This window comes from Arthrobacter sp. Bi26, from assembly GCF_918697925.1.
Taxonomy (GTDB): Bacteria; Actinomycetota; Actinomycetes; order Actinomycetales; family Micrococcaceae; genus Arthrobacter.
The window spans coordinates 1-57,671 of the sequence record NZ_CAKKMF010000023.1 but is presented as its reverse complement, the minus strand read 5'-3'; the positions used below and the strand labels follow the sequence as shown (position 1 = coordinate 57,671).

The 57,671-nt window shown below is 67.8% G+C and carries 52 protein-coding genes and 1 pseudogene (1 of these 53 running past the window's edge); 36 read left to right on the top strand and 17 right to left on the bottom strand.

What is annotated here, in order from left to right; genetic code table 11:
• Positions 1–1,176, top strand: partial view of an acyl-CoA dehydrogenase family protein gene (locus LQV16_RS08425; protein ID WP_229993443.1) — the 3' portion only. The gene continues 15 nt to the left of window position 1, outside the view; only the last 1,176 of its 1,191 coding nucleotides appear in the window; the start codon falls outside the window, past its left edge; it ends in the stop codon at positions 1,174–1,176.
• Between the two features lie 56 nt (positions 1,177–1,232).
• On the opposite strand, the gene LQV16_RS08420 is transcribed toward LQV16_RS08425, so the two are convergent.
• Positions 1,233–1,844 (bottom strand): M23 family metallopeptidase, encoded by a 612-nt coding sequence (locus LQV16_RS08420; protein WP_229993442.1) that lies wholly within the window; start codon positions 1,842–1,844, stop codon positions 1,233–1,235.
• A gap of 821 nt (positions 1,845–2,665) precedes the next feature.
• Here LQV16_RS08420 and rpsB point away from each other — a divergent pair.
• The 6 genes from rpsB (at position 2,666) to LQV16_RS08390 (ending at position 7,697) form a co-directional block, all read left to right on the top strand.
• A complete protein-coding gene (gene rpsB / locus LQV16_RS08415; RefSeq protein WP_229993441.1) occupies positions 2,666–3,565 on the top strand; it encodes a 30S ribosomal protein S2 in 900 nt (299 codons plus the stop codon).
• Positions 3,566–3,698: 133 nt separating this feature from the next.
• A complete protein-coding gene (gene tsf / locus LQV16_RS08410) occupies positions 3,699–4,535 on the top strand; it encodes a translation elongation factor Ts (RefSeq protein ID WP_229993440.1) in 837 nt (278 codons plus the stop codon).
• 176 nt (positions 4,536–4,711) lie between these two features.
• A complete protein-coding gene (pyrH, locus tag LQV16_RS08405; protein ID WP_018774549.1) occupies positions 4,712–5,449 on the top strand; it encodes a UMP kinase in 738 nt (245 codons plus the stop codon).
• Between the two features lie 112 nt (positions 5,450–5,561).
• Positions 5,562–6,119: a ribosome recycling factor gene (frr, locus tag LQV16_RS08400; protein ID WP_018774548.1), complete on the top strand. Its 558-nt coding sequence runs from the start codon at positions 5,562–5,564 to the stop codon at positions 6,117–6,119.
• Positions 6,119–7,039 carry a phosphatidate cytidylyltransferase gene (locus LQV16_RS08395; protein WP_229993439.1) on the top strand — a complete coding sequence of 307 codons (921 nt, stop codon included), beginning with the start codon at positions 6,119–6,121 and terminating at the stop codon, positions 7,037–7,039. The genes frr and LQV16_RS08395 overlap by 1 nt, the downstream gene beginning before the upstream one ends.
• Before the next feature lie 31 nt (positions 7,040–7,070).
• Positions 7,071–7,697 (top strand): DivIVA domain-containing protein, encoded by a 627-nt coding sequence (locus tag LQV16_RS08390; RefSeq protein ID WP_229993438.1) that lies wholly within the window; start codon positions 7,071–7,073, stop codon positions 7,695–7,697.
• A gap of 88 nt (positions 7,698–7,785) precedes the next feature.
• Here LQV16_RS08390 and LQV16_RS08385 read toward each other — a convergent pair whose 3' ends face one another.
• From LQV16_RS08385 to LQV16_RS08370, 4 genes are all read right to left on the bottom strand, one after another.
• Positions 7,786–9,249, bottom strand: coding sequence for a cation acetate symporter (locus LQV16_RS08385; protein WP_229993437.1), 1,464 nt, complete (start codon positions 9,247–9,249; stop codon positions 7,786–7,788).
• A gap of 40 nt (positions 9,250–9,289) precedes the next feature.
• Positions 9,290–9,682 carry a hypothetical protein gene (locus LQV16_RS08380; RefSeq protein WP_229993436.1) on the bottom strand — a complete coding sequence of 131 codons (393 nt, stop codon included), beginning with the start codon at positions 9,680–9,682 and terminating at the stop codon, positions 9,290–9,292.
• Entirely contained in the window at positions 9,679–10,398 is a 720-nt protein-coding gene (locus LQV16_RS08375) for a LytTR family DNA-binding domain-containing protein (RefSeq protein WP_229993435.1), read from the bottom strand. Before LQV16_RS08375 ends, LQV16_RS08380 begins: the two co-directional genes overlap by 4 nt.
• Positions 10,399–10,496: 98 nt before the next feature.
• The gene (locus tag LQV16_RS08370; protein WP_229993434.1) at positions 10,497–11,714 is read right to left on the bottom strand and encodes a histidine kinase; all 1,218 of its coding nucleotides are present in this window, start codon (positions 11,712–11,714) and stop codon (positions 10,497–10,499) included.
• 226 nt (positions 11,715–11,940) lie between these two features.
• On the opposite strand from LQV16_RS08370, the gene LQV16_RS08365 reads away from it, so the two are divergent.
• Positions 11,941–12,321, top strand: coding sequence for a DUF485 domain-containing protein (locus tag LQV16_RS08365; RefSeq protein ID WP_229993433.1), 381 nt, complete (start codon positions 11,941–11,943; stop codon positions 12,319–12,321).
• The gene (locus LQV16_RS08360) at positions 12,318–13,934 is read left to right on the top strand and encodes a sodium/solute symporter (RefSeq protein ID WP_229993432.1); all 1,617 of its coding nucleotides are present in this window, start codon (positions 12,318–12,320) and stop codon (positions 13,932–13,934) included. The genes LQV16_RS08365 and LQV16_RS08360 overlap by 4 nt, the downstream gene beginning before the upstream one ends.
• Positions 13,935–14,024: 90 nt before the next feature.
• Here the strand turns inward: LQV16_RS08360 and LQV16_RS08355 are convergent, their stop codons facing one another.
• Positions 14,025–14,705: a hypothetical protein gene (locus LQV16_RS08355; RefSeq protein ID WP_229993431.1), complete on the bottom strand. Its 681-nt coding sequence runs from the start codon at positions 14,703–14,705 to the stop codon at positions 14,025–14,027.
• A gap of 134 nt (positions 14,706–14,839) precedes the next feature.
• Positions 14,840–15,313, bottom strand: coding sequence for an Lrp/AsnC family transcriptional regulator (locus LQV16_RS08350; protein WP_229993430.1), 474 nt, complete (start codon positions 15,311–15,313; stop codon positions 14,840–14,842).
• 195 nt (positions 15,314–15,508) lie between these two features.
• Between LQV16_RS08350 and pdhA the strand changes: the two genes are divergently transcribed.
• Genes pdhA through LQV16_RS08335 form a run of 3 tightly spaced genes read left to right on the top strand, consistent with a single transcriptional unit; the run spans position 15,509 to position 19,112 of the window.
• On the top strand, positions 15,509–16,687 hold the full coding sequence (gene pdhA / locus LQV16_RS08345) for a pyruvate dehydrogenase (acetyl-transferring) E1 component subunit alpha (RefSeq protein ID WP_229993429.1): 1,179 nt from the start codon (positions 15,509–15,511) through the stop codon (positions 16,685–16,687).
• Entirely contained in the window at positions 16,687–17,697 is a 1,011-nt protein-coding gene (locus LQV16_RS08340; protein ID WP_229993428.1) for an alpha-ketoacid dehydrogenase subunit beta, read from the top strand. The genes pdhA and LQV16_RS08340 overlap by 1 nt, the downstream gene beginning before the upstream one ends.
• The gene (locus LQV16_RS08335) at positions 17,694–19,112 is read left to right on the top strand and encodes a dihydrolipoamide acetyltransferase family protein (RefSeq protein WP_229993427.1); all 1,419 of its coding nucleotides are present in this window, start codon (positions 17,694–17,696) and stop codon (positions 19,110–19,112) included. The genes LQV16_RS08340 and LQV16_RS08335 overlap by 4 nt, the downstream gene beginning before the upstream one ends.
• Positions 19,113–19,340: 228 nt before the next feature.
• Here LQV16_RS08335 and LQV16_RS08330 read toward each other — a convergent pair whose 3' ends face one another.
• Positions 19,341–20,012, bottom strand: a complete 672-nt coding sequence (locus LQV16_RS08330) for a TetR/AcrR family transcriptional regulator (RefSeq protein WP_290369351.1) — start codon at positions 20,010–20,012, stop codon at positions 19,341–19,343.
• A 149-nt stretch (positions 20,013–20,161) separates the two neighbouring features.
• Here LQV16_RS08330 and LQV16_RS08325 point away from each other — a divergent pair, with 149 nt between their 5' ends.
• The 7 genes from LQV16_RS08325 (at position 20,162) to LQV16_RS08295 (ending at position 28,197) form a co-directional block, all read left to right on the top strand.
• Positions 20,162–21,769 (top strand): carboxyl transferase domain-containing protein, encoded by a 1,608-nt coding sequence (locus tag LQV16_RS08325; protein WP_229993426.1) that lies wholly within the window; start codon positions 20,162–20,164, stop codon positions 21,767–21,769.
• Between the two features lie 34 nt (positions 21,770–21,803).
• Positions 21,804–23,966 (top strand): biotin carboxylase N-terminal domain-containing protein, encoded by a 2,163-nt coding sequence (locus tag LQV16_RS08320; RefSeq protein WP_229993425.1) that lies wholly within the window; start codon positions 21,804–21,806, stop codon positions 23,964–23,966.
• 96 nt (positions 23,967–24,062) lie between these two features.
• Positions 24,063–25,226 (top strand): acyl-CoA dehydrogenase family protein, encoded by a 1,164-nt coding sequence (locus tag LQV16_RS08315; protein WP_229993424.1) that lies wholly within the window; start codon positions 24,063–24,065, stop codon positions 25,224–25,226.
• Positions 25,227–25,245: 19 nt separating this feature from the next.
• Positions 25,246–26,046, top strand: a complete 801-nt coding sequence (locus LQV16_RS08310) for a CoA transferase subunit A (protein ID WP_229993423.1) — start codon at positions 25,246–25,248, stop codon at positions 26,044–26,046.
• Positions 26,047–26,048: 2 nt separating this feature from the next.
• The gene (locus LQV16_RS08305) at positions 26,049–26,810 is read left to right on the top strand and encodes a CoA transferase subunit B (RefSeq protein ID WP_290369350.1); all 762 of its coding nucleotides are present in this window, start codon (positions 26,049–26,051) and stop codon (positions 26,808–26,810) included.
• Positions 26,807–27,367, top strand: a complete 561-nt coding sequence (locus LQV16_RS08300) for a MaoC family dehydratase (protein ID WP_229993422.1) — start codon at positions 26,807–26,809, stop codon at positions 27,365–27,367. Before LQV16_RS08305 ends, LQV16_RS08300 begins: the two co-directional genes overlap by 4 nt.
• Positions 27,364–28,197: a CoA ester lyase gene (locus LQV16_RS08295; RefSeq protein WP_229993421.1), complete on the top strand. Its 834-nt coding sequence runs from the start codon at positions 27,364–27,366 to the stop codon at positions 28,195–28,197. Before LQV16_RS08300 ends, LQV16_RS08295 begins: the two co-directional genes overlap by 4 nt.
• 1,021 nt (positions 28,198–29,218) lie before the next feature.
• On the opposite strand, the gene LQV16_RS08290 is transcribed toward LQV16_RS08295, so the two are convergent.
• Together LQV16_RS08290 and LQV16_RS08285 are read right to left on the bottom strand one after the other, a co-directional pair.
• Positions 29,219–29,938: a response regulator gene (locus LQV16_RS08290; protein WP_229993420.1), complete on the bottom strand. Its 720-nt coding sequence runs from the start codon at positions 29,936–29,938 to the stop codon at positions 29,219–29,221.
• Positions 29,935–31,515, bottom strand: coding sequence for a sensor histidine kinase (locus LQV16_RS08285; protein WP_229993419.1), 1,581 nt, complete (start codon positions 31,513–31,515; stop codon positions 29,935–29,937). Before LQV16_RS08285 ends, LQV16_RS08290 begins: the two co-directional genes overlap by 4 nt.
• Positions 31,516–31,687: 172 nt before the next feature.
• Here LQV16_RS08285 and LQV16_RS08280 point away from each other — a divergent pair, with 172 nt between their 5' ends.
• The 3 genes from LQV16_RS08280 to LQV16_RS08270 are packed head-to-tail and all read left to right on the top strand — an operon-like array spanning position 31,688 to position 34,768.
• Positions 31,688–32,719: a tripartite tricarboxylate transporter substrate-binding protein gene (locus tag LQV16_RS08280; protein WP_229993418.1), complete on the top strand. Its 1,032-nt coding sequence runs from the start codon at positions 31,688–31,690 to the stop codon at positions 32,717–32,719.
• A 2-nt stretch (positions 32,720–32,721) separates the two neighbouring features.
• Positions 32,722–33,243 (top strand): tripartite tricarboxylate transporter TctB family protein, encoded by a 522-nt coding sequence (locus tag LQV16_RS08275; RefSeq protein WP_229993417.1) that lies wholly within the window; start codon positions 32,722–32,724, stop codon positions 33,241–33,243.
• Entirely contained in the window at positions 33,236–34,768 is a 1,533-nt protein-coding gene (locus LQV16_RS08270; RefSeq protein ID WP_229993416.1) for a tripartite tricarboxylate transporter permease, read from the top strand. The genes LQV16_RS08275 and LQV16_RS08270 overlap by 8 nt, the downstream gene beginning before the upstream one ends.
• Positions 34,769–34,886: 118 nt before the next feature.
• On the opposite strand, the gene LQV16_RS08265 is transcribed toward LQV16_RS08270, so the two are convergent.
• Positions 34,887–36,377, bottom strand: a complete 1,491-nt coding sequence (locus tag LQV16_RS08265; protein ID WP_229993415.1) for a lipase maturation factor family protein — start codon at positions 36,375–36,377, stop codon at positions 34,887–34,889.
• Between the two features lie 107 nt (positions 36,378–36,484).
• Here LQV16_RS08265 and dxr point away from each other — a divergent pair, with 107 nt between their 5' ends.
• From dxr to LQV16_RS08215, 10 genes are all read left to right on the top strand, one after another.
• On the top strand, positions 36,485–37,669 hold the full coding sequence (gene dxr, locus LQV16_RS08260) for a 1-deoxy-D-xylulose-5-phosphate reductoisomerase (protein ID WP_229993414.1): 1,185 nt from the start codon (positions 36,485–36,487) through the stop codon (positions 37,667–37,669).
• 19 nt (positions 37,670–37,688) lie between these two features.
• Positions 37,689–39,020, top strand: coding sequence for a site-2 protease family protein (locus LQV16_RS08255; protein WP_229993413.1), 1,332 nt, complete (start codon positions 37,689–37,691; stop codon positions 39,018–39,020).
• A gap of 125 nt (positions 39,021–39,145) precedes the next feature.
• Positions 39,146–39,844 (top strand): MarR family transcriptional regulator, encoded by a 699-nt coding sequence (locus LQV16_RS08250; RefSeq protein ID WP_229993412.1) that lies wholly within the window; start codon positions 39,146–39,148, stop codon positions 39,842–39,844.
• The gene (locus LQV16_RS08245; RefSeq protein WP_229993411.1) at positions 39,841–40,383 is read left to right on the top strand and encodes a hypothetical protein; all 543 of its coding nucleotides are present in this window, start codon (positions 39,841–39,843) and stop codon (positions 40,381–40,383) included. The genes LQV16_RS08250 and LQV16_RS08245 overlap by 4 nt, the downstream gene beginning before the upstream one ends.
• 59 nt (positions 40,384–40,442) lie before the next feature.
• Positions 40,443–40,733 carry a YciI family protein gene (locus LQV16_RS08240; RefSeq protein ID WP_229993410.1) on the top strand — a complete coding sequence of 97 codons (291 nt, stop codon included), beginning with the start codon at positions 40,443–40,445 and terminating at the stop codon, positions 40,731–40,733.
• 48 nt (positions 40,734–40,781) lie between these two features.
• Entirely contained in the window at positions 40,782–41,948 is a 1,167-nt protein-coding gene (gene ispG / locus LQV16_RS08235) for a flavodoxin-dependent (E)-4-hydroxy-3-methylbut-2-enyl-diphosphate synthase (protein ID WP_028277109.1), read from the top strand.
• Entirely contained in the window at positions 41,911–42,798 is an 888-nt protein-coding gene (locus LQV16_RS08230; RefSeq protein ID WP_229993448.1) for a GNAT family N-acetyltransferase, read from the top strand. Before ispG ends, LQV16_RS08230 begins: the two co-directional genes overlap by 38 nt.
• Positions 42,799–43,230: 432 nt before the next feature.
• A complete protein-coding gene (locus LQV16_RS08225; RefSeq protein ID WP_229993409.1) occupies positions 43,231–45,042 on the top strand; it encodes a proline--tRNA ligase in 1,812 nt (603 codons plus the stop codon).
• A gap of 29 nt (positions 45,043–45,071) precedes the next feature.
• Positions 45,072–45,866 carry a TSUP family transporter gene (locus LQV16_RS08220; protein WP_229993408.1) on the top strand — a complete coding sequence of 265 codons (795 nt, stop codon included), beginning with the start codon at positions 45,072–45,074 and terminating at the stop codon, positions 45,864–45,866.
• 75 nt (positions 45,867–45,941) lie between these two features.
• Positions 45,942–47,354 carry a pyridoxal-dependent decarboxylase gene (locus tag LQV16_RS08215; RefSeq protein ID WP_229993407.1) on the top strand — a complete coding sequence of 471 codons (1,413 nt, stop codon included), beginning with the start codon at positions 45,942–45,944 and terminating at the stop codon, positions 47,352–47,354.
• A 9-nt stretch (positions 47,355–47,363) separates the two neighbouring features.
• On the opposite strand, the gene fdhF is transcribed toward LQV16_RS08215, so the two are convergent.
• From fdhF to LQV16_RS08185, 6 genes and pseudogenes are all read right to left on the bottom strand, one after another.
• Complete coding sequence (gene fdhF, locus LQV16_RS08210) at positions 47,364–49,877, bottom strand: formate dehydrogenase subunit alpha (RefSeq protein WP_229993406.1); 2,514 nt, start codon at positions 49,875–49,877, stop codon at positions 47,364–47,366.
• A 53-nt stretch (positions 49,878–49,930) separates the two neighbouring features.
• A pseudogene (locus LQV16_RS08205) lies at positions 49,931–50,014 on the bottom strand (2Fe-2S iron-sulfur cluster-binding protein); the annotation flags it as partial.
• Positions 50,002–51,702, bottom strand: coding sequence for an NAD(P)H-dependent oxidoreductase subunit E (locus LQV16_RS08200; protein WP_229993405.1), 1,701 nt, complete (start codon positions 51,700–51,702; stop codon positions 50,002–50,004). The pseudogene LQV16_RS08205 and the gene LQV16_RS08200, both read right to left, overlap by 13 nt.
• An 84-nt stretch (positions 51,703–51,786) precedes the next feature.
• A complete protein-coding gene (locus LQV16_RS08195) occupies positions 51,787–52,878 on the bottom strand; it encodes an aminoglycoside phosphotransferase family protein (RefSeq protein ID WP_229993404.1) in 1,092 nt (363 codons plus the stop codon).
• 66 nt (positions 52,879–52,944) lie between these two features.
• Positions 52,945–53,673 (bottom strand): VIT family protein, encoded by a 729-nt coding sequence (locus LQV16_RS08190; RefSeq protein WP_229993403.1) that lies wholly within the window; start codon positions 53,671–53,673, stop codon positions 52,945–52,947.
• 79 nt (positions 53,674–53,752) lie between these two features.
• The gene (locus LQV16_RS08185) at positions 53,753–55,051 is read right to left on the bottom strand and encodes a DUF4439 domain-containing protein (RefSeq protein ID WP_229993402.1); all 1,299 of its coding nucleotides are present in this window, start codon (positions 55,049–55,051) and stop codon (positions 53,753–53,755) included.
• 104 nt (positions 55,052–55,155) lie between these two features.
• Here LQV16_RS08185 and rimP point away from each other — a divergent pair, with 104 nt between their 5' ends.
• The 4 genes from rimP to LQV16_RS08165 all read left to right on the top strand — a co-directional run.
• Entirely contained in the window at positions 55,156–55,773 is a 618-nt protein-coding gene (gene rimP / locus LQV16_RS08180) for a ribosome maturation factor RimP (protein WP_229993401.1), read from the top strand.
• Positions 55,773–56,753, top strand: coding sequence for a transcription termination factor NusA (gene nusA, locus LQV16_RS08175; RefSeq protein ID WP_018774503.1), 981 nt, complete (start codon positions 55,773–55,775; stop codon positions 56,751–56,753). Before rimP ends, nusA begins: the two co-directional genes overlap by 1 nt.
• Positions 56,754–56,926: 173 nt before the next feature.
• Positions 56,927–57,355 carry a YlxR family protein gene (locus LQV16_RS08170; RefSeq protein WP_356815717.1) on the top strand — a complete coding sequence of 143 codons (429 nt, stop codon included), beginning with the start codon at positions 56,927–56,929 and terminating at the stop codon, positions 57,353–57,355.
• Positions 57,356–57,507: 152 nt separating this feature from the next.
• Positions 57,508–57,671: translation initiation factor IF-2 N-terminal domain-containing protein (locus tag LQV16_RS08165; RefSeq protein ID WP_229993446.1), on the top strand; the 164-nt coding region annotated here is incomplete at its 3' end.

Genomic DNA, 57,671 nt, shown 5'->3' with positions numbered 1-57,671 from the left:
ATCGACATTCATAACCTGCCCTACGCTGACGGCGACTTCTTCGCGTTCGAGCAGTTGCTCAGCGCCAAGGAGCAGGACCGGCTGGCCGAGGTCCGCGAGTTCCTCACCCGTGAAGTCAGGCCGATCGCCGTCGATTGCTGGAATCGCGCTGAGTTCCCCATGGAGCTGATCCCGAAGCTTGCCGAAATTGACCTGGTCAGCCCAGTCAGGAGGCAGGGCTACTCGAACCTCTTCGCCGGAATCCTGCACGCCGAAGCCACCCGCGCGGACACGTCGATCGCGACGTTCATGGGCGTCCATGACGGGCTCTTCACCGGCTCCATCGAAGCCCTTGCCTCCAAGGAGCAGCAGGACGCGTGGCTTCCCGATATCTACTCGCTCAAGAAGATCGGAGCCTTCGGCCTCACGGAGCCCCTTGGCGGCTCCGACGTCGCCGGCGGCACGCGCACCACAGCACGGCGCGACGGCGGGAACTGGATCCTCAACGGAGCCAAGCGCTGGATCGGCAACGCCACTTTCTCCGACTGGGTGGTCATTTACGCCCGCGACGTCGATGACAACCAGGTCAAGGGTTTCCTCGTCGACACCAAGACCGAGGGGTACAGCGCCGTGAAGATCGAGAACAAGATCTCGCTGCGCACGGTCCAGAACGCCGACATCACGCTCGATGACGTGGTGGTGCCGGACTTCTTCAAGCTCGCCAACGCCAACAGCTTCCGCGACACCAACAAGGTCCTGAAGGTCACCCGCCTCGCGGTGGCCTGGCAGGCGGTGGGCCAGCAGCTCGCGGCCTTTGACGTCGCCCGGCGCTACGCCGTGGAGCGCAGCCAGTTCGGCCGCCCGATTGCCTCCTTCCAGTTGGTCCAGCACCAGCTCGTGCAGATCCTCGGTAACGCGGTCAGCTCGATGGGCATGATGGTGAGGCTTTCCCAGTTGGAGGACGCGGGGGAGGCGAAGGACGAGCAGTCCGCCCTGGCCAAGGCGTTCACGACCGCGCGCATGCGCGAGAGTGTGGCCCTGGGCCGGAGCATCCTTGGCGGCAACGGAATCGTGACGGACTTCGAGATGGCCAAGGTCTTCGCGGACGCCGAAGCCATCTATTCCTACGAGGGCACGCACGAGATCAACACCCTGGTCACCGGCCGGGCGATCACGGGAATTTCCGCGATCGTCTAATGCGCGCCCAATAGCCGCCGCGACAGCCTGGGGTCCGTGCATGGGCGGGCCGATCGTCAGGGGCCGGCATCCAGGGGCTGGAGCAGGACAGAAGGTCTCAGGTCCATCACGAACGCCAGCGGGTTGACGTAGTCTTCGCCCCGGCGGACGCCCCAATGGAGGCAGGGCGGCCCCGGGCCGCAGTGGCCGGCCTGTACCTGCCCCAGGACGTCGCCCTCTGCCACGGCGGACCCCGCCGTCAACGAACTCGCCACCGGCTCGAAACTGCTGCGCAGCCCGTTGCCGTGATCGATTGTGATGACCGGCCGGTCCACCACCGTCCCGACAAAGCTCACCGTTCCGGCGGCCGGCGAGATGAGCGGGGCACGATCATGTGCCGCCGCAATATCGACACCGCGGTGACCGCTGAGCCACGGCCTGGCCGGGGGGTCGAAGGCGCGCAGAACCGCAGGGCGCGGGCTGAGCGGCCAGCTCCAGTCAAGTGCCGGGACTGGTCCTGCCCTGGGGGTGCCCCGGCCGGTGGAAGCCGGAACCGGAGTGGAATCCGAAGCCGAAGCCGAAGCCGAAGCCGGAGTGGAAACCGAAACCTGGGAGGCCGCGGCGACGGAATCTGCGGGGATGGGGGACAGCGCCAGGAGCAATGCTGCAAGGCCGGGGGAGAACTTCATGTCCCCAGCCTGCCGGGGCAGCGTACTGGGCGGAATCTCCCACGACGGCTATGTGGAAAAGCTTCCGGCGCGGTCGCTAGGCGCCGGCGCCCCGGCCTCCGACGACGTGACGAGGCATGCCGCCGCGACGGGCGCACCCGCCACGACCGGCGCCCCGGCCTCCGACGACGTGACGAGGCATGCCGCCGCGACGGGCGCACCCGCCACGACTGGCACGCCGCCACAACGGGCGCAACCGCCCCGGTACGGATGCCGCCACGACCGGCACGCCGCCGCGACGGGCGCACCCGCCACGACCGGCACGCCGCCACAACGGGCGCAACCGCCCCGGTACGGATGCCGCCGCGACGCGCGCTGGCCGCGACGGTCACCGGCCACGACGCATGCCGCCCGGCTTCGCTTCAAGGCGCCGCGGAAGGTGCTCAACCACCCCCGCCACAGGCCCGGAACGCCGCCCCGTTGCACCGCGAAAACCGTCCTTCGGGGCGGGGGCGCTGTAGTACACTTGGTGCAGCAGTTTGCTGTGCCCTCACGCTTGTTAGTCGCGATAATTCGTGGTTGCCGAAGCCGGCACGCCTCATTCAGGGGTGCGGGGGAGCAGCAGCTGACTACGCGTATCCAGCCCTCCTCAAAAGAAGCCTGAAACTTCCGATGCGGAGGACTGCGCCTCCTGCGGTCCGTTCCTTTGGGCACGGATGGGAAGCGCAGTGGATGCCAGGAGCAACGCCCGCCCCGGGCGAATGCTAAACAACCGTCAACTATTGGCAGGGTAAGAGAGCCATGGGCTCTCTCATGAATGACCTGCCGGAAGGAGCGTCGGCATGCCCGTCGTAACTATGCGCCAGCTGCTTGACAGCGGCGTCCACTTTGGACACCAGACCCGCCGTTGGAACCCGAAGATGAAGCGCTTCATCTTCACGGAGCGCAACGGTATCTACATCATTGACTTGCAGCAGTCGCTGTCCTACATCGACCGTGCCTACGAGTTCGTGAAGGCCACCGTTGCACACGGCGGCACCGTTCTCTTCGTCGGCACCAAGAAGCAGGCGCAGGAATCCATCGCCGAGCAGGCCACCCGCGTTGGCCAGCCGTACGTCAACCAGCGTTGGCTCGGCGGTATGCTGACCAACTTCCAGACGGTCTCCAAGCGCATCCAGCGCATGAAGGAACTCGAAGAGATCGACTTCGACGACGTCGCCGGTTCGGCTTACACCAAGAAGGAACTGCTGCTCCTTCGCCGCGAACTCACCAAGCTGGAAACCAACCTCGGTGGTATCCGCAACCTGACGAAGGCGCCGTCCGCGCTGTGGATCGTTGACACCAAGAAGGAACACCTTGCTGTCGATGAAGCCAAGAAGCTGAACATCCCGGTTGTGGCCATCCTGGACACCAACTGCGATCCCGACGAAGTTGACTTCCCGATCCCGGGTAACGACGACGCCATCCGCTCCGTCAACCTGCTGACCCGCGTTGTCGCCGACGCCGTTGCTGAGGGCCTCATCGCCCGCAACCAGCGCGCCACCGGCACCACGGAAGCTCCGGAAGAGCCGCTGGCCGAGTGGGAGCGCGAGCTCCTCGAAGGCAACAAGGCTGAAGCTGCTGCAGCGCCCGCCGCTGAGGCTGCTCCGGCTGCTGAGGAAGCACCCGCCGCTGAAGCTGCTCCGGCTGCTGAGGAAGCACCGGCTGCTGAAGAAGCACCGGCCGCCGACGAAGCCAAGTAGTCAGACAAGTAAATCTGGATCTCCCCACATGCGCTCAGCTGCATAGGGGGTACCGACAGGATGGCCGCTCACTCGGTGAGCAGCCGTCCTGTCGGTCCGTACACCACATAAATTTCTAGACAGAGGGGTTCACATGGCGAACTACACTGCCGCTGATATCAAGGCTCTGCGCGAGCGCACCGGCGCCGGCATGATGGATGTCAAAAAGGCTCTTGACGAAGCCAACGGTGACGCCGAGAAGGCCATCGAAATCATCCGCATCAAGGGCCTGAAAGGCGCCACCAAGCGCGAAGGCCGCTCCACCGCTGAAGGCCTGGTTGCTGCCAAGGTCGCCAACGGCGTCGGCGTGATGATCGAAGTCAACTGCGAGACCGACTTTGTGGCCAAGGCCGACAAGTTCATCCAGCTGGCTGACAAGGTCCTGGCCGTGGCCGTCGAGTCCGGCGCTGCCGACCTCGAGACCCTGCTGGCCACCGACGTCGACGGCAAGCCGCTGTCCGAGGTTGTCATCGAAGAGGGCGCCGTTCTGGGCGAGAAGGTTGTTGTCCGCCGCATCTCCCGCATCGAGGGCGCAACGGTCGACGCTTACCTGCACAAGACCTCCAAGGATCTCCCGGCCCAGGTCGGCGTGCTGTTTGCTGTTGACGGCGAAGGCGAAGCAGCTGCTACCGCAGCCCACGACGTCGCCGTTCACATCGCCGCGATGTCCCCGAACTACCTCGCCCGCGAGGATGTTCCGGCCGAGCTCGTCGAGTCCGAGCGCCGCATCGCCGAGGAAACCGCCAAGGCCGAGGGCAAGCCCGAAGCCGCGATGACCAAAATCGTCGAAGGCCGCGTCACCGGCTTCTACAAGGGCGAGGTTCTCCTCGACCAGGCATTCGCCAAGGATGCCAAGAAGTCTGTCGCCCAGGTCCTCGAAGAGGCCGGCGTCAAGGGAACCGCTTTCACGCGCTTCCGCGTCGGTTCCTAGTCAGAGACTAGCCAGACACCAGTCAGGCAATAGCCAGGCACGCTAAGGGGGTGGTCACCACGGTGGCCACCCCTTTTGCATGCACGCGCGAGGCACCGGTTCCGGCCACGGCCGGAATGCCGCCTTGGGCGCCCAGCACGATAACCTAACTCAGAGTTCACCAACGGGAAGGCACCATGGAAACCGTCACCACTTCAGCCCAGCCAAAGAAGAACAGGCGCCGCGTCCTCTTGAAGCTCTCCGGCGAGGTCTTCGGCGGCGGGAAACTTGGCGTTGACCCGGATACCGTCCGCGGCGTGGCCAAACAGATCGCCGCCGCAGTCCCCGACGTCGAGGTCGCAATCGTCGTCGGCGGAGGCAATTTCTTCCGCGGCGCCGAACTGTCCCAGAGCGGCATGGACCGCTCCCGCGCCGACTACATGGGCATGCTCGGAACCGTCATGAACTGCCTGGCCCTCCAGGACTTCCTGGAGCAGGCCGGGGTGGAAACACGCGTGCAGAGCGCCATTACCATGGGCCAGGTCGCCGAGGCGTACATTCCCCGCCGCGCCATCCGCCACATGGAAAAGGGCCGGGTTGTCATCTTCGGCGCCGGCGCCGGCCTGCCATACTTCTCCACGGACACCGTCGCTGCCCAGCGCGCCATGGAGGTCCACGCCGACGTCGTCCTGATGGCCAAGAGCGGCGTCGATGGCGTCTACACCGCGGACCCGAAGAAGGACCCGACGGCGGAGAAGCTGCACCGCCTCAGCTACGACGACGCGCTCCGCCGCGACATCCGCGTGATGGACCAGACCGCGATGACCATGTGTAAGGACAACAACCTCACGATGGTGGTCTTCGGCATGGAAGGCGAGGGCAACGTCACCCGCGCCATCCGGGGTGAAGACCTGGGCACCGTCGTCACCCCGTAGCAACGGCTAGGATGTTTTCAGGACCTTTCCGCTGCCAGGCGGAAGACACAGGCGCACAAGAAGACGTGCCGCGCCCCGGCCCCCGGGACGCACCAATTTCTGAGGAGAGACCGTGATCGAAGAAACCTTGCTCGAAGCCGGGGACAAGATGGACAAGGCAGTTGAGGTAGCCAAGGAAGACTTCGCCTCGATCCGGACCGGCCGCGCGACACCTGGCCTGTACAACAAGGTCATCGTGGAGTACTACGGCACGCCGACGCCGCTGCAGCAGCTGGCCTCCTTCGCGGTCCCGGATGCCCGCACCATCCTCGTCACCCCGTACGACAAGACGGCCCTCCGCGACATCGAACGCGCCCTCAGCGACTCCGAGGTGGGCGCCAACCCCTCCAACGACGGCAACGTCATCCGGATCACCATTCCCGAGCTGACGTCCGAACGGCGCAAGGAATACGTCAAGATCGTCAAGTCCAAGGGTGAGGACGCGAAGGTGTCCATCCGCAACATCCGCCGCAAGGCCAAGGAAACGCTGGACAAGCTCGTCAAGGACGGCGACGCCGGCGAAGACGAAGGCGCACGCGGCGAGAAGGAACTCGACGCCATGACCAAGGCGCACGTGGACGGGATTGACGAGCTGCTCAAGCGCAAGGAAGCTGAGCTGCTCGAGGTCTGATGGATCAGGTACAGGGGGCCTCCGGGCCGCGCGCCCGGAGGCGGGGGAAGCAACGCGAAAACCCGACGCCCAAAGCGGGCCGGAACCTGCCCGCCGCCATCGGCTCGGGCGTTGGCATGCTCGTGTGCGTCCTCGGCGGCCTGCTGTTCCTCCCGCTCGGCTTCGTCCTGGTGACGGCTACCTTCGCGATCTTCGGTGTCTGGGAGATCTTCCGTGCGCTGGAGGCCGCAGGCACCCGCCTGCCGATCGTCCCGGTGATGGTCGGCACGGTCGCCATGCCGATCGCCGCCTACTTCGGCGGCCTCGAAAGCCTGCTCTTTGCCATGCTCGTCAGCAGCGTGGCGGTGCTGTTGTGGCGGACCCTGGAAGGCGCCGCGGGTTCGGCGCGGAGCATCTTCGCGGGGGTCTTCACCCTGTCCTGGGTGCCGTTCCTGATCAGCTTCGCGACGCTGCTGCTGCACACCGCCGACGGCGAGACGCCGGTGGGCCTGTGGCCTGACGGGGTGATTCCGCCGGGAGCGTGGCAAATCGCGACCCTGCTGCTCCTGGTGGTGGCCAACGACACCTTCGGCTACCTCGTGGGCGCATCCCTGGGCAAGCATCCGATGGCCCCCAAGATCAGCCCCAAGAAGACCTGGGAAGGCTTCGCCGGTTCGATCGCGGGGGCCGTCATCGTGGGCGTGCTCGCCATGGTCTTCGTGCTGGGTGAGCCGTGGTGGTTCGGCGTCGTGCTCGCTGTGGGCATGGTGGCAGCCGCCACCGCCGGCGACCTCGCCGAATCGATGGTCAAACGCGAGCTCGGCATCAAGGACATGAGCAGCATCCTCCCCGGTCATGGAGGCGTCATGGACCGCCTGGACTCGATTGTCTTCGCGTCGCCGGTGGCGTTCATCCTGTTCTCGGCCCTCGCTGGCGCCTAGAAGCACCGGTCCAGCACTTCCGGCGCCTAGAATGGTGCCGAGCAAACCAGCCGAACGGCATCAAAGGAACAAAGTAACAGTGGACATTCAACGGCAGATTCCTGCGTCTTTTGACCGTGTGCAGCGGAACCAGTATGGCTACAACGCCAGGCAGGTCGACGATTTCCTGCAGCGCGCACGGGTGTCATTTGAAGCTCCGTCCTCCGCCTCCCGCGCCATCAAGAGCTCGGACGTCCGCGCCGTGTCCTTCGACCCCGTGAAGGGTGGCTACGTGGCTGCCGGCGTGGACGCCGCGCTGGACCGGCTCGAAGACGCCCTGGCCCGGCGGGAACGCGATGAGCTGGTTGCCGAACGCGGCGAGGAAGCCTGGCTGCGAGAAATCGGCCGGCTCGCGGGCGTCCTGCGCGGACGCCTGCACCGCCCGGACGGCCAGCGCTTCCGGCGCCCGTCCAAGCCCAAGACCCGCAGCTACAACACCACCGACGTCGACGATTTGTGCCACGAGCTGATCGGCTACCTGGAGGAGGACCAGCCGCTGAGCGTGGACAACGTCCGGCGTGCCGTGTTCCGCCCCGCCGTGGGCCGGGAGGGCTACGAGGAAAGCCAGGTCGACGCGTTCCTGGAGCGCGCCGTCGAGCTCATGGCGGCCATCGACTAACCACGCCCCACGCCGGCGCCCCAACCCGGTGCCCACCTGCCGGGGCCGCCCCACGCCGGATTGCCGACGCCGGGTCAGCGTTGTCCAGTCACCGCTCCGTCGCGAGCGGCCGTTCCGGGGTGTGCAGCCGGGTCATGACCCGCGTCATGGTCCGCGGCACCCGGCCCCGCGTGGCCCGGGAGACCAGCACCGTGACGGCGAACGCCGCCGGGACCGTCCAGGCGGCGGGCTGCGCCAGCCACGACGGCGACTGGGCAGCACCCAGCACCGAACCGGCCACCATCGCGCTGCCGCAGAGCACACCGCCGGTCGCCATGCCGGCGATTGCCCCGGCGTCCGTCAGACCCCGCCACCAGATGCCCAGCAGCAGCACCGGGCAGATAGTGGACGCCGTAAAGGCAAACACGAGCCCCACGCTGCCGGCCAGGGCCAGCGATTCGGTCATCGACGCGATCCCCAGCGGGACAATGGCCGAGATCAATGCCGCCAGCCGGAAGCCCCGGACACTGCCGCCGAACACGTCCTGGCTGATCACGCCTGCCAGGGAGACCACCAGGCCGGACGTCGTCGACAGGAACGCCGCGAACGCACCGGCCACCACGAGCGCCGTCAGCAGGTCGCCGGCCATCCCGCCGATCATCCGGCCCGGCAGCAGCAGCACCAGCGCATCGGCCTGGCCGCTCTGGGCAAGGTCCGGCGCGAACATGCGCCCGAGCATGCCGTACGCCGTCGGGAACAGGTAGAAGGCCGACAGCAGGCCCAGGACAATCAGGGTGGTCCGCCGGGCGGACTGCCCGTCCGGATTCGTATAGAAACGGACCAGCACGTGCGGGAGCCCGAGTGTTCCAAAGAGCAGGGCCACGAGCAGCGAAATGATCTGATACGGGCCCGCGGGGGCCAACGCCGTCGGATTGGCGGCGGGGGCCGCCGCGGCGGATTCGCCGCCGCCCAGCGCAAACAGCAGGAACACTATTGGCACCGCCAGCGCGGTCAGCTTGAGCCAGTACTGGAACGCCTGGACGAACGTGATGGAGCGCATCCCGCCCACCACCACAGTGATGCAGACGACGCCGACCACCGCCACCGGGCCCACCCAGGCCGGCAGGCCCGTGGTGATCCGGATTGCCAGGGCGGCGCCGTGGAGCTGCGGGACGATGTAGAGCCAGCCGACCAGGACCACCACCAGGCTTGTCACGCGGCGGACGGCACGCGAATCCAGGCGTGCCTCGGTGAAATCCGGAATCGTATAGGCGCCGGAGCGGCGCAAGGGAGCGGCGACGAACAGGAGCAGCATGAGGTAGCCGGCCGTGTAACCCACCGGGTACCACAGAGCATCAGTGCCGGAGAGCAGGATCAGTCCGGCCACACCAAGGAAACTCGCGGCGGAGAGGTACTCGCCGCCGATCGCCGAGGCATTCCACCACGGCTTGACCGTCCGGGAAGCCACGTAGAAGTCCCCGGTGGTGCGTGAGACCCGCAACCCGTAGAAACCGATGACGGCCGTGGCGAGCGAGACCGCGGCGAACGCCGCCAGCCCGACGACGGGGTTCACGTTCCGCTCACCCGGGACGTCAGCTGCCCGGCCATGTCCCTCACTTGTCGCCGGCGAGGTCCCGGTAGCGGGCCTCGTTCCTGGTGGCGGTCCGCACGTAGAGCCAGGCGCTGAGACCGATCACGGGATAGATTCCGGCACCCAGCAGGACCCAGTCGAAAGGCAGGCCGGCAATGGTGGAGTCCGCCAGGCCCGGGACCAGCCCGAGCATGAGCGGGAAGGCGAGCAGGATCAGCAGGAAGCCCAGGCCCACCACGAGGCCCAGGCGGAGCTGGGACCGGATGAGTGAGCGGACGAACAACTGGCCGGCGTCGGATTCCTCTGCCGCCTCATGCGCGGCCGCCGCGGGGCGCCCGCCGGCCAGGGCGGCGCCGTCTGGCGTGGGGCTGCCCGAGGTGAGGCTGCGGGGCGCTGTGACCCGGACCCGCGTCATGCCTGCGGCCGGATACGGTTTGCTTCGAGCTTTTCCCGGACCGCCGGCAGGTGCCTGCGGCTGATAGGCAGTTCGGCCCCTGCCACGGTGACGCTGGGCCGCGCCGCGGCAAGCCTCATGTGGCTGATGTGGCTCAGCGCGGTCAGGTAGGAGCGGTGGATGCGGAGGAACCCGGCGTCGGCCCACTGCTGCTCGAGGTCGGCCAGCGGAACCCTGATGAGGTAACTCGCCTCCGCGGTGTGCAGCCGGGCGTAGTCGCCCTGCGCCTGGACGTACGTGACATCATCGCGCCGGATCATCTTGGTGGTCCCGCCCAGATCCACGGTGATCATTTCCGGTGCCGGGGCACCGTCCTTGAGCAGCTCGCTGATGCGGCCGATCGATTTCGCCAGCCGTTCGGCGCGCACCGGCTTGAGGAGGTAGTCCACGGCCGCGAGCTCGAAGGCCTCCAGCGCGCAGTCCTCATCCGCGGTCACGAAGACTACGGCGGGAGGGTGGGCGCTGCGGGAAATGACCCGGGCAATATCCAGCCCTGTGAGCGCCGGCATGTGGATGTCGAGGAAGACGGCGTCGACTTCCTCGGCCTCAAGCGCCCGCAGGGCCTCGGCGCCGGAGGAGGCTCGGTGGATGGCGCCGATCCGGTCATCCTTGCCGAGCAGGAAGGCCAGTTCCTCGACGGCGGGGAGCTCGTCGTCGGCGACGAGGACGTTAATCATGGCTCTAGCCTACTGCCGCAGCCGTTTTGACCGGCTCAGGCCGTCAGCCATGTGCAGCCGCCGGGGACACCAAGACAGGACGGCGGAACCGTCCCGGATCAGGCGTCGTGCCGGGGCTGGGACTTGGGGACGCGCATCGTGATCAGGGTACCTTCGCCCGGTGCCGTCTCGATCACGAGGCCGTTGTCGTCACCGTAAACCTGCCGCAGGCGGGCGTCGACATTGCGCAGCCCCACGTGCTCGCCGTCGCTGTGCCCGGCAAGGACGGAGCGCAGCTGCTCCGGGTCCATGCCGACGCCGTCGTCCTCGATCGTCACCTCGGCGAACGCGCCGGAGTCGTTCGCCGTGATGGAGATGTGGCCCGGTCCCTCCTTGGCCTCCAGACCGTGCCGCACCGCGTTTTCCACCAGCGGCTGCAGGCTCAGGAAGGGGATCACCGTGCTGAGGACCTCCGGAGCGATCCGCAGGCTGACCTGCACCCGGTCCCCGAACCTGGCCCGTTCCAGGAGCAGGTAGCGGTCGATGCAGCGCAGCTCCTCGGCCAGGGTGGTGAAGTCACCGTGGCGGCGGAAGGAGTAGCGGGTGAAATCGGCGAACTCCACGACGAGCTCGCGCGCGCGAACCGGATCCGTGTTGATGAAGGAGGCGATCGCGTTGAGCGAGTTGTAGATGAAGTGCGGGCTGATCTGGGCGCGGAGGGCCCGGACCTCCGCTTCCATCAAGAGGGTGCGGGAGGCATCGAGCTCGGCGAGTTCCACCTGTGTGGCCACCCAGTCGGCCACCTCGCCGGTGGCACGGACCAGTCCGGCGCCGGCGGCCGGCGCGAAGGCCGCGACCACGCCGACCACGCGGGCGCCGGCCCTGATCGGGGCGATCACGACGGCGCGCTCCACCTCCGGCGTCAGCGGCCGGCCGCCGTCGCCTGCGGCAAGCAGCTGAAGTTCGCCCGCGGGAATCACGGCGAGGTGGCCGCCGTCGAGCACTTTGGCCGCGAGCCCCATCAGGGCGGGCTTGAGCTCCTCGCCGGCACCGTCCCAGGCGAGCACGCCCGTTGTGTCGGTGATGGCCAGGGCGTCGCAGCCCAGCAGGCTGCGCAACTGCTTGCTGGCCTTGGCCGCGCCGGCCGGGTTCAGGCCCGTCCGCAGGTACTGGCCGGCACGGGAGGCGGCATGCAGCGTCTTGTACGTGGCCCGCTCCGCATCGGTGCCGAGGTCCCGGAAGGAGTGGAGGACCTTGAGACCCACGGCGACGACGGCCGCGATCGCCAGGGCAATCACCGCGACTGAGGCGGCGGTGAGCAGGGGAGAATCCGGCATGGTGCCAGCCTACCGTCGGGGCCGGCGCGTGCCCCTTTCGGCGTCGTGGGGCACCGTTTGGCGCAGCATGGGGACCGCTGGGCGACGCAAGTAGCGCGGGTTCTGGAACGCACGCGCGCCACGGTACACAGTGATTGAAGTCACATTGGCTCGAGGGGTTGTATGCGGTGTCCCGCGAGACCACGGCAGCCGGTGTGGGCTCACCAGTCTCAATGAGGAGGAACCGATGGGTCACGACGCCCAAGAAACGGACGCAGCGGCGGCCGTGGACTTCAAGGAAGTCCAGTCGACGGAGCAGTTCAAGGAACTGCGCAAACGTCACCGCAGCTTTGTCTTCCCGATGTCCATTGCATTCCTGCTCTGGTACTTCGCGTATGTCCTGCTGGCCGACTATGCGGTGGAATTCATGTCCACGAAGGTCTGGGGCAACATCAACATCGGCCTGATCCTGGGCCTGCTGCAGTTCGTCTCCACGTTTGCCATCACCGGCTGGTACGTCAGCTACTCGAACCGCAAGCTCGACCCCATTGCCTCTGAAATCCGCCACGGAATCGAAGGGCACGAATTCGACAAGCACGGCAACCCGGTAGGCGGAGCAGCAAAATGACACTCATGGTCCCCGCGGTCAATGTCGCCGCACTCAAAGACACCACCCTGCTGAACATGGCCATCTTCGCCCTGTTCGTGGCGGTCACCATGGTGATCGTCTTCCGCGCCAGCCGCAACAACAAGACCGCGGCCGACTACTACGCCGCCGGACGCTCCTTCACGGGTTCGCAGAACGGCACGGCGATCGCCGGCGATTACCTCTCCGCGGCTTCCTTCCTGGGCATCACCGGCGCGATCGCCATCAACGGCTACGACGGCTTCATGTACTCCATCGGTTTCCTTGTCGCCTGGCTCGTTGCCCTGCTGCTCGTGGCCGAACTGCTCCGCAACACGGGCAAGTTCACCATGGCCGATGTTCTGTCCTTCCGGCTCAAGCAGCGCCCCGTGCGCATCGCGGCCGCCATCTCCACCCTGGCCGTCTGCTTCTTCTACCTGCTGGCGCAGATGGCCGGTGCCGGCAGCCTCATCTCCCTGCTGCTGGGCATCAGCGACTGGGGCGGACAGGCCCTGGTGATCATCGTCGTCGGCGTCCTCATGATCATGTACGTGCTGATCGGCGGCATGAAGGGCACCACCTGGGTCCAGATCATCAAGGCCATGCTGCTGATTGCCGGCGCCGCGGTCATGACCTTCTGGGTCCTGGCGATCTACGGGTTCAACCTCTCTGATCTGCTCGGCGGTGCAGTAGAAACCGCGAAGAATCCGGCCGTCCTGAACCCTGGCCTGCAGTACGGCAAGTCTGATACCTCCAAGCTCGACTTCATGTCCCTGGGCCTGGCGCTGGTGCTCGGCACCGCTGCCCTGCCGCACGTGCTGATGCGCTTCTACACCGTGCCCACGGCCAAGGAAGCCCGCAAGTCCGTGGTGTGGTCCATCTGGCTGATCGGCATCTTCTACCTCTTCACGCTGGTGCTCGGCTACGGCGCAGCGGCACTCGTCGGCGCGGACACCATCAAGTCCGCTCCGGGCGGCGTCAACTCGGCCGCACCGCTGCTCGCGTTCCACCTCGGCGGACCGTTGTTGCTCGGCTTCATCTCCGCGGTGGCCTTCGCCACGATCCTCGCCGTGGTGGCCGGCCTGACCATCACCGCTGCGGCGTCCTTCGCGCACGACATCTACGCCAACGTGTTGGCCAAGGGGAAGGCCGACGCCGACACCGAGGTCAAGGTTGCCCGCCGCACCGTGGTGGTGATCGGCCTGCTGGCCATCGCCGGCGGCATCTTCGCCAACGGACAAAACGTCGCGTTCCTCGTGGCGCTCGCCTTCGCTGTGGCGGCGTCCGCCAACCTTCCGACCATCCTCTACTCGCTGTTCTGGCGCCGGTTCACCACCCAGGGAGCCGTATGGAGCATGTACGGCGGATTGTCCGCGGCCATCATCCTGATTGCGCTCTCCCCGGTGGTGTCGGGGGCCAAGACGTCGATGATCCCAGGCGCCAACTTCGCTGTTTTCCCGCTGAGCAACCCGGGCATCGTCTCCATCCCGCTCGCGTTCTTCCTCGGCTGGCTCGGCACCGTCCTGGACAAGCGGAAGGAAGACGCCACGAAGCAGGCCGAAATGGAGGTCCGTTCCCTGACCGGGGTGGGTGCCGAGAAGGCTACCAACCACTAGGACCGGCATACCAACGGCAGGAGCTCCCGTGCGGCAGCACGGGAGCTCCTGCCGTTGGATGGGCGCCGGCCGCGCAAGAGTTTTCCGAGGTCAGCGTTGGGGCCGCAGCCGAATGTTCACCATCTTCAGCTCGTCGCGGCCCTCGAAGCGGTAGGCCAGCTCCACGCGCTTGGTGTCGCAGTCGATGGAACCCGCGACGTCGGCGGCGTTGGAGCCGTTGTTGGAGCTGACGTTGAGGCTTGAAAAGTTTGGTTTACAGCTGCCGTCCAGCTCCAGGCTTTCCACTCCCGCGGCGAACTCCTCCGGGGAAATCTTCTGCATGAGGGCGGGGTCCAGGTACTTCTCGTAGGCGGTGCTCGCCTCGCCGGCGATGATCAGCTTCGTGAAATCGTCCGCGATGCCCCGTGCCTGGTTGGTTGCTCCGCCCACCACGCTGATGAGGATGACGACGCCGGCCGCTACCAGCAGCAGGACCCCGCCGACGATCCCGAGGACGATCCACAAGGCCTTGCGGCTCTTTTTGGGGGGAGGCTGGCCGGGGCCGCCGTAGTATGGCGGCGGCTGCCCCGGTCCGCCGTAGTACGGCGGTGCGCCGTTCGCAGGTGGCGGGTTGCTGGGCGGCGGGTAGTTGGGTGGTGCACCGTTGCCGGGCGCCCCGGGCGGGGCCGCATAGTACGGAACGGGCGGCTGACCGGGCGCCGGGTGGCCGGACGCAGGCTCATGCCCGGGCTGCGGCGGTACCGGGCGGTGCGGTTCCTCGGGACTGCTCACGGTTCAAGCCTTTCCGGCAGTCCAGACAGCCACTGCCTGTTGCGCAGGGCCGCGTGCGCGGACCCAAGGACTCAGGAAGACCCAACGGACACAGCCTAGCGCCGCGGCCGCCCGCGGCACAGATGAGGAGCCGATCAGTTGTCGGCGGATCCGCGTTCGAGCAGCGGCTGAATCCGGAACGGGATCAGCTCACCCATCGCCAGGGCGGTATCGGTCCGGTCCACGCCGTCGCAGGCGAGGATCTTGCCGTTGATCCGGAACAGGTCCTCGGCGTCGAGTGCCACCACCCGCAGGAGCAGATCGGCCGAGCCTGTCAGGCCGTAGCCCTCCAGGATTTCCGGAATCCCGGCGAGCTCGAGCGCCAGGGTGCCGAGCTTCTGTTGCTGGACGTGGACGGAGATGAAAGCCATCAGCGGGTACCCCAAGGACACCGGATTGATGCGTCGCTCGAAGGAGAGGAACACATGCTTTTTCTCCAGCTGGGCCATCCTGGCCTGCACCGTATTGCGCGATAGGCCCAGCTTCTGGGCGAGGGCCACCACGGTCCGCCGGGGGTCCCGGGCCATGGCCGAAAGCAGGCGGGTGTCAGTGCCATCCAAGGGTTGCATAATGCGCAAGATTAGCACGGTCCGGTAGCGTCAAACAGTGCATAATGCTCAACATTTTTACGTGCGGTTGTACCCGATGAGCATTGTGAGTAGGGTCACAATTATCCGGGGCAACGGCGCCCGGGCGGCTGGCGCGCCGCGGGATCACGAGTCCTGCGAGTTCCGGTCAGACGACGTCAGAAGGTGCGGACAACAGTGTTTACCGACGACGCGGGCAAGGGCGGCATTTCCGCCGGGGGCCCCGGGAACAGTGAAAATTCAACGAGGCGGACTGGCGGGGATCTCGTCCAGCTCATCACTCCGGCGGGTGAGCGCATCAGCCATCCGGAGTTCGATCCCTGGCTCCAGGACGTCAGCGACGAGCAGCTTGGCTCGCTCTACGAGGACATGGTGGTCATCCGCCGGATCGATGCCGAAGCCACTGCCCTCCAGCGGCAGGGCGAACTGGCACTCTGGCCGCCGCTGCTTGGCCAGGAAGCATCCCAGATCGGCTCGGCCCGCGCGCTGCGCGACGACGACTTTGTTTTCCCCAGCTACCGCGACAACGGCGTGGCCTACTGCCGCGGAGTGAAGGTTGAGGACCTGGTCCGCGCCTGGCGGGGCAACGCCTCCGCCGGCTGGGACCCGTTCACCGTCAACGTTGCCACCCAGCAGATCATCATCGGTGCGCAGAGCCTGCACGCCACGGGCTATGCCATGGGCATCCAGAACGACGGCGCCGACTGCGTTGCCGTGGCCTATTTCGGCGACGGTGCCACGAGCGAAGGCGACGTCAACGAAGCCATGGTCTTCGCCGCGAGCTTCCAGGCGCCGGTCGTCTTCATCTGCCAGAACAACCACTGGGCCATCTCGGAGCCCGTCCGGCTGCAGTCCCACATTCAGCTGGCGGACCGCGCCTCAGGCTTCGGCATCCCCAGCATGAGGGTCGATGGCAACGATGTCCTCGCCGTCATGGCGGCCACCCGCATCGCCCTGGACCGCGCCCGGCACGGCGGGGGACCCACCTTTATCGAGGCCGTGACCTACCGGATGGGCCCACACACGACGGCGGATGACCCCACCCGCTACCGGGATGCCAACGAGCTCGAGGACTGGGCCGCCAAGGACCCGATTTCCCGGGTGAAATCGCTGCTGGACCGCAAGGGACTGCTGACCGCGGACCTTGAGGCCGCCGTCGCCGCGAAGGCCGACGCCGTGGCCAAGGAACTCCGGGCCGGCACCATCAACATGCCCGAGCCGCAGCCGCTGGATATCTTCAAGCACGTTTACAGCACACCTAACTCCTGGCTGGACCGCCAGCAGGACCATTACTCCCGTTACCTGGCTTCCTTCGGCGATCCCGCAGAAGCCGCTTCAGAAGAAGGTGCACGCTGATGACGCAGATGACCTTTGCCCGAGCCATCAATTCGGGCCTGCGCAAGTCCCTCGAAAACGATCCCAAGGTGATCCTGATGGGGGAGGACATCGGCGCCCTCGGCGGAGTCTTCCGTGTCACCGACGGGCTGCAGAAAGACTTCGGGAAGCACCGCGTCGTGGACACCCCGCTCGCCGAATCGGGCATCATGGGCACCGCGGTCGGCCTGGCGTACCGCGGCTACCGCCCGGTGGTGGAGATCCAGTTCGACGGCTTCATCTACCCGGCGTTCGACCAGATCGTCAGCCAGGTTGCCAAGATGCACTACCGCACCCAGGGCGCGGTCAAGATGCCCATCACCATCCGCGTCCCGTTCGGCGGCGGCATCGGCTCGCCGGAACACCACTCGGAATCGCCAGAGGCCTACTTCACCCACACCTCGGGGCTGCGCGTGGTCAGCGTGTCCAACCCCCAGGACGCGTACACCATGATCCAGCAGGCCATCGCCTCCGATGATCCCGTCCTGTACTTCGAGCCCAAGCGGCGCTACCACGACAAGGGCGAGGTGGACGAGACCGTCGACCTGAGCGCTGCGCTGTCCATGGAAAAGGCCCGCGTGGTCATCGAGGGCAACGACGTCACCCTCGTGGCCTACGGCCCGCTGGTCAAGACCGCCCGCGACGCCGCACTGGCGGCCGCGGACGAAGGCGTCTCGGTCGAGGTCATCGACCTCCGCTCGCTGGCACCGCTGGACTTCACCACTCTTGAGGCCTCTGTCCGCAAGACCGGCCGGCTGGTCATCACCCACGAGGCCGGCCAGTCCGGCGGGCTCGGCGCCGAAGTTGCCGCGAGCATCACCGAACGCTGCTTCTACCACCTCGAAGCCGCCCCGGTCCGCGTGACCGGCTTCGACGTTCCGTACCCGTACTCCAAGCTGGAAATGCACCACCTGCCGGGCCTTGACAGGATTCTCGACGGCGTCGACCGTGCCCTGGGCCGCCCCAACTCCCTCAGCGGGCTGGAAGGATGAGCGCCACAATGATCAAGGAATTCAGGCTGCCGGACCTCGGCGAAGGACTGACGGAATCGGAAATCGTCGCCTGGAAGGTCGCGGTAGGGGACACCGTCACCCTCAACCAGATCATCGCCGAGGTGGAGACAGCTAAGGCCGTCGTCGAGCTGCCTTCGCCGTTCGCCGGCGTCGTCGCCGCGCTGCACGAGCAGCCGGGCACCGTGGTCGAGGTCGGCAAGCCGATCGTGTCCTTCGAGATTGAGGACGACGGCGCCGGCGATTCCGGCGGCGGTGCCGGTACCGCCGTAGGTGCCGGTGCAGTCGCCGCCGCCAAACGCGAGCCGAACCTGGTGGGCTACGGCGCCGTCCTCGAAGCCTCCGGCCGGCCGGCCCGCCGCACCCGCACCTTCGCGGCGCCGGCGGCGGCTTCTCCGGTCGCACCCGCCGAGCCCGTCGCGCCGGTCCGCGCTGCCGAGCCGCTTGAATCCAAGGTTGTCGAAACGGCGCCGGGGGAGCGTCCGCGGTCCACGCCGCCGGTGCGGAAGCTGGCCAAGGATCTCGGCGTCGACCTCGAGGCCGTGACCGGCACGGGGGAGCACGGGCTGATCACCCGTGAGGATGTCCTGAATTTCGTCGGCGGCGGAGACCTGACCGCAGCCGCCCAGGAACTCGCCGGCGCGCCGGCGCAGTCAGTTGGGGCGCAGTCAGTTGGGCGCGTCCCGGCCGGGGGCGAACGGGAGACCCGCACGCCGATCAAGGGCGTGCGGAAATTCACGGCCGCCGCCATGGTGGCCAGCGCCTTCACCGCACCGCACGTCACGGAGTTCCTCACCGTTGACGTCACCCCCACGATGGAGCTGCTGGCACGGCTGAAGGCCAGCCGCGCGTTCGCCGGCTACAAGCTCACACCGCTGACGCTCGTGTCCAAGGCCGTGCTGATCGCGCTACGCAACCACCCGACGCTCAACGCCAGGTGGGACGAGGCCAACCAGGAGATCGTCCAGTTCAACTATGTGAACCTGGGCATCGCGGCCGCGACCCCGAGGGGCCTGACCGTTCCGAATATCAAGGACGCGGACCGGATGTCCCTCATGGAGCTCTCCACCGCGCTGACGGAACTGACGGACACGGCCCGGGCCGGGAAGACGGGCACCGAGGCGCTCTCCGGCGGCACAATCTCCATCACGAACATCGGCGTCTTCGGCATCGATGCCGGCACGCCCATCCTGAACCCAGGGGAGGCAGCCATCCTGGCCCTCGGCGCGGTGCGGAAGATGCCGTGGGAGTACCAGGACGAGGTCGCGCTGCGCCAGGTCATGACGCTCAGCCTCTCCTTCGACCACAGACTGGTCGACGGCGAGCAGGGCTCACGGTTCCTGCAGGACCTCGGGACCATGCTGGCCGATCCGGGCATGGTCCTGGCGATGGTCTAGGCACCCCAGATCACAACTGCCGGCTGCCCTTCCCGCCAAGGAAGGGTGGCCGGCAGCGTTGTTGTCCGCAGGAGTGTCTTGTGGGCGGGGTGGTTTCCGGCCGGGGGCACATTAAGGGCAATGTTCGACGGCGGGGCCCTGGTTCACGGCATGTCCGCGCCAAAGTGCCCTCGGGCTGCGCCGTGGACACGCGGAACCGTGGAGTGCGTTGCGCGGCGGGGGAGTTGCCTAGCCGAGCGGCTCGGGCGCGGCCGGTGCCATGAGCGCGGCCAGCGCCATGCTTTCCAGCAGCGGCCTGGCGCGGCGGACGCCGATCCGGCGCCCGTGGCTGCGCACCGAGTGCGGGGTGGAGTTGATCAGGCCGAAGGTGGCATGTGCCCGCATCCGCAGTTCGGCGGCTTCCGTGCCCTCGTGCAGTCCGGCCAGCACGTCCACCCAGAGTTCAACGTAGTTGCGCTGGAGCGTGCGGACCTCGGCCTGGTCCTCACCGGCCAGGTTGCTGAAGTCCTGGTCCTGGACCCGGATGACGTCGGGGTTGCTCAGGGCAAAGTCGACGTGGAAGGCCACGAGGCCGCCCAGCGCCGCCAGGTCGTCGTCGGAATCGGCCACCACCTTGCGGCCGCCGTCGAGCAGGTCCTTGCTCACGCTCAGCAGCAGCGCGCCGAGGACGGCCTGCTTGCCGGCGAAGTGGCGGTAGACCGCCGGCCCGCTGACGCCGGCCGCGGCCCCCAGATCCTCCAGGGAAACGCGGTTGAAGCCCTCGAGGGCGAAGAGCGCAGCGGCGGCGGACAAGAGGGCCTGCCGCCTGTTCGCCTTGGCCTGGCTGCGCTGCGTGGAGGGGGCCGGGGTGGAGGCTGCCTGGGCGGACGGAAGCTGGGCGGTCTGGCTGGGCTCGGTCACCGGCGCGTCCCCTCGTTGCGAATGATCCCTGTGTTGGACATCACAGTTAATAGAGACTAACCTAAATCTCAGTTATGCGGTACTAACCGAAACGGCCGGGCGGCGTGAGTCGCCGGTCCGGCGCGCAGGTCAGGGAACGGAATCAGTCAATGGAGACAATCGCCAGCCGGGTGGATGCGATGAGCACAGCCTATGCCGCGAACCGGGAGGCCCAGCTGGGGCTGGCCGGCGAGTTGAGGGAACGGCTCGCCGCTGCAGCGCTGGGCGGGCCGGCAAAGTCCCGGGAACGCCACGTTGCGCGCGGCAAGCTCCTGCCGCGCGAGCGCATCGACCGGCTGCTGGACGACGGCAGCCCCTTCCTGGAGATCGCCCCGCTGGCGGCGGACGGGATGTACGACGGCGACTCGCCCGGTGCCGGCGTCATAGCCGGGATCGGCCTGGTGCACGGCCGGCAGGTGCTGGTCATTTCCAACGACGCCACGGTCAAGGGCGGCACCTACTACCCGATGACGGTCAAGAAGCATCTCCGGGCGCAGGAAATCGCCCTGGAGAACCGGCTGCCCTGCATCTATCTCGTGGATTCCGGCGGCGCGTTCCTGCCTAAGCAGGACGAGGTCTTCCCGGACAAGGAACACTTCGGCCGGATCTTCTTCAACCAGGCAAGGATGTCCGCGGCGAAGATCCCGCAGATCGCCTCCGTCATGGGCTCCTGCACCGCCGGCGGCGCCTATGTCCCGGCGATGAGCGACGAGACCGTGATTGTCCGCAACCAGGGCACCATCTTCCTGGGCGGCCCGCCGCTGGTGAAGGCCGCGATCGGCGAGATCGTCACGGCCGAGGAACTCGGCGGCGGCGACGTGCACTCGAAGATCTCCGGAGTCACGGACCACCTGGCCGAGAACGATGAGCATGCCCTCCAGATCGTCCGCGACATCGTCTCCACCCTGCCCCGGCCCGCCGCCCCCGTCTGGGACGTGGATACCGTCGTCGAACCCGTCGCCGACCCGGAGGAGCTCTACGGCGCCGTTCCCACGGACGTCAACGCCCAGTATGACGTGCGTGAGGTCATTGCCCGGCTTGTGGACGGCAGCAGGTTCCACGAGTTCAAGAAGAACTACGGCACCACCTTGGTCACGGGCTTCGCCAAGCTGCACGGCCACCCGGTGGGGATCGTGGCGAACAACGGGGTGCTGTTCAGCGAGTCCTCACTCAAGGGCGCGCACTTCATCGAACTCTGCGATCAGCGCGGCATCCCGCTGATCTTCCTGCAGAACCTCTCCGGCTTCATGGTCGGCAAGGACTACGAGCAGGGCGGCATCGCCAAGAACGGCGCCAAGATGGTCACCGCCGTCGCCACCGCCCGCGTCCCCAAACTGACCGTGGTGATCGGCGGGTCCTTCGGCGCGGGGAACTACTCCATGTGCGGTCGGGCCTATTCGCCGCGCTTCCTGTGGATGTGGCCGGCGTCCCGGATTTCCGTGATGGGCGGGAACCAGGCCTCCAGCGTGCTGGCCACCGTGAAGCGGGACCAGTACGAGGCCCGCGGCGAGGAATGGTCCGCCGCGGACGAGGAAGCGTTCAAGGCCCCGATCAAGGCCCAGTACGAGGACCAGGGCAGCCCCTACTACTCCACCGCCCGCCTCTGGGATGACGGCGTGATCGACCCCGCGGACACCCGCACCGTCCTGGGACTGGCGCTCGACGTCGTCTCCCGCACCCCGCTGCCGGAGACCTCCTTCGGCCTGTTCCGGATGTGAGCCAGCTGTGACTATTTCTTTGTCGACTGCACCTTTGACACCCCAGAAGCCCCTGTTCGGCACCGTGCTCGTCGCCAACCGCGGCGAGATCGCCTGCCGCGTCATCCGGACCCTGCGCGCCCTGGGGATCCGTTCGGTGGCCGTCTATTCCGACGCCGATGCCGGCGCGCGGCACGTGCGGGAGGCCGACGTCGCGGTCAGGATCGGCCCGGCCGCCGCCACCGAGAGCTACCTGAAGATCGAGGCCATCCTGAAGGCCTGCCGCGACACCGGCGCCGAGGCCGTGCACCCGGGCTACGGCTTCCTGAGCGAGAACGTCGACTTCGCCCGTGCCCTGGCGGACGCCGGGATCACGTTCATCGGCCCCGGCGTCGAATCCCTGAACGTCATGGGCGACAAGATCCGCTCCAAAAACCACGTCACCGGCTACGGCGTCCCGGTGGTCCCGGGCATCGCCGAACCGGACATGACGGACGCGCAACTGATCGAGGCCGCGGCCGGCGTCGGCTTCCCGCTGCTGATCAAGCCCTCCGCCGGTGGCGGCGGGAAGGGCATGCACATCGTGGAACGGCCCGAGGACCTCGAAGCCACCCTGGCCACCGCCCGGCGGGTCGCGGCGAGTGCCTTCGGCGATGACACCCTGTTCCTGGAACGGCTCGTGCTCACCCCGCGCCACATCGAGGTGCAGGTCCTTGCCGACAACCACGGCAACGTCATCCACCTCGGGGAGCGCGAGTGCTCCCTGCAGCGCCGCCACCAGAAAGTCATCGAGGAGGCGCCGTCCCCGCTGCTGGAATCCCTGCCCGACGGCGCGGACATCCGGGCCCGTCTCGGCGAGGCCGCCTGCAACGCCGCGCGCAGCGTCAACTACTCCGGCGCCGGCACTGTCGAATTCCTGGTCTCGGACAACGCCCCGGACGAGTTCTTCTTCATGGAGATGAACACCCGTTTGCAGGTCGAACACCCCGTCACCGAGATGGTCACCGGCATCGACCTCGTTGAATGGCAGGTCCGGATCGCCGCCGGCGGGGAACTCACCGTCCGGCAGGACGACGTCGTGCTCAACGGCCACTCGGTCGAGGCCCGCGTGTACGCGGAGGTTCCGGAGAAGAACTTCCTGCCCTCGACGGGCAGGGTCCTCGTGCTGGACGAACTGCCCGGTGACGCAGATGGCCAAGTCCGGGTCGATTCTGCCCTGCTGGAGGACCTGGAGATCTCTTCCAGCTATGACCCGATGATTTCCAAGGTCATCGCGTGGGGTCAGGACCGCACCGAGGCCCTCGACACCCTGGACCGGGCCCTCGCCGGCTACACGGCACTTGGCATCGACACCAACGTTGAGTACTTGCGGCTCCTGATCAACGACGCCGACGTCCGGGCCGGGCGCCTCGACACCGGTCTGATAGAGCGCAAAATGCCGGAGTTCTCCTTCCGCCGCCCGGGCGACTTCGAGATCGCTGCCGCGGCGCTCTACGCAGCTGCCACGCAGGAGCACGATGCGCAGGCCGCCGGGAAAGGCCCGTGGGACCTTCGCGACGGTTGGAGGCTTGGTGCCCCCGCCCCACGGCGGATCAGCCTTGGCACTCCCGACGGCGGTGTCGCGACGGTTGAGGTGTCCGGCGCCGTGGGGCAGGGCACGGCGGCAGTGACCGTCGACGGCGGGCCGCAGCGCACGGCTTCGCTTCGCTTCCCCAACCGCAACCACGCAGAGCTGACCCTGGGCGGCGAAGCCCGGGTGTACTCGCTCGTGGCCGTGTCTCAGGGACCGATCCGCCCAGACCGGGACAACAACACGACGCCCACGGAACTTTTCCTCGGCAACGAGGGCTGGTCCTGCCGCCTGGAGGTGCTCACCCGGGAGACCCGGCTCGCCCGGGTGCTGGCCGCGATCGAACGCGAGGAAGGCGCCGCTGACCCGGCGGTGCGCTCGCCGATGCCCGGCACCGTGGTGTCCGTGTCCGTCAGCAACGGTGACGCCGTGGAAGCCGGCCAAGTGCTGCTCTCCGTGGAGGCTATGAAGATGGAGCACCAGCTCGTGGCGCCCCTCGACGGAACCGTCCACATCAGCGTCGGGCCAGGCGACCTCGTCAAGGCAGACCAGGTGCTGGCGACGATCCACCCCGCCGTCCCGGCCGAGCCTTCGAAGGCCGAGGACACGATCGAGGAAGCGGTCATCGCGATGGGCGCGGCCGAATGACCGCACCGTACTGACGCCCGCGGAGCAACGCCCGCCGCTGACCCAACACCCCTTTCAACAGACCACAGAAATACCTCAGACACAGGAGTCACTCCCATGGCAGATTTTGAACTCAGCGAGGATTACCAGGACCTCAGCAACACCGTCCGCGAATTCGCCGACGAAGTGGTGGCCCCGGTTTCCGCCAAGCACGACGAGGAACACAGCTTCCCCTACGAAATCGTCGCCCAGATGGCGGACATGGGCCTGTTCGGCCTGCCGTTCCCGGAAGAGTTCGGCGGCATGGGCGGCGACTACTTCGCCCTCGCCCTGGCCCTGGAACAGCTTGGCCGGGTGGACCAGTCCGTCGCCATCACACTCGAGGCCGGCGTCTCCCTCGGTGCCATGCCGATCCACCGCTTCGGCAACGCCGCCCAAAAGGAGGAGTGGCTGCCGCTGCTGGCCTCCGGCAAGGCGCTCGCCGGCTTCGGCCTGACCGAGCCGGAAGCCGGCTCGGACGCCGGCGGAACGAAGACCACCGCCAAACGCGGCGGCGGAGAGTGGGTCATCAACGGCAACAAGGAGTTCATCACCAACTCCGGCACCGACATCACCAAGCTCGTCACCGTCACCGCGGTGACCGGCCAGGACGAACGCCCGGACGGCAGCATCAAGAAGGAAATCTCCACCATCCTGGTGCCCACCAACACCCCGGGCTTCAAAGCCGAGAAGGCCTACAACAAGGTCGGCTGGAACGCCTCGGACACCCACCCGCTGACGCTCAACAACGTCCACGTCCCCGAGGAAAACCTGCTGGGCACCCAGGGCCGCGGCTACGCCAACTTCCTCTCCATCCTGGACGAGGGCCGGATCGCGATCGCAGCCCTGGCCGTCGGCGCGGCCCAGGGCTGCGTGGACCTGTCGGTGAAATACGCCAAGGAACGCAGCGCGTTCGGGCAGAACATCGGCAAGTACCAGGCCATTGCGTTCAAGATCGCCCGGATGGAAGCACGCGCCCACACGGCCCGCCTGGCCTACTACGACGCTGCCGCCCGGATGCTTGCCGGCAAGCCGTTCAAGACGCAGGCGGCCATCGCTAAGATGGTCGCAGGCGAGGCAGCCATGGACAACGCGCGGGACGCCACCCAGGTGTTCGGCGGCTATGGCTTCATCAACGAATTCACCGTGGCGCGCCACTACCGCGACTCCAAGATCCTTGAAGTCGGCGAGGGCACCACGGAGGTCCAGCTGATGCTGATCGCCCGCGAACTGGGACTGTAGCCGGCCGGAAGGATCACCGATGATCAACAAAGTTGTTGCCAGCGCAGCCGAGGCTGTCGCGGACATCCACGACGGCGCCTCCCTCGCCGTCGGCGGGTTCGGGCTGTGCGGCATCCCCGTGACCTTGATCGAGGCCCTGCACGAGCGCGGCGCCACGGACCTGGAAACCGTCAGCAACAACTGCGGCGTGGACGACTGGGGCCTCGGGATCCTGCTCAAGGACGGCCGGATCCGGCGCACCATCAGCTCCTACGTGGGGGAGAACAAAGAGTTCGCCCGGCAATACCTCGCCGGCGAGCTGGAGGTGGTCCTCACCCCGCAGGGTACGCTGGCCGAAAAGCTGCGCGCCGGCGGGGCCGGCATTCCCGCCTTCTACACGCCGGCCGGCGTCGGAACCCAGGTGTCTGACGGCGGCCTGCCGCAGAAGTACGACGCCGACGGCAACGTAGCGATCGCCTCTGCCGCCAAGGAAGTGCGCAGCTTCCACGGCGCCGACTACGTGCTGGAAGAATCGCTCACGCCCGACTTCGGCCTGGTTCACGCCTGGAAGGGTGACCGCCACGGCAATCTCGTCTTCCACGCCACCGCCATGAATTTCAACCCGCTGTGCGCCATGGCCGGGAAGATCACGATCGCCGAGGTCGAGGAACTTGTGCAGCCGGGGGAACTGGACCCGGAGCACGTCCACGTCCCTGGGATCTTCGTCCAGCGCGTGGTGCTGGCCCCGCAGGGCGAGAAACGCATTGAGAAGCGGACGGTTGCGGTGACCACCGGGGCCTCCGGCGCACCAAAGCAGGCGCCAGAGCAGGCAGGAGCATAGCCGTGGAAACGAACAAAGCCCAAGACGCCCCGCCCCGTCCCGAGGCCGTGCGCCACGAATACCGGCGCTCCGCGCTCGAACACCCCGCCGGTGTTGAGAGCAAGGGCTGGACCCGCAATGAACTCGCCGCCCGGGTGGCGCAGGAACTGCACAACGGCCAGTACGTCAACCTCGGCATCGGCATGCCGACGCTGATACCCAATTACATTCCGGCCGGCGTCGAGGTGGTGCTGCATTCGGAGAACGGCATCCTGGGCGTCGGACCCTACCCGGCCGAGGACCAGATCGATCCGGACCTGATCAATGCCGGCAAGGAAACCGTCACGGTCAACAAGGGCGCGGCGTTCTTCGATTCGGCCGCCTCCTTCGGCATGATCCGGGGCGGCCACGTCGATGTGGCCGTGCTCGGCGCCATGGAGGTCGCCGCCAACGGCGACCTCGCCAACTGGATGATCCCGGGCAAAATGGTCAAGGGCATGGGCGGTGCGATGGACCTCGTGTTCGGGGCCAAGAAGGTGATCGTGATGATGGATCACGTGGACCGCAACGGGAGGCCGAAAATCGTGGAAACCTGCACACTGCCGCTGACCGGCAAGGGCTGCGTGGACCGCATCATCACCGACCTCGCCGTGATCGACGTCGTGACCGACGCCGGGCCGCCCCGGCTGGTGCTGCGCGAACTGGCGCCGAACGTGTCCGTGGAGGACGTCGTGGCGGCCACCGGAGCCGAACTCTTTGAGGAAGACCAGGAACTGACCGTATGAGTGACGCAGACCGATCCGCCCCTAGCCCCGTTGCCGGCACCCCCCGGGTGATCGAGCAGCGCGGCCTCTATTTCGACGAGCTGGAGGAGGGCGTGGTCTACGCCCACCGGCCGGGCCGGACCGTCACGGAGACGGATAACGTCTTGTTCACCACCATGACCATGAACACCCAGGCCCTGCACCTCGACGCGGCCTGGAGCGCCGGGCAGCCGTTCGGCCAGCGGCTGATGAATTCGATGTTCACCCTGGCCACCGTGGTGGGCCAGTCCGTGCCGCAGCTGACCCAGGGCACCATCATCGCCCAGCTGGGCCTGACGGACGTGTCCTTTCCGCGCCCGCTGTATCACGGGGACACCCTGTACACGGAGACGGTGGTCACCGGGAAACGGCTGTCCGCGTCCCGCCCAGGCCAGGGCATCGTGACCATGCAGCACACGGGGCGGAACCAGCGCGGGGACGTGGTGGCGCTCGCTGCCCGCAGCTGCCTGATGTGGACACGCGAGGCCCACGCAGCTGCCGAGCTGGAAGCCGCGCAAAAGGGGACAATAGAAACATGAGTTTCCTGATGGGTCCTGCCCTGCTGTTCTGCCCCGCCGACCGCCCCGAGCGGTACCAGAAAGCCGCCGAGCGCTCCGATACCGTGATCGTTGACCTCGAGGACGCAGTCGCCCCCGCCGACAAGCAGCGGGCCCGCGGCGCCATCCTCGCCCAACTCGGCGCCACCGGCGACGTCCCGGAACTGGATCCGAGCCGCACGATCATCCGGGTCAACCCGGCCGGCACGGACGAGTTCGAGAAGGACCTGCACTGCCTCAAGCACACGCCCTACCGGCACGTCATGCTGGCCAAGGCCGAGAGCGCCGCCCAGCTGAAGGAGCTCGAGGGCTACAGCGTGGTTGCCCTCTGTGAGACGGCCGCAGGTGTCCTCAATGCCGCCGCCATCGCCGCCGAACCCAATGTGGTGGCCTTGATGTGGGGTGCGGAGGACCTGCTGGCCTCGCTCGGCGGAACCTCCAGCAGGACGGAAAGCGGCGGCTACCGGGCCGTCGCGCTGCACGCCCGCTCCAGCGTGCTCCTGGCCGCCGGCGCCTTCGGCAAGGACGCAATCGACGCCGTCTACGTCAACATCCCGGACCTGGCCGGGCTGGCCCTCGAATCCCGTGACGCCGTGGCGTCCGGATTTGCGTCCAAAGCGTGCATCCACCCGGACCAGGTGGCCGTGGTCCGCGAAGCTTACGCGCCAACAGAAGAAGACGTCTCAGCGGCAGCCGAGCTGCTCGCCGCTGCCTCCGCGGCAGGCACGGGCGTCTTCCAGTTCAAGGGCAAGATGATCGACGGACCCATCCTCAAGCACGCCGCGCCCACGCTGCGCCGCGCGGGCCGGTAGCCGCCGGAAGTTCCCGCCCCTCGCCCAGCTGCCCACCGACGTGTGCCCACCGACGTGTGCCCAGGTGAGGCTCTGCCGTGTGAAACGTCGATTCGCCACAGATGGCCGGATTGGCGGTCCTATTGCGGCCATCTGCGTCGAATGGGTGTGGCTGGGCGGTTTCGTGGGTGCCGATGTAGGGCCCTGCCCGGCTGGACGTCGTCGATTCGCCACAGATGGCCGGATTGACGGTCCTATTGCGGCCATCTGCGTCGAATGGGTGCCCCGTGGCTCTGAATCCTCGGCCCGTCCCCGAGGGCCTGTGCCCATGGTCCCTGGGATGGCTGGGCGGTTTCGTGGGTGCCGACACTCCTGTGTTGCCGGGCGGTTTCGTGGGTGCCGATGTAGGGCCCTGCCCGGCTGGACCTCGTCGATTCGCCACAGATGGCCGGACTGACGGGCCCTATTGCGGCCATCTGCGTCGAAAGGCTGCCCCGTGACGCTGAATCCTCGACCCGTCCCCGAGGGCCTGTGCCCATGGTCCCTGGGTGGCCGGGCGGTTTCGTGGGTGCCGACACTTCCTGTGTTGCCGGGCGGTTTCGTGGGTGCCGATGTAGGGCCCTGCCCGGCTGGACGTCGTCGATTCGCCACGGATGGGCGGATTGGCGGTCCTATTGTGGCCATCTGCGTCGAATGGGCGCCCTGTGGCTCTGAATCCTCGACAGTCCCCGAGGGCCTGCGCCCATGGTCCCTAGGTGGCCGGGCGGTTTCGTGGGTGCCGATGTAGGGCCCTCCCCGGCTGGACGTCGTCGATTCGCCACGGATGGCCGGATTGGCGGGTCCTATAGCGGCCACCTGCGTCGAATGGGTGCCCTGTGACGCGCAACCCCTGGCCCGTGGCCCGCATTTGTGCCAGGCGTCCCGGGCTGTCCGCGCCTAAGACTGGACATGCTCAGTGCTGCCTCCAAGAACTGGACATGCTCAGTGCTGCCTCCAAGATGTAGACATGCTCAGTGCGTTCCGTACCGAAGACTGGGCATGCTCAGCGTTTCCACAGGTACCGGTTCTCCGGCCGCCCAGCCGCACCATAACGGGGCGTGAGCCTTGCGAAGCCGTGGATGACCAGATATTCGAGATAACGCCGGGCGCTGACGCGCGACAGTCCGAGCTCGACCGCCAGGCCGGCCGCCGAGACGTCCTCGGGACTGGCCCTCAGCGCCTCGATGACGGCGTCCAGCGTGGGCCGGGACAGTCCCTTCGGCAGCCTGGCCAGCGGCTCGGCAGACTGTCCCGCAGGGGTTTCCGCCGCCGCGGGCCGGCGGGAGGGAGCCACCAGGCGGTCGATGCTTGCCTGGTCCAGCGGCCCGGCGGCTCCGGAGGCCAGCTCCTCCCGCAGCATGACGTACTCGTCCAGCCGTTCGATCAATGCCTGCGAGGAGAAGGGCTTGACCAGATAGTGCAGCACCCCGCCGGCCATCGCGCCCCGGACCGTGTCGAGCTCCCGGGACGCAGTTATCACGAGGACATCCACCGGCCGCCGGCGCCCGCGCAGCCGCTGCAGGACGTCCAGGCCGGACATGTCCGGCAGGTGAATGTCCAGCAACACCAGCTCCGGCCCCAACTCCGCGGCCAGATCGAGGCCCTGTTGCCCGGTGTGGGCCATGGCCACGACGTCGAATCCGCCGCGTGCCAGCAGGAACCCGTGATGGATCCCGGCCACTGCTACGTCATCGTCAATGATGAGGGTACGTATGGCGCTCATTGCTTTTGTAGTTCCGCCTCTTTTGTCCTGAGCACTACCGAGAAGCAGGCTCCGCCCAATGCCGATGAGGAGACCGCCGCCCGGCCTCCGCGCCGGAGGGCAACCCGCTGGACCAGGGCAAGCCCAAACCCGCGGCTGTTGATTCCCTCGGCTTCCTTGCTGGTCACGCCGGGCTCGAACACTTTAGCGCGTTCCGCAACCGGGACGCCCGGCCCGTCGTCCTCCACCACGATGGTCCGCCCGCCGTCGGCGCTCTCGCCCAGCCGGACGGCAACAGTGCTGTCGTAGCCGGCAGCGTCCACAGCATTGTCGATCAGGTTGCCCAGAACCGTAATAACGTCGCCCGAGTCATCGGCGGAGCACAGCGACTCAGGGCTGACGATGATCTCGATGCCGCGCTCGGCGCAGACTGTGGACTTGGCGATCAGCAGGGCCTGGACCCCGTGATCGGTGATTCCGGCCGCCTGCGGCCGGTTCGCGAAAACGGCGTCGTTGTGGCTGCGGCCCAGGTATTCGATGGCCTTGTCCTGCTTTCCGAGCTCCAGCAGTCCGGAAATGACGTGCAGCTTGTTGGCGAATTCGTGCGCCTGGGCGCGGAGGGCCTGCGTCACGTCCACGGCGCCGTCGCGGTCACGCAGGACGGTGTGCAGTTCAGTGCGGTCCCGCAGGATCAGCACCTTGCCGACTTCGCGGCCGTCGACGGTGGCCGCATTGACCTTGCCCAGCAGGATCCGCTCGCCCGAGAGCACCAGTTCCTCCGTGGCGGACCCGGCCGAGAGCAAGCGGAGGACCGCCGGTTCCAGGCTCGCCGCGGCGGGCGTCCCGGTGATATCCCCGGCCAGCGCGAGCAGGCGGCGGGCCTCATCATTGACCAGCGCGATCCTGCCGTCCACGTCCACCGCCACGAGCCCTTCGCCCAGGCCGTGGAGCATGGCGTCGCGCGTTTCAAGCAGGGCCGCGATGTCCTCGGGCTCAAGCTTGTAGATCCGCCGCCAGACCAGTTTCGAGACGTACATCGCGCCAAGGGAACTCAGCAGCGCCGCCCCGAGCAGCCAGCCGAACAGCTGCGGCATATCCTCATGGAGGTCGGCGGCCAGGGTGCTCTCCAACACTCCCACGGAAGCGGAGCCGATCACCGTGCCGGCCGCATCGAAGATGGGAACCTTCACCCGCCAGGATTCACCGAGCGTGCCCGTCTGGGTGCCCACATAGATCTCCCCGGACAGGGGCACAGAGGGATCGGTGGAGACCGGCCGCCCGATTTCCGCCGGATTGGGGTGCGACTGGCGGACACCGTGCCGGTCTGTCACCACCACGTACGTGACATTGGATGCCTGCCGGATGACTTCCGCGATCGGCTGGATGGTCTGGGCCGGCGAGGGCGTTCCGAACGCGTTGATGACGGACGGCAGCTGGGCAACACTTTCGGCCACGCCGATCAGGCGGCCCTTGTAGGCGTCCCGGAGCTGTTGTTCCTGCATCCGGATGGTCACCGCCCCTACCGCCGTGAGGACAGCCAGCACGATGCCCAGCTGCAATGCGACCAGCTGGAACCGTAGGGGAATTCTGTGAAACATGTCACAAGTTTCGCATTGGGAGCGCCGGCCGCCCGCCAAAAAGACGGCCGCGGCCGTGACCAATATGACCACTACTACCTCTAAGGCCAAATTCTGTTGCCCTTCGCTGGGCGCTCCTAGGGTCAGTGACGTGATTCCGATGATGTGCATCACATTCGCTCAGGGAGAAACCATGACTTCGCAGAACTTTTTCACGCGGCCCACCCACACCCGCCGCGGTGCCCTCATTGCCGGAGCCGCCGGAGTCGTCCTGGCCCTGTCCGCCTGCGCAGGAAGCGGAACCGGCGCGGCTGCCGGCGCGTCCGGGGGCGCCGACCCGATCAAGAAGCTCAGCATCATCGTCCCCGCCAACCCGGGCGGCGGCTGGGACCAGACCGGACGCGCCATGCAGCAGGACCTGCAGTCCAACAAGCTCGTCTCCTCCGCCCAGGTCACCAACATCGGCGGCGGCGGCGGGACCAACGGGCTGGCCAAGCTGGCCACGGAGAAGGACGTCAACACCCTTATGGTGATGGGCTACGTCATGGTGGGCGCAGTCGAGACCAACGGAGCCAAGACGCGGCTCGAAGACACCACCCCGATCGCGCGGCTCACCGAAGAACCCCTGGTCCTCGTGGTGCCGGCGTCGTCGAAATACCAGTCCGTCGCCGACCTCGTGGCGGACATCAAGGCCAACGGCAAGGGCGTGTCCATCACCGGCGGCTCGGCCGGCGGCGCGGACCACATCCTGGCCGGGCAGATCCTGAAATCCCAGGGCGTGGAGGCGGACAAGCTGAACTACATCGGCTACTCCGGCGGCGGCGAATCCATCGCGGCGCTGCTCGGCAACAAGGTCCAGGCCGGCATCTCCGGCGTGGGCGAGTACGCCGAACAGGTCAAGGCCGGCAAGGTCCGGGCGCTCGCCGTCTCCGGGAAGGCCGAGGCCCCGGCGCTTCCCGGCGTCAAGCCGCTCAAGGACCAGGGGATCGACGTCGTGCTGACCAACTGGCGCGGCGTGGTGGCCCCCGGCTCCATCGACGACGCCCAGCGCGCGAAGCTGACCGACGTCGTCACCAAGCTGCACGCCTCCGCGGCCTGGAAATCCACCCTGTCCAAGAACAACTGGGACGACGCCTTCCTGGCCGGTGACGGCTTCACGACCTTCCTGACCGAGGACATCGCCAAGGTCAAGACCACGCTGACCCAGATCGGCCTGGTCAAGTAAGAATGTCTTCTCTCGCAACAACGCCCGCCAAACGCCCGACGGGGGAGATCCTGTTCGCCCTCGTGTTCGTCAGCGTGGGCGTCGCGGGCCTGGCGACGGCGGGATCCATTCCGATCCCGCCGTCGGAGACCGGCATCGGCCCGCGCGCCTTCCCCTACATCGTGTGCGGCATGCTGGTGCTGTGCGGCGCCGGGGTGGTCCTGCAGGTCCTCCGCGGCAAGGTTGGCCAGGCCGAGGACAGCGAAGACCTGGACGTGACCGCCAAGACCGACTGGGTGGCCCTCGCCAAACTGGTGGGCTTCGTGGTGCTGCACATCTTCCTGATCGAGCCGGCAGGCTGGCCGGTGGCCGCCGCCGTGCTCTTCAGCGGTGCCGCCTGGTCCCTGGACGCCAAACCCCTCTGGAAGGCGATCACCGTGTCCGTGATCCTGGCGCTGGTGCTGCAGTACGTCTTCGGCGGGCTGCTGGGCGTATCCCTGCCGCCGGGGCCGCTGCTCGAGGGGGTGGCCTTCTTCCATGGATAGCTTCATGCTCCTGCTCGAAGGATTCGCCACCGCGCTGCAGCCTGTCTACCTGCTCTACGCCCTGGGCGGGGTCTTCGTCGGCACCGCCGTCGGCGTGCTCCCCGGCATTGGCCCCGCCATGACCGTGGCCCTGCTCATGCCCATCACCTATGCCCTGGAACCGGCCGCGGCGCTGATCGTGTTCGCCGGGATCTACTATGGCGGCATGTACGGCGGTTCCACCACCTCCATCCTGCTGAACACGCCGGGCGAATCCTCCTCGATCGTCACGGCGCTCGAAGGAAACAAGATGGCCAAGGCCGGCAGGGGAGCGGCGGCCCTGGCGACGGCGGCGATCGGATCCTTCATTGCCGGGACCATCGCCACGGTCCTGCTGACCTTCCTGGCGCCCGTCGTGGCCGACTTCGCCGTCGGCCTCGGCCCCGTGGACTACGTGGCCCTCATGGTGGTGGCCTTCCTGACCGTCGGCGCGCTGTTGGGCGCCTCCGTCCTGCGCGGCCTAGCCTCCCTTGCCCTCGGGCTGTTCATCGGCCTGATCGGCATCGATGACAGCACGGCCCAGCAGCGCTTCACGTTCGAGAACCCCACCCTGGTGGACGGCATCGACATGGTCCTGGTGGCCGTGGGCCTCTTTGCCCTCGGCGAGGCACTCTACGTCGCTTCCAAGCTGCGGCACGGCCCCGTGGAGCTCATCCCGGTCAGCAAGGGCAAGAACGCCTGGCTGTCCAAGGAGGACTGGAAGCGGTCCTGGAAACCGTGGCTGCGCGGAACCTTCATCGGGTTCCCGATCGGCACCGTCCCGGCAGGCGGCGCGGACGTCTCCACGTTCCTGTCCTACGCCGCCGAGCGGAAGCTGGCCAAGGGCGCCAACAAGGCCCAGTTCGGCAAGGGCGCGATCGAAGGCGTCGCCGGGCCGGAAGCGGCCAACAACGCCGCGGCCGCCGGTGTCCTGGTGCCGTTGCTGACCCTCGGCATCCCGACGACGGCGACCGCGGCCATGATGCTCACGGCGTTCCAGCGCTACCAGATCCAGCCCGGCCCGCTCCTGTTCGAAAACCAGGGGGCGCTTGTCTGGACCCTGATCGCGTCGCTGTATGTCGGCAACCTCATGCTGCTGGTCCTGAACCTGCCGCTGGTGGGCCTGTGGGTGAAGATCCTGCAGATCCCGCGGCCCTACCTCTACGCCGGCATCCTGGTCTTCGCCGCCCTGGGCGCCTTCTCGGTGAACTTCTCGCCAAGCGACGTCGGCATCCTGCTGGTGGTGGGCATCCTGGGCTACTTCATGCGCCGCTACGGCTATCCTGTAGCGCCCATGGTGGTGGCAATGATCCTGGGACCGATGTTCGAGGTGCAGCTGCGGCGCTCGCTGCAGCTCTCGCAGAACGACCCCACGGCCCTGTTCTCCTCGCCGTTCGCCTTGGTGGTGTACGTCTCCATGGCGCTGATCTTCGTTGCCTCGTGGTGGCTCCGCCGCCGCCAGGCAGCGGTGGAGGCCGCGCCGGCGCAGGAGCAGGTGTCCGTCTAGGCGCGGGCGTTCCCGATTGCCGCAGATGGCCGGAATGACGACCCTCGTTCCGGCCATTTGTGGCAAACGGCCGCACGAGAACGCACCGGCCGGCGCTGGGCCGCCCGGAACACGGGCCTCAGGCGTCCGGCGGCAGGCGCGAGGGCGGGATGACGACATACAACGGAGTCCGGATCCAACGCTGGCCGCTCGCATGGAACTCGGCCCGGGTGGAGAAACGGTAGAGGTAGCTGCTGGCACGCACCCAGTGGGGCCGTTCGCCGTCGAACGGGTCATGGCGCAGCAGCCGCAGCGTGGGCCGGTCCGCCGCCAGCAGCCTGGCCAGGAACGCGTAGAACCATTCCTCGTGCACGGTACGCAGCGGCAGGAACCACATCAGCCAGTCAAGCCTCAGGTGGTATGGGGCGAACTGGCGCGGGATGCGCCGGAGGTCTCCCGGTTTGCCCTTGAACCCATACTCCCGCCAGTCCGCATCATCCCCGGGTTCCGCGTCGAGGGTCCCCTCCACCACGATCTCGATCCGCCGCTTCGTGACCGTGCCGAACGCGCCGTAGGTGTTCACCAGCTGCCAGCGGTTGAAAGATGCGTTCATCAGCTGATGGTGGGAAAAGAGATTCTCGATCGGCCGGTAGCTGAGCACCACGAGCAGCACCGTGGCAACCAGGACCACCACCAGCCACGCGACCGGCGCCTGGCTGCCGGCCCCGGCGCCTGCGCCTGCGGACGCGGACGCGGACGCGGACGCGGCGTGCCACTCAAGCGGGATTGCCGGAAGCACGGCGTGCGCCACGGGATCGCTGACCGCCGCGAAGGCCAGGATGATAGCCATCCAGTTCAGCCAGGCGAAGTTTCCGCTCGCCACCAGCCACAGCTGGGTGAAGATGATGATCCCGGCGGCGGCGCTGGCCAGTGGCTGCGGGGCAAAGAGGAAGAACGGCACCACCAGCTGCGCGAAGTGGTTGCCCAGGACCTCCAGCCGGTGCCAGGCCTTGGGGAGCAGATGCGCCTGCCGGCTCAGCGGCCCCGGCATCGGCTGGGTCTCGTGGTGGTAGTACAGGGCTGTCAGGTCCCGCCACTCCGGGCCGCCCCGGATCTTGATCAGGCCGGCGCCGAACTCCAGCCGGAACACCAGCCAGACCAGCAGGATCAGGATCGGCCTGGGCGGGGGAGTCTGGTCGGAGCCCAGGAAGGCCACTGTGAACCCGGCCTCCAGCAACAGCATCTCCCAGCCGAAGCCGTAAAACGTCTGCCCCACGTTCACGATCGACATGTACAACAACCACAGGGTCAGGAACGCGATGAGCGGAACCCAGGGCGGCCCGAGCTGGGGCAGCCCGGCGATGAGCGTGGCGGCAATGGCCATGCCGCTCCAGCAGACCGTCCGCAGCAGCCGGTCCGAGTAGCGCCAGCGGAACAGGCTGGGCCGGCCCAGGCGGTTGAAGCCTTCGAGATACGCCGGCACCGGCAACAGGCCGCGCTCGCCGAGGAGGGCCGGGAACTGGTTGAGCGAGGAGAGGAACGCCACGAAGAAGAGGGTGGCGGTGCTGCGCTGCAGCACTTGCCGGGCGAACTCGTACTCCGGCGCGTCGAACCACGCGGTCCACTCCACGTTTTCCACGTTACGCCTCCGGCCTGCTGCGTCAACGCGTGGCGGCGACCCGCCGCGCGAGGAAACGGGCAACCCGAGCACGGAACGCGGTGCGGGATACTTGAAGCATGCAGCCGCGCAAAATCGTCCTCCTCGGGTCCACCGGTTCCATCGGCACACAGGCGATTGACGTCGTCGACGGCGCCCCGCACCTGTTTGAGATCGTGGCGCTCAGCGCCGGCGGCGGCAACCTCGAACTCCTGGCCCGGCAGGCCGTCCACACCCGCGCCTGGGCCGTCGGAGTCGCCTCCGGGGAGGCCTCCGCCCTCCGGGACATGATCGACGACGCCGCCCGCGCGGCTTCAGTGACGGGCTACCGTCCCGAGATCATCACCGGCCCGGATGCCTCCACCCGGATCGCGGAAATCAGCGCCGACGTCGTCCTCAACGGCATCACCGGCTCAATCGGGCTTGCCCCCACCCTGGCAGCCCTGAAGTCCGGTGCCACGCTGGCCCTGGCGAACAAGGAGTCCCTGATCGTCGGCGGCGCCCTGGTCAAGGCCGCGGCCCGCGAAGGGCAGATCGTGCCTGTGGATTCGGAGCATTCGGCCATTGCCCAATGCCTGCGCTCCGGCTCCGCCGCGGAAGTGGACCGGCTGATCCTGACGGCTTCCGGCGGCCCGTTCCGCGGCAAGACCCGGGCCGAGCTGCATGACGTCTCGCCGCAGGACGCCCTCGCCCACCCCACATGGGACATGGGCCTCATGGTCACCACCAACTCCGCCAGCCTGGTCAACAAGGGCCTGGAAGTGATCGAGGCGCACCTGCTCTTCGACATCCCGCTGGAGAAGATCGACGTCGTGGTCCACCCGCAGTCCGTGGTGCACTCCATGGTCCAGTTTGTCGACGGCTCCACGATCGCCCAGGCCTCGCCGCCGGACATGCGCCTGCCCATTGCCCTCGGTCTCGGCTGGCCGGACCGCGTCCCCGGTTCCGCCAGCGCCTGCGATTGGAGCAAGGCCACCAGCTGGACGTTCGAGCCGCTGGATGCCGCGGCCTTCCCCGCCGTCGCCCTCGCGAAGGCTGCCGCCCGGCAGGGCAGCACCTTCCCGGCCGTGTTCAATGCCGCGAACGAGGAGGCGGTGATGGCCTTCCACGCCGGGCAGATCCGGTTCACCGACATCGTGGACACCATCGACGCCGTCCTCAGCGAACACACAGGATCCTCCGGGCTGACGGTGGAGTCAGTGCTGGATGCTGAAAGATGGGCACGCGCCCGCACCCACGAACGTTTAGCCGTCAGAAGCGTCTAGGAAGCAGCAGATCACGCACATGAGCCCCGTCCTCCTCTTTATCCTCGGTGTCGTCTTCGTGGCGATCGGCATTGCCGTGTCCATTGCCCTGCACGAAGTCGGGCACCTGGTCCCGGCCAAGCTGTTCAAAGTCCGCGTCACCAAGTACATGATCGGATTCGGACCCACCGTCTGGTCCAAGAAGCGGGGCGAAACCGAGTACGGCCTCAAGGCCATCCCGCTGGGCGGCTATGTGTCCATGATCGGGATGTACCCGCCGAACAAGGAAGACGGCACCGTCCGCGCCTCCAGCACCGGCATGTTCCAGTCGCTGGCATCCGATGCCCGCTCCCTGGCCCACGAGGAAATCGGCCCCGGGGACGAAAAGCGGGTCTTCTACCGGCTGCCGGTCTGGAAGAAGATCATCATCATGCTCGGCGGGCCCGCGATGAACCTGCTGATCGGCGTCGTGCTGACCGCGGTGCTGCTGATGGGATTCGGTACCGCCAGCCAGACCACCACTATCGCGGACGTCTCCAAGTGCCAGGTCAAGGCCGGCGAGACCGTGGACCCGGATTCCGCCGACTGCAAGCTCACGCCCGCCGCGGCCGCGGGCCTGTTGCCGAACGACACCATCACCTCCTTCGACGGCAAGGCCGTCACCGGTTGGGACGAACTCACCGGCTGGATCCGGGCCTCGGCGGACAGACAGGTCAGCATCACCGTGGAGCGTGGCGGCGCCACGGTCTCCACCACCGTCATGCCCGTGCTCTCCGCCCGCCCGGTGATCGGTCCCGACGGCCGTCAGGCCAAGGCCGCTGACGGAAGCCTCCAGTACCAGGACGTCGGCTTCCTGGGCATCGGCGCCCAGACGGTACTCGTGCAGCAGCCGGCGTCGTCCGTGCTGCCGATGGCGGGGGAGAACATTGCGCAGGTTGCCGGGGTTGTGGTGAACCTGCCGGCCCGCGTGGCCGGCGTGGCCAAGGCAGCCTTCAGCGAGGAACCCAGGGACCCCAACGGCCCCATCAGCGTGGTGGGCGTGGGCCGCGTGGCTGGCGAGGTCGCCGCCATGGAGGAGGTCCCGCTGCAGTCCCGCTTCGCCGCCCTGATAGGTTTGCTGGCCGGACTCAACTTCGCCCTGGCCGTCTTCAACCTGATCCCGCTGCTGCCGCTCGACGGCGGCCACGTGGCGGGCGCGCTGTACGAGGGGGCCCGCCGCCAGATCGCCAAGCTGTCCGGCCGCCCGGATCCCGGAGCCTTCGATATCGCCAAGCTGCTCCCGGTGACCTATGTGGTGGCGGTGCTGCTGATGGGCATGGGAGCCTTGTTGATCTACGCGGACATCGTCAAGCCGGTCAATCTCTTCGGATAAGGGGAGCCGCACCGGCCGTTCCAGCCAAATGCCGCTGACTTTCACTTATAAGCTTATTTCAGCTGATTTTAAATAATCAGTTGTAAGTGATTGATTATTCAGGATCACCTCCCTAGGCTGAGGTCATGTACGTCATGACAATCGACCAGCGCGGCAGCACCGGCGACGTCGACCGCGTCCCCGGCCTCCTCAAGGAAGTCAGCGCACTTTCCACTGCAGGGCGCTTTGAACGTTCGGTGGGCGACGAGGTCCAGGGCGTCGTGGAGCGGGCCGACGAGGTTGTGGAGATCGCCCTGCATGCCCTGCGCAGCGGCCGCTGGTACGTCGGAATCGGGGTGGGGGAGGTGGACCTGCCGCTGCCCGCCAGCCCGCGGGAAGGCTCCGGTCCCGCCTTCGTGGCGGCCCGGGCCGCCGTTGACCGGGCCAAAGGGGCGGCCGCCCATGTGCCGCTCGCCGTGGTCGCCGGCCGCGGCCGGCGTCGGGCAAGTGCATCGGTAGGCGCAGCAGCGGCCGCGGACGGCGCCAACGGGTCCCGGGGGGCCAAGGCCTGCGCCAATGCCGAGGCGGTGCTTCGACTGATTGGTCGCCTGGTCCAGGACCGGACCGCGGCGCAATGGAAAGTCGTGGACGTGCTGCGCTCGGTGCGGCACGACACCCACGGTACCCACGGCACCCAAAAAGTTGCGGCGCAGCAACTCGGAATCACGGAGCAGTCGGTGAGCCGCGCAGTCCTCCGCTCGGGCTGGCAGGAAGAATGGGCGGCGAGGCCGGCGGCAGAAATGTTGCTGGCCCTCGCCCACGACACCGTAGAAGGAGAAAAGTGAACGCCCTCTGGATCACGCTGGCCCTGCTCACCGCAGGCTTCGCCGGCTGGCCGGTCACCGCCTGGGTGTTCCGTCTCGCCCGAACCATAGATGACCGGACTTTAGATGACGGGACCGACGCCGGCAGCACGGCCGGCGCGGCGGGTACTCCCGGAGGGGACGCGGCCGAGGATCCCTCCGCCGACTCCACCACAGACCCCGAAATCCAGCCGACCCCTGATGCCGCCCCGGACGCCGCGCCAGCCGCCGCGGCGGCCGCAGCGCCGGACGCGGCCCCGCCCGCCGACACCGTCAGCAGCGTGCGCATCCTGCGCGGCGGCGCCATCATTGGCATCCTGGAGCGGTTCGCCGTGTGCATGGCAATCCTCGCCGGCCAGCCAGTCGCCATCGCCTATGTCGTGGCGATCAAGGGCCTTGGCCGGTTTGCCGAGTTGAAAGCCACACCGGTTGCCGCCGAGCGGTTCATCATCGGAACCCTCACCTCCATGCTCTGGGCAGCCGGCGTTGCCGCCCTGACCAAGGTCCTCTTCCTCGGCTGACCGCGCGCCCCGGAGCCCCCCGGATGGGAACCGGGCAAACAGGGCGATAGTGTATCCATATGACTGTTTTTGCTGTGGAGTACGTGTACGACGCCGAATCTTCCGATGTCCGCGATGCCAGCCGCCCGGCGCACCGCGAATGGACGGCAGGGCTGGCCCGCGAGGGCGCCCTGCTGGCCAGCGGCCCCTACGGCGACGGTGCGGGCGCGCTGCTCATCTTCAAGGCGTCCGACGAGACGGCCTTGAATGACCTCCTGCGGCAGGACCCCTTCGCAGCCGCCGGTGCCATCTCGGGCACGCGCACCACCGTGTGGGCACCGGTGACCGGTCTTCTGGCCGAGCACGCCTAGCCCGTCCCGCCCACACCTTCGCTTCATCGAAACTAAAAGGGAGTCCATGTGACCTCGGTCAGCCTGGGAATGCCGTCAGCACCGCCCCCCGTTCTCGCCCCGCGCCGGAAGACGCGCCAGATCAAGGTGGGATCCGTGGGCGTCGGCTCCGATTCGCCCATCAGTGTCCAGTCCATGACCACGACGCCGACCACCGACATCAACGCCACCCTGCAGCAGATCGCGGAGCTCACGGCTTCCGGCTGCGACATCGTGCGCGTCGCCTGCCCGTCCGCCGATGACGCCGAGGCGTTGCCGATCATCGCCAAGAAGTCCCAGATCCCGGTGATCGCGGACATCCACTTCCAGCCGAAGTACGTCTTCGCCGCGATTGAGGCCGGCTGCGCCGCCGTGCGCGTGAACCCGGGCAACATCCGCAAGTTCGATGACCAGGTCAAGGAAATCGCCCGGGCCGCCAAGGACCACGGCACCTCGATCCGGATCGGCGTCAACGCCGGCTCCCTGGAACCCGGCATCATGAAGAAATACGGCAAGGCCACCCCGGAAGCCCTCGTGGAATCCGCCGTCTGGGAAGCCTCGCTCTTCGAAGAACACGGTTTCCACGACTTCAAGATCTCCGTCAAGCACAATGACCCGGTCATCATGGTTGCCGCCTACGAGATGCTGGCCGAAAAGGGCGACTGGCCCTTGCACCTCGGCGTCACCGAGGCCGGACCGGCATTCCAGGGCACCATCAAGTCCGCGACGGCGTTTGGCGCGCTGCTCTCCCGCGGAATCGGCGACACGATCCGCGTCTCCCTCTCGGCCCCGCCGGTCGAGGAAATCAAGGTGGGCAACCAGATCCTGCAGTCGCTCAACCTGCGCCCCCGCAAGCTGGAAATCGTCTCCTGCCCGTCCTGCGGCCGCGCCCAGGTGGATGTCTACACGCTCGCCGAGCAGGTCACGGCCGGCCTCGAAGGCATGGAGGTCCCGCTGCGCGTGGCGGTCATGGGATGCGTAGTGAATGGTCCCGGCGAGGCCCGCGAGGCCGATCTCGGCGTTGCCTCGGGTAACGGCAAGGGCCAGATCTTTGTCAGGGGCGAAGTCATCAAGACTGTCCCGGAGGATCAGATTGTTGAGACACTGATCGAAGAAGCCATGCGTATCGCGGAAGAGATGGGGGACGCCGATGGCGAAGATGCTGTCAAGGGTAGCCCCGTGGTTAGCGTCTCGTAGGGACGACGCCGCTCCCGGCGTCGTTGTCCGCGTCCTTGGAGGCGCCGACACCGGAGCCCTGCTGGCGCTGGCACACCGGGACGCCGTCGCCAATGTCTTCATCCTCTCGCACCTGGAGGCCGCCGGCACGGCGTCCCCCACGGCCGGGGGCGCCAGCATTCTTGGCGTGTTCGACGGCGACATCCTCCTCGGCGCCTGCTGGGCCGGCGCCAATCTGGTGCCGATCGAGCTGGCCCCCGACCTCGCGGGCCTCGTTGCCATGGCCGCGCACCGCTCCGGGCGCCGCTACGCCTCGATCTTTGGCCCCGCCGAAACTGTCCTGGCCATCTACGTGGCCCTGGAACAGCTCGGCCAGGTGGCCCATGAAGTCCGCGACCACCAGCCCCTGCTGACGATCTCGGGCCCGCCCGCTGTCCGGCCCGAGCCCGCACTCGACTTTGGCCAGCTGGCTGACTTCGACAAGATCCTGCCCGCGTGCGCGGCCATGTTCGAGGAGGAAGTGGGCTATTCGCCCTACCTGGGCGGCAGGGAGTATTACAGCCGCCGCGTCAGAAGCCTCGTCCGCCAGGGGCATTCCCTTGTGCACGTGAACGCGGACGGCCAGGTTGTCTTCAAGGCCGAACTCGGTGCCGTCACGCAGGAAGTGACCCAGGTCCAGGGCGTTTGGATGAATCCCGAGTTCCGCGGACTGGGACTGAGCGCGGGCTACATGGCCGCCGTCGTCGTCCTCGCGCAGACCCTCGCGCCGGTCACCAGCCTGTACGTCAACGACTTCAATTCAAAGGCGCGCGCCACCTACGACCGGGTGGGCTTCCACCAGGTCGGGACGTTCGCCACGGTGCTCTTTTAGCCGGCGCCGCCGGCCGTCATCTGCTGGGCACCCCGCAACGGACTTGTACGGACACGAAGGAATTATGCGGTTGCAGACTATTGATTCCCGGCCGCGTGTCACATAGGTTCTACCTAGCCGTGTCGCACAGGCGCGAGCGTTCCCCAGCGCATTTTTTCGGGGAAGGCGACGTCTGGAGGCGACACCAAGTAGCTCGCAGCCTGAGATCTGGGGGTGCTGGGGCCACGGGAGCCACGCCATGACGGGATGACCAGCCGGAAACGGCCAGGGGCTTCCACAGTTATGGCGTGGCTCTTCCACGTCCTGCGCACTGCCCCAGCGCGTCCGCCGCAGGGCCGCCGCGGCAAAGGGGTGCGCTCCGGACGGTAGATTAGTACCTAGATGCTTTTCCCGGTTTTGCCCGCACTTTCCCCAGAAACGGATATCCCACCTGTGGTCCTTCGACTCTCCAAGCTGTTCCTGCGCACCCTGCGCGAAGATCCCGCCGACGCCGAGGTAGCCAGCCACCGGCTCCTGGTCCGGGCCGGCTACATCCGGCGGGCCGCGCCGGGCATCTACACCTGGCTGCCGCTGGGGCTGAGCGTGCTGCGCAAGGTGGAGCAGGTCATCCGCGAGGAAATGACCGCCATCGGAGCCCAGGAAGTCCACTTCCCGGCGCTGCTGCCCAAGGAACCCTACGAGGCCACGAACCGCTGGACCGAATATGGCGAGGGCATCTTCCGGCTCAAGGACCGCAAGGGCAACGACTACCTCCTGGCCCCCACGCACGAGGAAATGTTCACCCTGCTGGTCAAGGACCTGTACTCCTCGTACAAGGACCTGCCGCTGAGCATCTACCAGATCCAGAACAAGTACCGCGATGAGGCACGTCCCCGGGCCGGCCTGCTGCGCGGCCGCGAATTCATCATGAAGGATTCCTACTCCTTCGACGTCGACGACGCCGGACTGGATGCCAGCTACGCCGCCCACCGCGGCGCGTACCTGAAGATCTTCGAGCGCCTCGGCCTCGAGGTGATTCCGGTTGCTGCCACCGCCGGCGCCATGGGCGGGTCCAAGAGCGAGGAATTCCTGCACCCCACCGAGATCGGCGAGGACACGTTCGTGCGCTCGGCCGGCGGCTACGCGGCCAACGTCGAGGCCGTCACCACGGTGGTCCCGGCGGACATCGACTTCAGCAACGCCCCGGCCGCCGAAATCCGGGACACCCCGGACACGCCCACCATCGAAACGCTCGTCGACGCCGCCAACGTCCTCGTTCCGCGCGCAGAGGCCGACGGCGGCCCCTGGACCGCCGCCGACACGCTCAAGAACGTCGTGCTCGCCGTGACGCTGCCGACCGGCGAACGCCAGCTCGTCGTCATCGGCCTCCCCGGCGACCGCGGCGTCGACCTCAAGCGCGTCGAAGCGAACATTGGCTCGTTCCTGCCGATTGCCGGCGAGATCACGCTCGAAGCCGCCAACGACGACGACCTCAAGAAGCAGCCCCTGATCGTGAAGGGGTACCTCGGCCCCGGCATGTCCCTGGATGCGCCGCTGCTGGGCACCGAGGGCGCCGCCAAGATGCTCTACCTCGTGGATCCCCGCGTCGTCAGCGGCTCCGCCTGGGTCACCGGCGCGAACGAGGCCGGCAAGCACGTCTTCGGCCTCGTCGCCGGACGCGACTTCGGCTGGGACGGCGTCATCGAGTGCACCGACGTGCGCGCCGGCGACGAGGCCCCGGACGGTTCCGGTCCGCTCGAAACCGCCCGCGGCATCGAAATGGGCCACATCTTCCAGCTGGGCCGGAAGTATGCCGCGGCACTGGATCTGAAGGTCCTGGACCAGAACGGCAAGCAGGTGGTGGTGACCATGGGTTCCTACGGCGTCGGCGTCACCCGCGCCGTGGCAGCCCTGGCCGAGTCCAACCACGATGACAAGGGCCTCGTCTGGCCGCGCGCCGTCGCCCCGGCCGACGTCCACGTTGTGGCCGTGGGCCGCGGTGAGGAAATCTTCGCTGCCGCCGAAAAACTGTCCCTGGAGCTTGAAGCTGCCGGCCTCGACGTCATCTATGACGACCGCCCCAAGGTTTCCCCCGGCGTGAAGTTCGGCGACGCCGAACTCGTCGGCGTCCCCACCATCCTCGCCGTCGGGCGCGGACTCGTGGACGGCGTCGTGGAGATCAAGGACCGCCGCAGCGGCGATGCCGAGAACGTAGCCGTTGACAAGGCTGTTGACTACGTGGTCAACGCCGTGCGCAACAGCTGATGCTGCTCCGTCCTAAGCCGTACTAAGTAGTGGTCTCCGGACTCGAGTCGATCCAGCTCGGAACTGTCATCCTGATCGTCGTGGCGGGCCTGGCGGCGGGCTGGGTCGACGCCGTCGTCGGTGGCGGCGGGCTCATCCAGCTCCCGGCGATGCTCCTGGTGCCGGGCATCAGCCCGGTCCAGGCGCTGGCGACCAACAAGATGGGCTCCATCTTCGGCACTACCACGAGTGCGGTCACGTATTACGGCCGTGTCCGGCCCGATCTGCGCACCGCCCTGCCCATGGCGGGGATCGCGATGGCGGGCAGTTTCGGCGGGGCGGCGCTGGCCGCCAACCTGCCCGCGAGCGTGTTCAAGCCGATCATCGTGGTGGCGCTGATCGCCGTCGCCCTTTTCACGGCCTTCCAGCCCGGCGTCGGTGAGCTGACCAAGCTGCGCCACGAGGGGCACCGGCACTACATGGTGGCTTGCGTGATCGGCGGCGTGATCGGCTTCTATGACGGCATGATTGGCCCCGGCACGGGCTCGTTCCTGATCATCGCCCTCGTCTCGGCCATGGGCTACGCCTTCCTGGAAGCCAGCGCCAAGGCCAAGATCGTGAACATGGCCACCAACGCCGGAGCCCTGCTGTTCTTCATTCCGCACGGTGCCGTGCTGTGGGGGCTGGGGCTGCTGCTGGGCCTGGCGAACATGGCCGGCGGCTACCTCGGTGCCCGGACTGCGGTCCGGCAGGGGAGCAGGTTCATCCGGATCGTGTTCCTGGTGGTCGTGGGTGCGCTGATCATCAAGCTCGGCTCCGACGTTTGGCAAGATAACTTCGCTTAGGCCGGCAGCTCCAGCGGCTCGGGCAGGCTGGTAAAGGGACTCCCGGTCCGCTGGCCCCGGGCGTAGCATGCAGCTATGTCAGCAGGTGAGGAACGCTACCGGGATGCCCTGGAGGCCGCGGCCGGGCACGCACGCCAGTGGCTCGAGAGCCAGGGAACACGCCACATCGGGCCACAGGTCACGGCGGCCGAGCTCGCGGCCGACTTCGGCGGACCGCTGCCCAAAGCGGGCATGCCGGCCGCGGAAGTCGTGGACTATCTCGCGGCCAAGGCCGAACCCGGGCTGATGGCCATGCCGTCCGGACGGTTCTTCGGCTGGGTCATCGGCGGCACACTGCCGGCTGCCCTGGCGGCCGACTGGCTGCTCAGCGCCTGGGACCAGAATGCGGGGCTGCGCTTCGCCACGCCCGCCACCGCCGCGATCGAGGAAGCCGCCGGCAAATGGATTCTTGAGCTGCTGGATCTACCCGAAGAGTCCGGCGTCGGCTTTGCCACCGGCGCCACCATGGCCAACTTCACTTCACTCGCCGCCGCCCGCTGGCGGCTCATGGCCGATGCCGGCTGGGATCTCGACGGCGACGGTCTCGCCGGTGCGCCCCGGATCCGCTGCTTCGTGGGGCAGGAACGTCACGACACCATCGACCTCGGCCTGCGCTACCTGGGCCTCGGGCGTCCCATTGTGGTGCCCTCCGACCGTCAGGGGCGCATCATCCCGGCCGAGCTGGATTGCGCCCTGGACCTTGCGCTCGGCGCGGGGGAGGACGGCCGCCCGGTCCCTGCCCTGGTGTGCCTGCAGGCCGGCAACCTGCATTCGGGCGCCTTCGACCCCTTCGCCGAGGCCATCGCCGTCGCGAAGGCGCATGGCGCCTGGGTGCACGTGGACGGGGCGTTCGGACTCTGGGCGGCCGCCGTGCCCGAGCTGTCCGCCCTGACTGCGGGAATCGGCCTGGCCGATTCGTGGGGGACGGATGCGCACAAGACCCTCAATGTCCCCTACGACTGCGGGATCGCGATCGTGCGCGACGCCCAGGCCTTGCGGTCGGCGATGGGTCTGCGCACCAGCTACCTGATCCAGGCCTCGGACGGTGTCGGGGACCCGTTCGAGTCCGTGCCTGAACTCTCCCGCCGCGCGCGCGGCGTCCCGGTGTGGGCGGCGCTGAAATCCCTGGGCCGCGACGGCGTCGCCAGCCAGGTCCGCACGCTCGTGCAGCGGGCCGCGCAGTTGGCCGAACAGCTCGCGGCGCTGGACGGCGTCGAGGTGCTCAACGACGTCGATTACACCCAGGTGTCCCTGGCGTTCGGGGACGACGCCGTGACGCGCGCCGTGACGGAGCGGATCATCGGCGACGGCCGGGTCTGGATGTCCGGTTCACACTGGCAGGACCGCGATATCCTGCGAATCTCGGTAAGCAACTGGAGCACGGACGACGCCGACGTCAGAGTCGCCGTCGACGCCGTCCGCGACGCATTGGCGGCCGTACGGGGCTAACCGCGGGGATTATCCGGTTACGCGGATCCGAAAGATGTGGACGGCGGTCACCTTGTATTCAGGGCACCCCGTAACTTCATCCTCCACGGAAGATGTCAGGCTGTTCACCGTTGCCCCGGGGAAGTGGAAGCCCGCGAACACCTGGCCCGGTTCCATATCGTCCGTGATCCTGACCCGCAGGACCGCCGTTCCATGCCGGCTGCCCAGCCGGACAAGATCACCGTCGCGGACGCCCAGTGCCGCCGCGTCCCCGGGTTCGACGTCGACCGTCTCTTCTGCGAGCAGGCGCAGGTTGTGCGTCCGACGGGTCATGCTGCCGGAGTTGTAGTGCTCTCCTCTGCGCCCGGTGATCAGCAGGAACGGGAACTCCGCGTCGCATTCCTCGCCCGGCGGCAGATAGGGCCGGGCGGCCAGGTGCGCCAGGCCGTCCGGCGTGGCGAACCGGTCCTGATAGAGCCGTGGTGTTCCGGGGGAATCGGCAGACCCGCACGGCCAATGCAGCGGGCCGTCCCGGTCCAGGCGTGGGTGCGAGATTCCACCGAACAGCGGCGCCACTGTGGCACATTCCGCCATGGCCTCCGCCGGTGTGGCGCAACCGAGGTCCGCCCCCATGCGGGCAGCGACGGCGTGCAACACGGCGAAGTCCGTGCGGACGCCGGCCGGGGGCGCCACGGCTTCCCGGACCCGCTGGAAGCGCCGGTCGAAATTGACGAAGGTGCCGTCCTTCTCAAGCCAGGCGGCCACCGGGAAGACGACGTCCGCCGCTGCTGCCGTGGGGGAGAGGAACAGATCGTTGCAGATCACCAGCGGGCAGGCAGTCAAGGCCGCCCGCACCGACGTGCTGTCAGGGTCCGTGGCGAGCACGTCCTCCCCGATCACCCACAGCGCTTTCAACGCCCCGTTCCGGGCGGCCTCGAACATCTGCGGGATCCGAAGCCCGGGTCGCGGCGGCACATCGGCCTGCCATGCCACGGCGCACCGGTCCCGCGCTGCGGGGTCCAGGACCTTCTGGTAGCCGGGCAGCAGGTCGGGCAGGGCCCCCATGTCCGACGCGCCCTGGACATTGTTCTGCCCGCGCAGCGGGTTCACCCCTGCGCCGGCACCGGGCCCCACGGCGCCGCGCAGGAGGGCCAGATTGGACAGAGTCCGGACACCGTCCGTGCCGTGCCGATGTTCGGTCACTCCGAGTCCGTAGAAGATTGCCGGAGCCGCCGCCTGGCCGTACATCACAGCCGCCCGCACCAGGTCCTCCGCCGGGACACCGGAGATGCCTGCGACACGCTCCGGCGGATAGTCGCCTAGCAACGCCAGCAGCTCCTCGTAGCCGCTTGTGTGCGCGTCAAGGAAGTCGGTGTCCACGAGTCCCTCGCGGGCCAGGACGTGTGCGAGGCCATTAAACACGGCCACGTTGGTACCCGGCCGGGGCCGAAGGTGGATGTCGGCGTGCCGGGCCAAAGAGGTGCGCCGGGGATCCACCACCACCAAGCGGACGCCGTCCATGACCCGCTGGAAAATCCGGGAACCGACGACCGGGTGCGCCGCCGTGGGATTGGCGCCTGCCAGGAGGACCGCGTCGCACCGGTCGAGGTCATCGAACGGGTTCGTCCCGCCGCCCAGGCCAAACGTGGCGGCCAGGCCGGCCGCCGAGGGGGCGTGGCAGAGCCGGGCGCAGTTGTCCACGTTGTTGGTCCCCATGAGGGCCCGGGCGAACTTCTGGGCCAGGTAGTTCTCCTCGTTCGTGGCCCGGGCCGAGGAGATGAGGGCGAATCCGTCCGGGTCCGCATCCCGAATTTCGGACAGCCTGGCGGCCACGTAAGTCGTCGCCTCCTCCCAGGACGCTGGCGTCAGGGTTCCGTCCCTGCGGATCAGCGGGGTGGTCAGACGGTCCGCGGAACCGAGGAACCCATGGGCGAACCGTCCTTTGACACACGCGTGGCCGCGATTCACCGAGCCGTCAGCAGCGGGCCGGACGGTCATGATCACGTTGTCACGGGTGGCGACCTCCAGGTTGCAGCCGACCCCGCAGTACCCGCAGGTTGTGCGCGTCTGCCGTTCGATCGGCAGCAGATTGAGCAGCCCGGGCTCGGAGAGCGCGCCGGTGGGGCAGGTGTCCACGCACGCCCCGCACGAGACACAATCGGACTCCGCCCAGGGACCCCCGGTTCCCGGCGCCACCACCGTGGCGGCTCCGCGGCCCACGAGGGTCAGGGCGAACGTGCCCTGGATCTCTGCGCACGCGCGGACGCACCGCCCGCAGGCGATGCAGAGGTCGCGGTCAAGCTTGACGTACGGGTGGGAGTGGTCAACTCCGCGCTCCGGTGGCACGACCGAACCGGCCGGGGCAGTCACCCCGTAATCGGCGCATTGCCGGACCAGTTCGCTGCGGTCGGCGGGGACATCCAGCGCCCGGGCGGGCAGCCCCGCGACGATGGCCCGCAGGGCCTCACGCCGCATCGCCCGGGACGCCTCGACAGTGATGCGCAGTCCGTCCTCGGCCGGGGTGCTGCAGGCGGCCGCCGGCACGAGGCCACCGTTGTGAGCCGGTCATCGTGGCACAGCGTCGGGAGGGCCAGGCCGGCCGCCCGCACCGCGTCGAGCACCGTAGCACCGGCGGCAACCTCGACCTGACGGCCGTCGACCAGGAGTTTCACGACCGCCATCCATCCAGTCCGTAGACGCGGGCGAGGCTTCGCACCGCGGCCGGCACCCGGCGGCCGAAAGCGCACAGGCTGCCCGCCGCCATTGTGCGCAGCACTTCGCTGCGTTCGCGGCGAATGTCCTGGTCATCCGGCCGCTCCGACAAGGCCCGGCCGCGCCATGCCCCCACCCGGCAGGGCGAGCATTGGCCGCAGCTCTCCGCGGCGGCAAAGTCCCACAGGTTCCGCAGCACTTGGCTGCCGGACAGCCTGTCATCGAAGGCGACGATTCCTGCGTGGCCGAGGGCTGCTCCGTGCCTGGTCAGCGCGGCATCACTCAGCGGCACATCCATGTCCTCGGGGCCGACGAAGCCGCCTAGGGGTCCGCCGATTTGAAGGGCGCGCAGTGTTGCACCGTCCCGAAGGCCGCCGCCGAGATCCTCCACGATCCGCCTCACCGGCGTGCCGATCTCCACCTCGTAGGCGCCGGGCCGGAGGAACCGTTCGGACAGGCAAGCGACCACTGTGCCGGCTTCATCCGCGGTCCCCATCGCCGCGTACGCTGGTCCGCCGTGCTGCACTATCCACGGCACCGCGCTGAGGGTTTCCACGTTGTTGACCACCGTGGGCCAGCCGTGGAGTCCGCGCGCGGTGGGAAACGGCGGACGGGGCCGCACGACGCCGCGCAGACCTTCGAGCCCGTTCAGCAGGGCCGTTTCCTCACCGGAGACGTACGACCCTGCGCCAACAGCTACGTGGACCTCCAGGCTGAATCCGCTGCCTCCCACGTCCGGGCCGAACTGCCCGGCAGTGCGTGCCTCGAGCAGCGCTTCCTGCAGGCGGGCGACCGCGTCGGGATACTCTGAGCGGACAAACACGACGCCGGTGGCTGCACCGACGGCGAAGCAGGCAAGGGCAAGACCTTCGAGCACACGGTGCGGGTCCCGTTCCATGAGCAAGCGGTCCGCAAAGGAACCGGGGTCGCCCTCATCGCCGTTTGCCACGACCACCCGCGGTGCAGGGTGCTCCAGTGCGGCCCGCCATTTCGCGGCGACGCGGAAGCCGGCCCCTCCCCGTCCCTTCAGCCGGGCGGATTCGACCTGGCTGAGGACAGCTTCGGGTGTTCCTGAGGCCACGACGGCGGGCCAGACCGACCAAGGTGTCGACGCTCCGAGCAGTCCGGCGGTCACTACGGGGAACGTACTGTCCCGGTACACCGGGATGGGCGGGGCTTTCTGCGGTGACGTTCCCAGCAATTGAGCCGGCAGGTCGGCCCCGGCACACGCGTTCTCGCCGTCGAGGGCTGCCGGTCCGCAGAAGCAGTAGCCGAGGCAACGCACTTCCTGGAGTGATAAGGCGCCGTCCGAACTTCGGCTCCCCGCCTCCACTCCCAGGGCAGCCTCCACGTCCGCCATGTGCCTGCCTCCGGACGCCGCGAAGCAGGCGGCTGCGCCGCAGACCCGGACGTGCCGGGTTCCGCGCGGTGCGGAGAAATCGGCGAAAAACGAGGCCGGTCCCTCGGCCGCTGCCGCGGGGAGCCCGAGCGCGCGGGCAATCGCGGCAGGAGCAGCGTCCGGGGTGCGGAGCATGGTCCTGACGTCCCCGATCGGCCGCCCGAAGCGGGCCGCATACCGGAGGAACGGATCGTCATAGTTCCGGTACTCCTGCCCACCGGGGTCGGCGGCTGAGCGCCCGCCAGGGGAATCGTGCATGCATCCAGCCTTCTCCCCGGGACCCCCAGTCGGGGAAGAGCCTAAAGACCCCGGAAGGTGAAGTGCCTCCGGAACGGGCCGGCCCTAGCGTCGATCCTCCGCCCAGTGGGCCGGGTCCTCGCCCGGTCCGGGCAGCTCCTGCGGAGCGGGCAGGCCGGGAAGCGTCCGGCCCGCCAGCGTGCTCGCCACCCACAGCGATCGGGCCAGATCGCCGTCGTGGTGACGCTGCGAGGCGTACCCCAGGGCGTTCTCCACCTCGCGGACCAGGCTCCACTGCCGGGCGGTCTCGGCGTCCAGACCGGCGGCCGCACTGAAATCCCCGCAACGTGCGAGCAGGGCCCGTCCGGGATCTTGCTGCGGCAACTCGCGGAGCCTGTTCCACAGCACGGGGGCCACGGCAAATTCGGCCTCGCCGATCATGGGCTGGGGATCGATCGCAGCGTACGGCTCCAGCCCCGCCGGCGCGTCCTGACGGGTGCCCGGTCCCGGCACGCCGGGCCGGGCGAGGATATTCAAGTAGTGCAGGTCTGCGTGGACCAGGACGTCCTTGCCTGACCGCCTGCCCACGGCGCCGCGGGTCTGGCAGACCTCAAGCGCTGCCTCGAGCAACCACCGGGGAAATGGCCGCGCCAGCTGCTCCCATGTCGCGGGGAGTTCATCGCTCCACTGTTCAGCCCGGGCCGCCACATGGTCGATTTCCTGCCACCCGGGCCGGTCATCGGGGACCACGCTGAGCTGGCGGACCACGCCGCCCCACACCGTCACCGCCGTTTCCAAAGGGACATCCAGGAGGGAGCGGCAGGCATCCAGGCGCTCCAGGAGCAGGGCGCAGGATCCGGCGTCGGCGGCCAGGAGCCTGACGGCGCCATGGCCTCCCCACAGGGCGAGGGCGTGGTGTTCGCGGGTGGCCTCCTCATGCGGGAAGGCCACCTTCAGCACAGCCAGGCTGCCGTTGCCGCCGGATCCGTCCCCGTCCCGGCGCCGGACGGGGATGACGACGCCGCCGTGACCGTTCCACGGAAGGGCGCCCGGCTCCAGATCCGGCAGAAGCTCCCACTGCTCGAGGAATTGTCCGATCAGGCCAGGAAGTGATGCCAGCCAGGCACGTCCGTCAGGCGTGCGGGAGTAGCGGCGGGAAAGATCGGGCGGGATGGGGACGTCTGGGATGGGGCTCACGGGACCTATCGTAGGCGCCGGAGTGCATGCTGCCGGCTTGGCAGGTGCCAGGTTGGCGCCGCGGCCCTAGACGATGCCGCTCGCGCCGAGCGCGTTGCCGATCGCGAACGTGGCCACCAGCGCTGCGGCGCCGCCAATCACCACGCGGATGGCTGCCCTGAGCTTCGAGCCGCCGCCTATCCACGCGCCGACGGCGCCGGTGGCCGCCAATGCTACGAGCACGGCCACGAAGGTCAGCGGGATCCTGATGTTTTCCGGCGGGAGCAGGATGGCCAGCATGGGTAGGATCGCGCCAATGAGGAAAGCGATGGCAGAAGCGAACGCCGCGTGCCACGGACTCACGATGTCGGTTTCGTCAATGTGGAGTTCGGCTGAGAGGTGCGCGCCGAGGGCATCGTGTGCCGTGAGCTCCTTGGCCACCGTCCGTGCCGTCGCGGGGCTCAGTCCTTTGCCCTGGTAGATCGCGGCGAGTTCCTCGAGCTCCTCCTCGGGTTGTTCCGCCAGTTCCCGGCGCTCCTTCTCGATCAAGGCGTGCTGGCTGTCCTTCTGGCTGCTGACGGAGACGTATTCGCCGAGGGCCATCGAGATGGCGCCGCCCACGACGCCTGCGACGCCCGCGACCAGGATCGGCCCGGTGTCCGTCGTGGCGCTGGCGACACCGACGACGATCGCGGCGACCGAGACGATGCCGTCATTGGCCCCCAGGACGCCCGCGCGGAGCCAGTTGAGGCGGTGCGCGATGTCGTTGTGGTGCGGCTCGTTCTCGTGCAGGGTTGCGGCGCCGGTCGTGTCCATGACTACAGCAAATCACCCGGGCCAAAGGCATGCCAGTATTCCGAGGCTAACCAAAATAAGCCGAGGCTTGGTCGCGTGCTCAGTTTGCCGGCTGTGACGGCGGCGTGGTGGGTTCCAGGCCCGGCAGCGTGGCGGGGTCAAGGCCCGGCAGGGCGCCGGGATCCGTGCCCCACAGCACGGCCCGCTTCCCGGCACCGAGCAGGGCCGCGATGGCCCACTGCCGGGTCTCACCTTCGCTCAGGGCCACGAGGTCGCCGTACGCGGGCAGCGCGGCGGCCTCCAGGCTGCCGAGGCCGGCGGCTGGGGAGGCCAGGAAGGACTGACCCAGCGTGTAGCCGGCCTCCCGCGGCGGAACAGTGGAGCAGTGCAGCCGGCTCAGCAATTCCGCGCCGCCGAGGAGCGCGTCATGGCGGGCCAGTTCCTCGGCCGCGGATTTCGCCGCGGCGCCGCCGAGCCGGGGCAGCGCCACCTGGTAGCCGTAGATGGTCTGCGCTTCGGTCCGGACCACCGCCGCCAGGGCACCGCCGAGGCCGGCCGCGGCCGCGGACTGCCCTGCCGAGGACTGCCCGGGACCGGGCTGCCCGGCGGAGGACTCGGCGGCACCGGATTGCGGAGTCGCGGACGGGGACGGGCATGTGCCGGACAGCCGCGGTGCGGCCACGTCGACGGCCGGCGCCGCCGTCCCGGTGCCGGCGGCGAGGGCGGTAGCCTGCAGCAGCTGGGCGGTGCCGACTGCAGCCAACAGCCGTGCAATGCCGCCGTCGGCCACGGCAGCGTCTGCGAGGCGCTGGTTCCCGCTGTCCGCGAGAGCCGCCACGAGCCCGGCGGCGGTCGAAGGCAGGGGTGCGGCGGTCGCTCCGGCACTGGACTGGCCGGCACTGGACTGGCCGGCACTGGTCTGGCCGGCACTGGTCTGGCCGGAAACGGACGGAGCCGTTGAGGCGGAGGAAGTTGCCGGGGCCGGGGGCGTTGCCCGGCCGGAGTCAGCGGCCGCTGCGCTGGCTGCGTCCGCAGGACTTTCCCCCGGTGCCAGCAGGGCCTGCGCCTGGGTTGTCAGCAAGGTCACAGTCCGTTCGACGGCGGGGTTCCCGGCACCGGCCGAAGGGCCGTCCGCGCTGCCCGCCGGGCTGTCTTTTGAACCGTCTTGCTTCGCGGTGCCAAGCTGGCTGCCAGCGTCCTTCAACCGCACGGTGTCTGCCAGTGCAGCGGCGCGCGCCTGTTCGGAAAAGGGCGGATCCGCAGGTTCCGGCGGCCGGGCCGGCATCAGGACCACCCCCAGGCTCACCACCACCAGGGCGAGGCACAACAGCAGCACGTAGCGGGGGAGCGACCGGGGAAAGGGATCCTGCCATCGCTTTTCCCTGGTGTCGTCGTTCACAACAGACCATGTTGTCATGCCGGCCCGGAACACGTGCACCACACCGCCCGGAAAATCGCTAGGCTAGTACACACAACATTATCTAGCGGGAGGCGGCCGGCATCATGACGAACGCAGAAGCCACGACTTCAACAGACCGGACCGGGACGGGGAAGGCTGAAGCCGCACCCGTTCAAAATGTCGAGGCCGAGCGCCTTCACGCACTCCTGGAACCCGCAGTGCTGGCGAACCGGCTGTATCTGGAGGACGTATCCATCCATGTCGCCGGCGCCAACCGGGTGGTCCACGTAGTGGTGGACCTGCCCCAGGAGGAGACCGGCGGCGTCGGGCTCGACGTCATCGCGGAGATTTCCAAGACCCTCTCCGACACCCTGGACAACGACCCCAGCATGGACGCGCGCCCCTATGAGCTCGAGGTCTCCTCACCCGGCGTCGGACGTCCACTGACGGAGGAGCGGCACTGGCACCGCGCCCGCGGACGGATGGTCAACGTGAACGTGATCCAGGGTGACAACGTCACCGGCAGGGTCCAGTCCGTGGATGATGGGGGAGTCACCCTCGTCCCGGAAATTGCCGTCAAGAAGGGCATGAAACCCAAACAGGGTGAACCCGTCAAGCTTCCTTTCGACAGGATCCGCAGCGGAAAAGTCGAGATAGAGTTCAGCCACCTCGAAGAGGCCGGTCTGGAAAAAGCAAACAATGGACCTTCTGAGGAGGCCTGATGGATATTGACATGAGCGCGCTGAGACTTCTGGAGCGTGAGCGTGAAATCCCGCTGGATCTCCTGATTCCGACGATCGAGCAGGCCCTGCTGGTGGCCTACCACAAGACCCCCGGCGCCTTCGAAAAGGCCCGTGCCGAGCTCGACCGCAAGAGCGGCCACGTGACCATCTGGGCCACCGAGATCGACGACGACGGCGCCCCGATCGGCGAATTCGAGGACACCCCCGCGGGCTTCGGACGCATCGCGGCGAGCACCGCGCGGCAGATCATCCTGCAGCGCCTCCGGGACGCTGAGGACGACAACGTGCTGGGCCAGTTCAAGGGCCGAGAAGGTGAGCTCGTGGCCGGCACCATCCAGCAGGGCAACAACCCGCACATGATCCAGGTCAACCTGGGCACGGTGGAGGCACTGCTGCCGCCGCCCGAGCAGGTTCCCGGCGAGAAGTACATCCACGGCAACCGGCTGCGCGCCTTCGTGATCGACGTCCACCGCGGCACCAAGGGCCCGTCCATCACGCTGTCCCGCTCCCACCCCGGGCTCGTCCGGAAGCTCTTCGAACTCGAAGTTCCCGAGATCGCGGACCGTTCGGTCGAGATCGTGGCGCTTGCCCGCGAGGCCGGCCACCGCACCAAGATCGCCGTCAAGGCAAACACCCCCGGCGTCAATGCCAAGGGTGCCTGCATCGGCGAAATGGGTTCTCGTGTCCGGGCGGTCATGACGGAACTGAACGACGAAAAGATCGACATCGTTGACTACAACGACGATCCGGCGACCTTCATCGCCAGCGCCCTCTCGCCGTCGCGCGTGAACTCGGTCACGATCACCGACGAGGCGACCCGTTCTGCACGGGTGGTCGTTCCCGACTACCAGCTCTCCCTGGCCATCGGCAAGGAGGGCCAGAACGCCCGTCTCGCCGCCAAGCTCACGGGATGGCGAATCGACATCGTCTCCGACGCCGCCGTCAACACCGGCAAATAGCTCGCAAGCGCGCAGCGCACGAACACAGGCGCCGGGCCGCCGTCGTGGCCCGGTGAGCGTGTGCACTCTCACGGGTCAGCCGTGATTTCCAAGCTGACCGGCACGCCTGGGTTCGGGACCCGGGCGCCGGAGGGGCTAGAATAGAAGATGACCGCGCCTAACGGCCGGTATCCGTGTGTCTTTGGCGCGTCTGGGTTTTCCCAGATTCCCGGGACGCGGTGATTCACCAAGCAGTTAAACTGGCAGGAAGATACTCGAACGTGGCACATGTGCAACACCTCGGGAATCAGCCGCAGCGCACTTGTATCGGATGCCGACAAAAAGGGTCGCGGTCGGAGTTACTCCGGCTCGTCGCCGGCGCCGGTGGTTCGTCCGCCGTCGTGGTGGATGAACGACGCCGGATGGCTGGCCGGGGAGCATGGCTGCACCCCAGCGAAAAGTGCCTGGCACTGGCGGTCAAACGTCGAGCGTTCGGTCGCGCCCTCAAGGGCGCAGCCGGTACAGCTGATGTGGAACGCCGGATCACTGCCGGCACGGAAGCCGTGGGCACCCCGGTGGCCGCAGCAACAACCGTCCAACCTGAAAGCGGGTCAGAAAACTGATGGAAACCCGATGAGTTCCCAGCGATGAGTGCGCAACGATGACAACTTTGTTGCGCTCTGCAATGGGCCTTTCAGCTGCATTCGCGGCGGAGGCCCGCAGTAAGAAGTAGACGGTTCGTGCCTGGCTCGGTGCGGACCGAGACAGGAGAAATGTGGCCAAGGTCCGCGTACATGAGCTTGCTAAAGAGCTCGGTATTACTTCCAAAGATGCAGTAACCAAACTGCAGGAACTGGGCGAATTCGTTCGCTCCGCCTCGTCAACTATCGAGGCTCCCGTTGTGCGGAAACTGCGCAACGCTTTCCCCGACGCCCCCGC

Bases quoted from the DNA above. Each gene is read 5' to 3' on its own strand.
- LQV16_RS08420 (WP_229993442.1), bottom strand. From the start codon at position 1,844: ATGAAGTTCTCCCCCGGCCTTGCAGCATTGCTCCTGGCGCTGTCCCCC.
- rpsB (WP_229993441.1), top strand. From the start codon at position 2,666: ATGCCCGTCGTAACTATGCGCCAGCTGCTTGACAGCGGCGTCCACTTT.
- tsf (WP_229993440.1), top strand. From the start codon at position 3,699: ATGGCGAACTACACTGCCGCTGATATCAAGGCTCTGCGCGAGCGCACC.
- pyrH (WP_018774549.1), top strand. From the start codon at position 4,712: ATGGAAACCGTCACCACTTCAGCCCAGCCAAAGAAGAACAGGCGCCGC.
- LQV16_RS08395 (WP_229993439.1), top strand. From the start codon at position 6,119: ATGGATCAGGTACAGGGGGCCTCCGGGCCGCGCGCCCGGAGGCGGGGG.
- LQV16_RS08390 (WP_229993438.1), top strand. From the start codon at position 7,071: ATGGTGCCGAGCAAACCAGCCGAACGGCATCAAAGGAACAAAGTAACA.
- LQV16_RS08380 (WP_229993436.1), bottom strand. From the start codon at position 9,682: ATGACGCGGGTCCGGGTCACAGCGCCCCGCAGCCTCACCTCGGGCAGC.
- LQV16_RS08375 (WP_229993435.1), bottom strand. From the start codon at position 10,398: ATGATTAACGTCCTCGTCGCCGACGACGAGCTCCCCGCCGTCGAGGAA.
- LQV16_RS08370 (WP_229993434.1), bottom strand. From the start codon at position 11,714: ATGCCGGATTCTCCCCTGCTCACCGCCGCCTCAGTCGCGGTGATTGCC.
- LQV16_RS08365 (WP_229993433.1), top strand. From the start codon at position 11,941: ATGGGTCACGACGCCCAAGAAACGGACGCAGCGGCGGCCGTGGACTTC.
- LQV16_RS08360 (WP_229993432.1), top strand. From the start codon at position 12,318: ATGACACTCATGGTCCCCGCGGTCAATGTCGCCGCACTCAAAGACACC.
- LQV16_RS08350 (WP_229993430.1), bottom strand. From the start codon at position 15,313: ATGCAACCCTTGGATGGCACTGACACCCGCCTGCTTTCGGCCATGGCC.
- LQV16_RS08340 (WP_229993428.1), top strand. From the start codon at position 16,687: ATGACGCAGATGACCTTTGCCCGAGCCATCAATTCGGGCCTGCGCAAG.
- LQV16_RS08335 (WP_229993427.1), top strand. From the start codon at position 17,694: ATGAGCGCCACAATGATCAAGGAATTCAGGCTGCCGGACCTCGGCGAA.
- LQV16_RS08325 (WP_229993426.1), top strand. From the start codon at position 20,162: ATGGAGACAATCGCCAGCCGGGTGGATGCGATGAGCACAGCCTATGCC.
- LQV16_RS08315 (WP_229993424.1), top strand. From the start codon at position 24,063: ATGGCAGATTTTGAACTCAGCGAGGATTACCAGGACCTCAGCAACACC.
- LQV16_RS08310 (WP_229993423.1), top strand. From the start codon at position 25,246: ATGATCAACAAAGTTGTTGCCAGCGCAGCCGAGGCTGTCGCGGACATC.
- LQV16_RS08300 (WP_229993422.1), top strand. From the start codon at position 26,807: ATGAGTGACGCAGACCGATCCGCCCCTAGCCCCGTTGCCGGCACCCCC.
- LQV16_RS08295 (WP_229993421.1), top strand. From the start codon at position 27,364: ATGAGTTTCCTGATGGGTCCTGCCCTGCTGTTCTGCCCCGCCGACCGC.
- LQV16_RS08290 (WP_229993420.1), bottom strand. From the start codon at position 29,938: ATGAGCGCCATACGTACCCTCATCATTGACGATGACGTAGCAGTGGCC.
- LQV16_RS08285 (WP_229993419.1), bottom strand. From the start codon at position 31,515: ATGTTTCACAGAATTCCCCTACGGTTCCAGCTGGTCGCATTGCAGCTG.
- LQV16_RS08280 (WP_229993418.1), top strand. From the start codon at position 31,688: ATGACTTCGCAGAACTTTTTCACGCGGCCCACCCACACCCGCCGCGGT.
- LQV16_RS08275 (WP_229993417.1), top strand. From the start codon at position 32,722: ATGTCTTCTCTCGCAACAACGCCCGCCAAACGCCCGACGGGGGAGATC.
- LQV16_RS08270 (WP_229993416.1), top strand. From the start codon at position 33,236: ATGGATAGCTTCATGCTCCTGCTCGAAGGATTCGCCACCGCGCTGCAG.
- dxr (WP_229993414.1), top strand. From the start codon at position 36,485: ATGCAGCCGCGCAAAATCGTCCTCCTCGGGTCCACCGGTTCCATCGGC.
- LQV16_RS08255 (WP_229993413.1), top strand. From the start codon at position 37,689: ATGAGCCCCGTCCTCCTCTTTATCCTCGGTGTCGTCTTCGTGGCGATC.
- LQV16_RS08250 (WP_229993412.1), top strand. From the start codon at position 39,146: ATGTACGTCATGACAATCGACCAGCGCGGCAGCACCGGCGACGTCGAC.
- LQV16_RS08240 (WP_229993410.1), top strand. From the start codon at position 40,443: ATGACTGTTTTTGCTGTGGAGTACGTGTACGACGCCGAATCTTCCGAT.
- LQV16_RS08230 (WP_229993448.1), top strand. From the start codon at position 41,911: ATGCTGTCAAGGGTAGCCCCGTGGTTAGCGTCTCGTAGGGACGACGCC.
- LQV16_RS08215 (WP_229993407.1), top strand. From the start codon at position 45,942: ATGTCAGCAGGTGAGGAACGCTACCGGGATGCCCTGGAGGCCGCGGCC.
- LQV16_RS08200 (WP_229993405.1), bottom strand. From the start codon at position 51,702: ATGCACGATTCCCCTGGCGGGCGCTCAGCCGCCGACCCCGGTGGGCAG.
- LQV16_RS08190 (WP_229993403.1), bottom strand. From the start codon at position 53,673: ATGGACACGACCGGCGCCGCAACCCTGCACGAGAACGAGCCGCACCAC.
- rimP (WP_229993401.1), top strand. From the start codon at position 55,156: ATGACGAACGCAGAAGCCACGACTTCAACAGACCGGACCGGGACGGGG.
- nusA (WP_018774503.1), top strand. From the start codon at position 55,773: ATGGATATTGACATGAGCGCGCTGAGACTTCTGGAGCGTGAGCGTGAA.